General features: G+C 55.5%; 62 protein-coding genes, 2 tRNA genes and 3 pseudogenes (1 of these 67 cut by a window edge). 12 read left to right on the top strand and 55 right to left on the bottom strand.

All coding sequences use genetic code 11. The features are described from left to right. Nucleotides 1-191 precede the first annotated feature (191 nt). From cas4 to petA, 9 genes and pseudogenes are all read right to left on the bottom strand, one after another. Nucleotides 192-872: pseudogene (cas4, locus tag IV91_RS19070) on the bottom strand (CRISPR-associated protein Cas4). After that, a pseudogene (locus IV91_RS19660) lies at nucleotides 873-1132 on the bottom strand (type II toxin-antitoxin system HicA family toxin). Then, a complete protein-coding gene (locus IV91_RS0104705) occupies nucleotides 1129-1335 on the bottom strand; it encodes a hypothetical protein (RefSeq protein WP_031596430.1) in 207 nt (68 codons plus the stop codon). Before IV91_RS0104705 ends, IV91_RS19660 begins: the two are co-directional and overlap by 4 nt. Before the next feature lie 301 nt (nucleotides 1336-1636). Next, nucleotides 1637-1712, bottom strand: a tRNA-Thr gene (locus IV91_RS0104710). Nucleotides 1713-1733: 21 nt separating this feature from the next. Beyond that, entirely contained in the window at nucleotides 1734-2273 is a 540-nt protein-coding gene (locus IV91_RS16680; RefSeq protein ID WP_051862089.1) for a ClpXP protease specificity-enhancing factor, read from the bottom strand. Between the two features lie 4 nt (nucleotides 2274-2277). Continuing rightward, the gene (locus IV91_RS0104720; protein WP_031596434.1) at nucleotides 2278-2883 is read right to left on the bottom strand and encodes a glutathione S-transferase N-terminal domain-containing protein; all 606 of its coding nucleotides are present in this window, start codon (nucleotides 2881-2883) and stop codon (nucleotides 2278-2280) included. Nucleotides 2884-2915: 32 nt separating this feature from the next. Further along, nucleotides 2916-3650, bottom strand: coding sequence for a cytochrome c1 (locus IV91_RS0104725; RefSeq protein ID WP_082783077.1), 735 nt, complete (start codon nucleotides 3648-3650; stop codon nucleotides 2916-2918). After that, nucleotides 3647-4858: a cytochrome b gene (locus tag IV91_RS0104730; protein WP_031596438.1), complete on the bottom strand. Its 1212-nt coding sequence runs from the start codon at nucleotides 4856-4858 to the stop codon at nucleotides 3647-3649. The genes IV91_RS0104725 and IV91_RS0104730 overlap by 4 nt, the downstream gene beginning before the upstream one ends. Nucleotides 4859-4860: 2 nt before the next feature. Further along, nucleotides 4861-5463 carry a ubiquinol-cytochrome c reductase iron-sulfur subunit gene (gene petA, locus IV91_RS0104735; protein ID WP_031596440.1) on the bottom strand — a complete coding sequence of 201 codons (603 nt, stop codon included), beginning with the start codon at nucleotides 5461-5463 and terminating at the stop codon, nucleotides 4861-4863. 223 nt (nucleotides 5464-5686) lie between these two features. Here petA and IV91_RS0104740 point away from each other — a divergent pair, with 223 nt between their 5' ends. Further along, entirely contained in the window at nucleotides 5687-6877 is a 1191-nt protein-coding gene (locus IV91_RS0104740) for a Do family serine endopeptidase (protein WP_031596442.1), read from the top strand. 41 nt (nucleotides 6878-6918) lie between these two features. Here the strand turns inward: IV91_RS0104740 and tatC are convergent, their stop codons facing one another. From tatC to rph, 29 genes and pseudogenes are all read right to left on the bottom strand, one after another. Then, complete coding sequence (tatC, locus tag IV91_RS0104745) at nucleotides 6919-7686, bottom strand: twin-arginine translocase subunit TatC (RefSeq protein ID WP_035417168.1); 768 nt, start codon at nucleotides 7684-7686, stop codon at nucleotides 6919-6921. Next, the gene (gene tatB, locus IV91_RS16685) at nucleotides 7683-8249 is read right to left on the bottom strand and encodes a Sec-independent protein translocase protein TatB (RefSeq protein WP_051862090.1); all 567 of its coding nucleotides are present in this window, start codon (nucleotides 8247-8249) and stop codon (nucleotides 7683-7685) included. Before tatB ends, tatC begins: the two co-directional genes overlap by 4 nt. 12 nt (nucleotides 8250-8261) lie before the next feature. Continuing rightward, nucleotides 8262-8501, bottom strand: a complete 240-nt coding sequence (tatA, locus tag IV91_RS0104755) for a Sec-independent protein translocase subunit TatA (RefSeq protein WP_031596448.1) — start codon at nucleotides 8499-8501, stop codon at nucleotides 8262-8264. A gap of 31 nt (nucleotides 8502-8532) precedes the next feature. Beyond that, nucleotides 8533-8886 (bottom strand): histidine triad nucleotide-binding protein, encoded by a 354-nt coding sequence (locus IV91_RS0104760; RefSeq protein ID WP_031596450.1) that lies wholly within the window; start codon nucleotides 8884-8886, stop codon nucleotides 8533-8535. After that, nucleotides 8883-9239 carry a phosphoribosyl-ATP diphosphatase gene (locus IV91_RS0104765; protein WP_031596452.1) on the bottom strand — a complete coding sequence of 119 codons (357 nt, stop codon included), beginning with the start codon at nucleotides 9237-9239 and terminating at the stop codon, nucleotides 8883-8885. Before IV91_RS0104765 ends, IV91_RS0104760 begins: the two co-directional genes overlap by 4 nt. Further along, nucleotides 9229-9642 carry a phosphoribosyl-AMP cyclohydrolase gene (hisI, locus tag IV91_RS0104770; RefSeq protein WP_051862094.1) on the bottom strand — a complete coding sequence of 138 codons (414 nt, stop codon included), beginning with the start codon at nucleotides 9640-9642 and terminating at the stop codon, nucleotides 9229-9231. Before hisI ends, IV91_RS0104765 begins: the two co-directional genes overlap by 11 nt. Continuing rightward, nucleotides 9639-10403, bottom strand: a complete 765-nt coding sequence (gene hisF / locus IV91_RS0104775; protein WP_031596456.1) for an imidazole glycerol phosphate synthase subunit HisF — start codon at nucleotides 10401-10403, stop codon at nucleotides 9639-9641. The genes hisI and hisF overlap by 4 nt, the downstream gene beginning before the upstream one ends. Beyond that, nucleotides 10403-11149, bottom strand: a complete 747-nt coding sequence (hisA, locus tag IV91_RS0104780) for a 1-(5-phosphoribosyl)-5-[(5-phosphoribosylamino)methylideneamino]imidazole-4-carboxamide isomerase (RefSeq protein ID WP_031596458.1) — start codon at nucleotides 11147-11149, stop codon at nucleotides 10403-10405. Before hisA ends, hisF begins: the two co-directional genes overlap by 1 nt. 34 nt (nucleotides 11150-11183) lie before the next feature. Further along, entirely contained in the window at nucleotides 11184-11819 is a 636-nt protein-coding gene (gene hisH / locus IV91_RS0104785) for an imidazole glycerol phosphate synthase subunit HisH (protein ID WP_150112385.1), read from the bottom strand. Between the two features lie 14 nt (nucleotides 11820-11833). After that, nucleotides 11834-12421, bottom strand: coding sequence for an imidazoleglycerol-phosphate dehydratase HisB (hisB, locus tag IV91_RS0104790; protein WP_031596460.1), 588 nt, complete (start codon nucleotides 12419-12421; stop codon nucleotides 11834-11836). 14 nt (nucleotides 12422-12435) lie between these two features. Continuing rightward, nucleotides 12436-13512, bottom strand: coding sequence for a histidinol-phosphate transaminase (hisC, locus tag IV91_RS0104795; protein WP_031596462.1), 1077 nt, complete (start codon nucleotides 13510-13512; stop codon nucleotides 12436-12438). Nucleotides 13513-13514: 2 nt separating this feature from the next. After that, a complete protein-coding gene (gene hisD, locus IV91_RS0104800; protein ID WP_031596464.1) occupies nucleotides 13515-14819 on the bottom strand; it encodes a histidinol dehydrogenase in 1305 nt (434 codons plus the stop codon). Next, nucleotides 14816-15520 carry an ATP phosphoribosyltransferase gene (gene hisG, locus IV91_RS0104805; protein ID WP_200874328.1) on the bottom strand — a complete coding sequence of 235 codons (705 nt, stop codon included), beginning with the start codon at nucleotides 15518-15520 and terminating at the stop codon, nucleotides 14816-14818. The genes hisD and hisG overlap by 4 nt, the downstream gene beginning before the upstream one ends. Beyond that, nucleotides 15517-16782, bottom strand: a complete 1266-nt coding sequence (gene murA, locus IV91_RS0104810) for a UDP-N-acetylglucosamine 1-carboxyvinyltransferase (protein WP_031596466.1) — start codon at nucleotides 16780-16782, stop codon at nucleotides 15517-15519. Before murA ends, hisG begins: the two co-directional genes overlap by 4 nt. Before the next feature lie 11 nt (nucleotides 16783-16793). Further along, a complete protein-coding gene (locus tag IV91_RS0104815) occupies nucleotides 16794-17039 on the bottom strand; it encodes a BolA family protein (protein WP_035417178.1) in 246 nt (81 codons plus the stop codon). A gap of 32 nt (nucleotides 17040-17071) precedes the next feature. Beyond that, complete coding sequence (locus IV91_RS0104820) at nucleotides 17072-17830, bottom strand: ABC transporter permease (protein WP_031596470.1); 759 nt, start codon at nucleotides 17828-17830, stop codon at nucleotides 17072-17074. Nucleotides 17831-17894: 64 nt separating this feature from the next. Beyond that, a pseudogene (locus IV91_RS0104825) lies at nucleotides 17895-18557 on the bottom strand (ABC transporter ATP-binding protein); the annotation flags it as partial. 26 nt (nucleotides 18558-18583) lie between these two features. Then, entirely contained in the window at nucleotides 18584-18874 is a 291-nt protein-coding gene (locus IV91_RS0104830; RefSeq protein WP_031596473.1) for an STAS domain-containing protein, read from the bottom strand. Further along, on the bottom strand, nucleotides 18871-19506 hold the full coding sequence (locus IV91_RS0104835; RefSeq protein ID WP_031596475.1) for an MlaC/ttg2D family ABC transporter substrate-binding protein: 636 nt from the start codon (nucleotides 19504-19506) through the stop codon (nucleotides 18871-18873). The genes IV91_RS0104830 and IV91_RS0104835 overlap by 4 nt, the downstream gene beginning before the upstream one ends. Next, entirely contained in the window at nucleotides 19503-19997 is a 495-nt protein-coding gene (gene mlaD, locus IV91_RS0104840) for an outer membrane lipid asymmetry maintenance protein MlaD (protein ID WP_031596477.1), read from the bottom strand. The genes IV91_RS0104835 and mlaD overlap by 4 nt, the downstream gene beginning before the upstream one ends. Further along, on the bottom strand, nucleotides 19997-20794 hold the full coding sequence (mlaE, locus tag IV91_RS0104845; RefSeq protein WP_031596478.1) for a lipid asymmetry maintenance ABC transporter permease subunit MlaE: 798 nt from the start codon (nucleotides 20792-20794) through the stop codon (nucleotides 19997-19999). Before mlaE ends, mlaD begins: the two co-directional genes overlap by 1 nt. Then, a complete protein-coding gene (locus IV91_RS0104850; protein ID WP_031596479.1) occupies nucleotides 20791-21597 on the bottom strand; it encodes an ABC transporter ATP-binding protein in 807 nt (268 codons plus the stop codon). Before IV91_RS0104850 ends, mlaE begins: the two co-directional genes overlap by 4 nt. Nucleotides 21598-21718: 121 nt before the next feature. Further along, complete coding sequence (gene trmB / locus IV91_RS0104855) at nucleotides 21719-22357, bottom strand: tRNA (guanosine(46)-N7)-methyltransferase TrmB (RefSeq protein WP_233418392.1); 639 nt, start codon at nucleotides 22355-22357, stop codon at nucleotides 21719-21721. A 44-nt stretch (nucleotides 22358-22401) separates the two neighbouring features. Then, nucleotides 22402-23199, bottom strand: coding sequence for a thiazole synthase (locus IV91_RS0104860; RefSeq protein ID WP_031596483.1), 798 nt, complete (start codon nucleotides 23197-23199; stop codon nucleotides 22402-22404). 52 nt (nucleotides 23200-23251) lie between these two features. Then, nucleotides 23252-23455, bottom strand: coding sequence for a sulfur carrier protein ThiS (thiS, locus tag IV91_RS0104865; protein ID WP_031596485.1), 204 nt, complete (start codon nucleotides 23453-23455; stop codon nucleotides 23252-23254). A gap of 16 nt (nucleotides 23456-23471) precedes the next feature. Further along, nucleotides 23472-24017: a methylated-DNA--[protein]-cysteine S-methyltransferase gene (locus IV91_RS16690; protein ID WP_051862097.1), complete on the bottom strand. Its 546-nt coding sequence runs from the start codon at nucleotides 24015-24017 to the stop codon at nucleotides 23472-23474. Continuing rightward, a complete protein-coding gene (gene hemW / locus IV91_RS0104875; RefSeq protein ID WP_082783075.1) occupies nucleotides 24014-25249 on the bottom strand; it encodes a radical SAM family heme chaperone HemW in 1236 nt (411 codons plus the stop codon). Before hemW ends, IV91_RS16690 begins: the two co-directional genes overlap by 4 nt. Beyond that, nucleotides 25150-25743 carry an RdgB/HAM1 family non-canonical purine NTP pyrophosphatase gene (gene rdgB, locus IV91_RS0104880; RefSeq protein WP_031596489.1) on the bottom strand — a complete coding sequence of 198 codons (594 nt, stop codon included), beginning with the start codon at nucleotides 25741-25743 and terminating at the stop codon, nucleotides 25150-25152. Before rdgB ends, hemW begins: the two co-directional genes overlap by 100 nt. Further along, nucleotides 25740-26471, bottom strand: coding sequence for a ribonuclease PH (gene rph, locus IV91_RS0104885; protein WP_031596492.1), 732 nt, complete (start codon nucleotides 26469-26471; stop codon nucleotides 25740-25742). The genes rdgB and rph overlap by 4 nt, the downstream gene beginning before the upstream one ends. A gap of 141 nt (nucleotides 26472-26612) precedes the next feature. On the opposite strand from rph, the gene IV91_RS0104890 reads away from it, so the two are divergent. The 5 genes from IV91_RS0104890 to IV91_RS0104910 are packed head-to-tail and all read left to right on the top strand — an operon-like array spanning nucleotide 26613 to nucleotide 30854. Continuing rightward, a complete protein-coding gene (locus tag IV91_RS0104890; protein WP_031596494.1) occupies nucleotides 26613-27464 on the top strand; it encodes a YicC/YloC family endoribonuclease in 852 nt (283 codons plus the stop codon). Next, a complete protein-coding gene (gmk, locus tag IV91_RS0104895) occupies nucleotides 27464-28090 on the top strand; it encodes a guanylate kinase (protein WP_227509432.1) in 627 nt (208 codons plus the stop codon). Before IV91_RS0104890 ends, gmk begins: the two co-directional genes overlap by 1 nt. A 25-nt stretch (nucleotides 28091-28115) precedes the next feature. Next, nucleotides 28116-28316: a DNA-directed RNA polymerase subunit omega gene (gene rpoZ / locus IV91_RS0104900; RefSeq protein WP_031596498.1), complete on the top strand. Its 201-nt coding sequence runs from the start codon at nucleotides 28116-28118 to the stop codon at nucleotides 28314-28316. A gap of 10 nt (nucleotides 28317-28326) precedes the next feature. Beyond that, nucleotides 28327-30456 (top strand): RelA/SpoT family protein, encoded by a 2130-nt coding sequence (locus IV91_RS0104905; protein WP_031596499.1) that lies wholly within the window; start codon nucleotides 28327-28329, stop codon nucleotides 30454-30456. A gap of 17 nt (nucleotides 30457-30473) precedes the next feature. Next, complete coding sequence (locus tag IV91_RS0104910; RefSeq protein ID WP_031596500.1) at nucleotides 30474-30854, top strand: RidA family protein; 381 nt, start codon at nucleotides 30474-30476, stop codon at nucleotides 30852-30854. 1 nt (nucleotide 30855) lies between these two features. Here IV91_RS0104910 and IV91_RS0104915 read toward each other — a convergent pair. After that, nucleotides 30856-30929: transfer RNA gene (locus IV91_RS0104915), tRNA-Gly, on the bottom strand. Nucleotides 30930-30963: 34 nt separating this feature from the next. On the opposite strand from IV91_RS0104915, the gene mutY reads away from it, so the two are divergent. The 4 genes from mutY (at nucleotide 30964) to IV91_RS0104940 (ending at nucleotide 37388) form a co-directional block, all read left to right on the top strand. After that, nucleotides 30964-32007, top strand: a complete 1044-nt coding sequence (gene mutY / locus IV91_RS0104920; RefSeq protein ID WP_031596501.1) for an A/G-specific adenine glycosylase — start codon at nucleotides 30964-30966, stop codon at nucleotides 32005-32007. Nucleotides 32008-32261: 254 nt separating this feature from the next. Next, nucleotides 32262-33902, top strand: coding sequence for an NADH-quinone oxidoreductase subunit L (locus IV91_RS0104930; RefSeq protein WP_035417172.1), 1641 nt, complete (start codon nucleotides 32262-32264; stop codon nucleotides 33900-33902). Next, a complete protein-coding gene (locus tag IV91_RS0104935; RefSeq protein ID WP_082783074.1) occupies nucleotides 33899-36499 on the top strand; it encodes a YbcC family protein in 2601 nt (866 codons plus the stop codon). The genes IV91_RS0104930 and IV91_RS0104935 overlap by 4 nt, the downstream gene beginning before the upstream one ends. A 37-nt stretch (nucleotides 36500-36536) precedes the next feature. Then, nucleotides 36537-37388: a DUF6671 family protein gene (locus IV91_RS0104940; RefSeq protein ID WP_031596504.1), complete on the top strand. Its 852-nt coding sequence runs from the start codon at nucleotides 36537-36539 to the stop codon at nucleotides 37386-37388. Nucleotides 37389-37454: 66 nt separating this feature from the next. Here IV91_RS0104940 and IV91_RS0104945 read toward each other — a convergent pair whose 3' ends face one another. Continuing rightward, nucleotides 37455-38375, bottom strand: coding sequence for a LysR family transcriptional regulator (locus IV91_RS0104945; protein WP_031596505.1), 921 nt, complete (start codon nucleotides 38373-38375; stop codon nucleotides 37455-37457). Nucleotides 38376-38574: 199 nt separating this feature from the next. On the opposite strand from IV91_RS0104945, the gene IV91_RS0104950 reads away from it, so the two are divergent. Next, the gene (locus IV91_RS0104950; protein WP_031596506.1) at nucleotides 38575-39600 is read left to right on the top strand and encodes a hypothetical protein; all 1026 of its coding nucleotides are present in this window, start codon (nucleotides 38575-38577) and stop codon (nucleotides 39598-39600) included. A gap of 6 nt (nucleotides 39601-39606) precedes the next feature. On the opposite strand, the gene IV91_RS0104955 is transcribed toward IV91_RS0104950, so the two are convergent. From IV91_RS0104955 to IV91_RS0105025, 14 genes are all read right to left on the bottom strand, one after another. Beyond that, complete coding sequence (locus IV91_RS0104955; protein WP_051862102.1) at nucleotides 39607-40650, bottom strand: L-threonylcarbamoyladenylate synthase; 1044 nt, start codon at nucleotides 40648-40650, stop codon at nucleotides 39607-39609. Nucleotides 40651-40730: 80 nt separating this feature from the next. Then, nucleotides 40731-43061: a nitric oxide reductase activation protein NorD gene (locus IV91_RS0104965; protein ID WP_031596508.1), complete on the bottom strand. Its 2331-nt coding sequence runs from the start codon at nucleotides 43059-43061 to the stop codon at nucleotides 40731-40733. Between the two features lie 37 nt (nucleotides 43062-43098). Continuing rightward, nucleotides 43099-43902: a CbbQ/NirQ/NorQ/GpvN family protein gene (locus IV91_RS0104970; RefSeq protein WP_031596509.1), complete on the bottom strand. Its 804-nt coding sequence runs from the start codon at nucleotides 43900-43902 to the stop codon at nucleotides 43099-43101. 63 nt (nucleotides 43903-43965) lie between these two features. Continuing rightward, nucleotides 43966-44175 (bottom strand): hypothetical protein, encoded by a 210-nt coding sequence (locus IV91_RS0104975; RefSeq protein WP_031596510.1) that lies wholly within the window; start codon nucleotides 44173-44175, stop codon nucleotides 43966-43968. Nucleotides 44176-44219: 44 nt separating this feature from the next. Then, a complete protein-coding gene (locus IV91_RS0104980; RefSeq protein ID WP_031596511.1) occupies nucleotides 44220-44501 on the bottom strand; it encodes a hypothetical protein in 282 nt (93 codons plus the stop codon). 4 nt (nucleotides 44502-44505) lie between these two features. Then, nucleotides 44506-44940 carry a ferritin-like domain-containing protein gene (locus IV91_RS0104985; protein ID WP_031596512.1) on the bottom strand — a complete coding sequence of 145 codons (435 nt, stop codon included), beginning with the start codon at nucleotides 44938-44940 and terminating at the stop codon, nucleotides 44506-44508. 17 nt (nucleotides 44941-44957) lie between these two features. Continuing rightward, a complete protein-coding gene (locus IV91_RS0104990) occupies nucleotides 44958-45299 on the bottom strand; it encodes a BMC domain-containing protein (protein WP_031596514.1) in 342 nt (113 codons plus the stop codon). 42 nt (nucleotides 45300-45341) lie between these two features. After that, on the bottom strand, nucleotides 45342-45638 hold the full coding sequence (locus tag IV91_RS0104995; RefSeq protein WP_031596516.1) for a BMC domain-containing protein: 297 nt from the start codon (nucleotides 45636-45638) through the stop codon (nucleotides 45342-45344). Nucleotides 45639-45669: 31 nt separating this feature from the next. After that, nucleotides 45670-45936 carry a carboxysome peptide B gene (locus IV91_RS0105000; protein ID WP_031596518.1) on the bottom strand — a complete coding sequence of 89 codons (267 nt, stop codon included), beginning with the start codon at nucleotides 45934-45936 and terminating at the stop codon, nucleotides 45670-45672. Between the two features lies 1 nt (nucleotide 45937). Next, the gene (locus IV91_RS0105005) at nucleotides 45938-46186 is read right to left on the bottom strand and encodes a carboxysome peptide A (RefSeq protein WP_031596519.1); all 249 of its coding nucleotides are present in this window, start codon (nucleotides 46184-46186) and stop codon (nucleotides 45938-45940) included. A gap of 18 nt (nucleotides 46187-46204) precedes the next feature. After that, nucleotides 46205-47782, bottom strand: a complete 1578-nt coding sequence (locus tag IV91_RS0105010; protein ID WP_035417175.1) for a carboxysome shell carbonic anhydrase — start codon at nucleotides 47780-47782, stop codon at nucleotides 46205-46207. Between the two features lie 5 nt (nucleotides 47783-47787). After that, nucleotides 47788-49779 (bottom strand): CsoS2 family carboxysome shell protein, encoded by a 1992-nt coding sequence (locus IV91_RS0105015; protein ID WP_051862103.1) that lies wholly within the window; start codon nucleotides 49777-49779, stop codon nucleotides 47788-47790. A 63-nt stretch (nucleotides 49780-49842) separates the two neighbouring features. Then, nucleotides 49843-50175 (bottom strand): ribulose bisphosphate carboxylase small subunit, encoded by a 333-nt coding sequence (locus IV91_RS0105020; protein ID WP_031596524.1) that lies wholly within the window; start codon nucleotides 50173-50175, stop codon nucleotides 49843-49845. A 95-nt stretch (nucleotides 50176-50270) separates the two neighbouring features. Continuing rightward, on the bottom strand, nucleotides 50271-51692 hold the full coding sequence (locus IV91_RS0105025) for a form I ribulose bisphosphate carboxylase large subunit (RefSeq protein WP_031596525.1): 1422 nt from the start codon (nucleotides 51690-51692) through the stop codon (nucleotides 50271-50273). A gap of 286 nt (nucleotides 51693-51978) precedes the next feature. Here IV91_RS0105025 and IV91_RS16695 point away from each other — a divergent pair, with 286 nt between their 5' ends. Continuing rightward, nucleotides 51979-54738 (top strand): EAL domain-containing protein, encoded by a 2760-nt coding sequence (locus IV91_RS16695; protein ID WP_051862104.1) that lies wholly within the window; start codon nucleotides 51979-51981, stop codon nucleotides 54736-54738. On the opposite strand, the gene rapZ is transcribed toward IV91_RS16695, so the two are convergent. Next, nucleotides 54735-55564, bottom strand: the 3' portion of a protein-coding gene (gene rapZ, locus IV91_RS0105035) for an RNase adapter RapZ (RefSeq protein WP_051862107.1). The gene runs 79 nt beyond the window's last position; the window shows 830 of its 909 coding nt (coding positions 80-909); the start codon falls outside the window, past its right edge — the gene reads right to left on this strand; its stop codon occupies nucleotides 54735-54737. The two genes, IV91_RS16695 and rapZ, sit on opposite strands and share 4 nt — an antisense overlap.

Below are 55564 nucleotides of genomic sequence, written 5' to 3' on the forward strand. Positions count from 1 at the left end.
TCCCAGAATTTTGCCCGAATCGGGACCGGTCCAAATTCAAATCGACACCACCCATTATCGCTCGCAATCCCGCGTCAATCGTGGCTTGCAGCGTTTCGGGTCGTCAATTAACCGGACACTAGTGATATTTTATAGTGTAATCGTTCATGCAAAGCATTATATAGATGCTATTTGTATAATTCAAGCGAAATCTAAGTCAAAATCAAATTCCCGCTTTCCTCCCCATGGCTAAAGCGAGGGGATTCTCGCGGTGTGGGGTTGAATAAATCTTGTCTTTGTTGGTTCTGTTTGGCCTGTCCAGCCAGCGCTTCTGGCTGACAAATATCTTTCAACGAGCATTCGTTACAGCGTGCATCGTTCACCGGTGGTGGTAGTTTTCCTGAAGCCAGCATGGCGCGAATGGCGTCAGCAGTTTCTTCCACCAGTTGCCTGAGTTCCGGTGTAATGTTCACTTCTCGCCGCCTATGGCTGGTGGCATGAAAAATCGCGCCTTTTGGCACAGAATGATTCAATATTTCTTCCAGGCAAATCGCTTGCGCGGCGAGTTGGATATCGTCATGCAACTTTTATCGCTTGGCACCGTGTTTGAACTCAACGGGGTACACACTGCCATCCGGATGGAATTCAACCAGATCGGCCTTGCCATTCAGATTGAGCCGGTCGCACCATACAGGTAAAGCACGCTCCACTCGCACACCCGACTTGATTTCATACCCCGGCGTATCAACAAGATGATGCACAACCTGCCCACGCGCTGTGTGTATGTTATCCTCAAACACCTGCTCCAAATGAATCAACCCGCACTGGCGCGGACAATAAATCCAATGTTGCAGTGCAGAAAGCGCAACGATTTCATCTGATGGATTTGCCATTTAATCAAATAATTGCTGGATGAGTTCGTCGCGCGTGAGTCCATAATGCGCGCCCACACTGGCGAGAATAGCGGCGAGCGTACCCAGTCTTAACGGATCATGATTAGGGATTGTGATGTGATGCTCGCCACGGATCGTGCTTGTCAACGAATCGTGCTTGTCAGTCGCATGTGACTGCCTGTCTGGCGTGTGACACTGTATCCGTATCGTCCGAGACGTTTGACCAAATCCGCTCCGGAAAGATCGCGCGGCAATCTCATGCTGCCAATACTTCTTCACGGGTGATATGCAAGCGTATTAGGCTAGGCGACTGTCCATCGTCAAAATGACAATGCACTGCATCACGGACTTGGGCGTGCAGGCTATGCAGATCGTCCGCCTCGGTCACAATATCCACGCCAACAGCACGCGCGACATAGCCGCCTTCCAGCGCTTCTTCGACAATGAAATGAATTTCACTCATGAATACAGCCCTCCAATAACAAAGATAATCGTTGGAATAGGCTGGCGTTATTGCCATTCCAGTCCGGTAGACCGGCGTGGTGGCCTGCAATGAGATAGACCAGCAAACCGGCCCGCACCCTCTGGCGAGCATAAAACGCGGATTTGTACGCCAATAAAGTTTGATTATCAAATTGCCGGATACCCGCCTGTGGTCATTCGAGTCAATCGCGTGGTATTTCACCTTCTTTTTCTGAGTACCCCACCAATGCCCTGCAAATAAAAACAGCCTGGAGTTTTTATCTCCAAGCCGTTATTTTCACTGGTGCCGGCACTAGGAATCGAACCCAGGACCTTCTGATTACAAATCAACTGCTCTACCAACTGAGCTATGCCGGCACGGCGATGGCGAACATTATCTCATTTAACCAGCGTAAGTGTGGGTTTTTTTGTTGACGAAGTTTCTTTTTTCGATTCAATTGCAGAAACCGATCCCTCTCCGGTAGTTTTCTTGGCTTCCCGGATAGAGGAGGAATCCTGTAAGGGATTTTCTTCTGTCTCTTCAGAGGACAGACGGGAAATCGCCAAACTCAAGGCAGGCCCCTCGGTAACCGAAGAAACGGTGGAAGATGCTTCATCCCATTCATGCTCATCCGGGGGAAAAGCCATACCTTCCCCTGTCTCCCGTGAAAAAAGTCCCAACACGGCCTTCCAGGGTACCCACACTTGCTCCGACTTTCCGTTGAAACGGGCATTGAACTCGATGCCTCCATTGTTCATGGAAAGTTGGCGCGTAGCGGAGTTGCTGATATTGAGAATGATCTGACCTTCCTTGACGAAAGCCAGGGGAACCCGTGCTCCTGTCCCCTCCACCAGAACATGCAGCAGGGGAGTCATGGTATTGTCCTCGCACCACTCCCAAAGTGCACGGGCCAGATAGGGTTTGGTTGAACGGGACACGATCTTACTTCCGCATGGCCTTTTCAGCCGGCGTCATGGAATCGATGAAAGCAGGGCGGGAAAAAATCCGCTCAGCATACTTGAGAAGGGGAGCCGCTTGCTTGGGCAACTGAATCTGATAGTGATCCAGACGCCACAAAAGGGGCGCAATGGCCACATCCAGCATAGTGAAATCTTCACCCAGCATAAACTTCTGCTTAACGAAGATAGGCACGATTTGCGCCAGATTATCGCGCAGGGCTGCCCGGGCTTTATCTGCCAGACCTTTGGCCGCAGCCCCGGATTCCAGGGTGACGACATGGCTGAACAGTTCCACTTCAAAGCGATGAAGAAACAGTCGTGCCCGGGACCGCATGACGGGTTCCGGGGGCATCAACTGCGGATGGGGAAAACGCTCATCGATATACTCATTGATAATGTTTGATTCGTGCAACGTGAGATCGCGCTCCACCAATACAGGCAATCGGTTATAGGGATTCATCACCGCAATCTCTTCCGGCAGATTGAATACGTCCACATCCACGATCTGAAAATCCATACCTTTCTCATACAGCACGATACGACTGCGTTGGCTGAAGGGACAGGTGGTCCCAGAATATAGGGTCATCATAGGATATGTCTCAACTTGGGCAATCTCCCATTCTAATGGATATCTTTCCAGAATTCTCGTTTTAAGGCACGCGCAACCAAAAATAGTATCAGCAGAAACCCCATGACCCACAATCCCAGATGAAGACGGGCTGAACGGGTTGGTTCTGACATGAATACCAGAAAATTGACCAGATCCCCCGCAAACTGATCGTACTCCTGGGGACTCAGACTGCCTTTTTGAATCAGTACCAGCGTGTCTTTCCCTCCCTGCTTCTGAAGCGCCTGCTGCCCCTGCAGTGCCCACAGGACATGGGGCATGGCTACATTGGGAAAGACACGATTGTTCCAACCGCTGGGGCGCTGGTCATCGCGATAAAAAGAACGCAAATAGGTATAAATCCAATCTGCCCCATGCACCCGTGCTTCCACGGTCAGATCGGGGGGCGGAACCCCAAACCAGTTTTGGGCATCCTTGGCTTTGAGTACCACGGTCATGTAGTCCGCCACCTTGGCATCGGTCAGAATCAGGTTCTGTTTGACCTGTTTTTCTGACAACCCCAACTGTTCGAGCAAGTCGAAACGGGCCAGATGGGCACTGTGGCAGTTCATGCAGTAATTCATGAAATGCTGGGCGCCACGCTGCAATGAAGGCAGATTGGAACTATCCACTGGAGCCTTGTCCAGTTTCATTTCCTCATCGGCCTGCACACTGGCGCAGGACAGGCCCAGAAACAGGATCAAAAACCCTTGAATCAAGGCGTGATTCCATGCTTTGAAATAGTTCATGAGGTCACCCGTTCAGGCACTGGTTTGGTTTTGTCGAGCCGGGAATAAATGGGCATCAGCAGAAAGAAACCAAAATAAATCCCGGCACAGACACGGGCAATGGGGTTCACGTACCAGATCGTGGGTTCCTGAGTCCCCAGATAGCCTAAAACGAGAAAGGACAGTACAAAGGCAGTCAATGCCGACTTATACAAGGTTCCCCGGTAGCGCACCGATTTCACCACCCCACGATCCAGCCAGGGAAGCAGGAAAAAAATGAGGACAGCCAAGCCCATGGCCGCAATCCCCAACTGTTTCTGGGGAATGGCTCGTAAAATTGCGTAGAACGGGGTGAAATACCAAAGCGGAGCAATATGGGGAGGCGTCTTGAGAGGGTCGGCGGGGATGAAGTTGTTTTCCTCCAGAAAATAGCCGCCCATTTCCGGCAAAAAGAAAATGATGCCGAAATAAGCGATGAAGTATCCCGAAACCCCTACGATGTCCTTGACCGTGTAGTAGGGATGGAAAGGAATGCCATCCAGAGGAATATGGCTCACGGGGTCCTTGTGATCCTTGATTTCAATGCCATCAGGGTTGTTGGATCCCACCTGATGCAGCGCAACGATGTGCAGAAAAACCAGAACCAGCAGTACCAGTGGCAGGGCGATGACGTGAAAAGCAAAAAATCGGTTCAAGGTGGCATCCGAAATCACATAGTCGCCCCGAATCCACAAGGCTACTTCCGGACTGATGGCATCCACCAGGGAAACGATCACCTGAGCCCCCCAGTAGGACATCTGTCCCCAGGGCAGAAGATAGCCAAAAAAGGCTTCTCCCATCAGACACAGATAAATTGCCATCCCGATGATCCAGAGAAGTTCCCGCGGCTTACGGTAAGAGCCATAGAGAATTCCGCGCATCATGTGCAGGTAGACCACCACAAAAAACATGGAGGCCCCGGTGGAATGCATGTAACGGATCAGCCACCCAAAGTTCACGTCACGCATGATGTATTCCACCGAGGCGAAGGCGAAGCGCGCGTCCGGCTTGTAATTCATGGTCAGAAAAATGCCGGTAACGATCTGCATGACCAGCACGAGAAGGGCCAGGGAACCGAAGTAGTACCAGAAATTAAAGTTCTTCGGGGCGTAGTATTCTGCCAGATGTTCTCGCCAGACTTTTGTCAGAGGAAAACGTTCATCTATCCAGCCCATCACTTGGGAAACCATGATCAACCTCCCTTCTTGTTGGCACCGATCAGGAGACGTTGGTCGTCAAGATAGGTATAAGGCGGGATGCGCATATTGAGCGGTGCTGGCATGTTTTTAAAAACACGCGCCGATAGATCATATTTGGAGCCATGACAGGGGCAGAGAAACCCTCCCGGCCAATCAGATCCCATTCCTCCTTCATTGCCCGCTTTCAGTTTTTCCGTGGGAGAACACCCCAGATGGGTACAAATTCCCACCACCACCAGCATATTGTCATGCCCCGGCATGGCCCGAGCCACATTTTTGCACGGCTCCGGCTGCTCGGACTTGTCGGAGTTCGGGTCACTCAACAAATGCGCATTTTTTTCCAATTGCGCCATCATGGCAGGCGTCCGGTTGATAATCCAGACCGGTTGACCGCGCCACTCCTGAGTCACCATCATACCCGGTTCCACCTTGGAGATATCTGCTTCCACCGGGGCCCCTGCTGCTTTGGCCCGCGCACTGGGAAGCATGCTCAGAACGAAGGGGGTCGCAAGAGCCCCTACGCCCACCCCACCAATGGCTGAAGTTACCCCGATCAGAAGACGCCGACGCCCCCGATCTGCCTGAATTTTGTCCATGTCATTCACCTTCTTTTCAGCTATAGTTCGTATGGTTCGACAGGATCTGCACACACCACCGCTCGCCTGTCATTCTATCAAATTGAGGCGCCTAACTCCTGGTTTCCCATGATCTTGACAACTCGCCCACAGACATCTATAACAATATATTTATTAAGGGATTTTTATTTTCCCGATCCAGCGAAAAATAATATCCTGTCACAACTTGCCGAATATTGATCCAATGAAAAAACTTTGGTTACTTTTTACCCAGGCCGTCACCCTTTGTGCAGGGGGGCTTTTTGCCTTGAGTTTTTTTCGTCATATCTCTCCGGATGAACTCCCCCCTCCCTGGCCAACTGCTGCGCGCCCATTCAGTTCTGCATCCTCCTCCAGTGCCCCCGTGGGGACCCCCGCAGGAGAACCGCTGGGGTCTTACCGCGATGCTGCCCACCGCGCCATGCCCACCGTCGTCAACATATTTACACGCAAAACCCCGCCGCACCGCGCCGATCTCCCTCCCGGCGATCCCCGTCAATTTTTTGGTGATAACGACCCCCAGGATAATTCCGCAGCCCAAATGAGCCTAGGTTCGGGAGTCATTGTACGCCCCAATGGTTACATTCTAACGAATGACCATGTCATCGACGGTGCCCAGGAAATTCAAGTCGCCCTGTCTGACGGGCGTACCATCAAAGCCACTGTAACAGGCACGGATCCGGAAACCGATCTGGCTGTACTCAAGGTCGATCTTGATCATCTTCCGGCCATCAGTTTTGGATCCTCAGACCAGGTGCAAGTAGGGGATGTGGTCCTGGCCATCGGAAATCCCTTTGGCGTGGGTGAAACCGTTACCTCTGGCATCGTCAGCGCTTTGGGGCGTAGCCGTCTGGGGATCAATACATTCGAAAATTTTATCCAGACCGATGCGGCCATCAATCCCGGCAACTCGGGGGGTGCCCTGGTGGACAGTACGGGCAATCTGGTGGGAATCAACAGTGCCATTTATTCCAAGTCGGGAGGTTCACAGGGCATCGGATTCAGCATTCCCGTCAGCCTCGCTCATCAGGTCATGGAGGAAATCATCCGGAATGGTGGCGTAACCCGCGGTTGGATTGGGGTGGAAGTCCAGGACGTCACCCCGGAACTGGCAACCTCCTTTCAGTTGGAGAATGCCAGCGGAGCACTGATTTCAGCGCTCCTGAGGGGAGGACCGGCGCAGCAGGCAGGCGTTCATGCAGGAGACATTCTGGTGGGCGTCGAAGGCCATCCGATAGGGGATTCTCGTGACATGCTCAATCAAGTGGCGGCACTCAAACCCGGGCAGACCGCTCAACTCGAAGTTATTCGAAATCACCAGTCGCTCAAGTTTTCCGTTCATATTGGACGGCGGCCCAAGGGAACCATCCGAAATCTTGACGAACCCGGACAGTAAACCGGAAAGCGCCGGTTGATCTTTGTCCGCGTCGAACTTCTTCAGGATTCCGGGTTCGGCAATTTCAACGGTTCGGCTTCCTCCTCCTTGGGGGCAACCCGACTGGCCACCAGGATCCCCAATTCATACAGCAACCAAAGAGGAATGGCCAGCAAGGTTTGTGAGACTGCGTCGGGAGGGGTGAAGATGGCGCCCACCACAAAAGCAGATACCACCACATAGCGTCGGGCGGCACGCAGTTGCGGTACATTCAGGATCCCCAGTTTGACCAGGAGAACCACCGCCACAGGAGTTTCAAAAGCCAAACCAAAGGCCAGGAACATACTGATGACAAAACTCAGATACTTGTCGATATCCGTCATCATTTCCACTCCTTGGGGTGCCGTATTGGCAAAGAAACCAAAAGCGAAAGGAAAAACCGCAAAATAGGCAAAAGCCATTCCGACATAAAACAGCAGCGTACTGGAAATGATCAGGGGCAAGGCCATGCGTTTTTCATGGTCATAGAGCCCCGGCGCTACAAAGCCCCAGATTTGTGCCAGCACGTAGGGGAGAGCAAGCAGAAAAGCCACCAACCCGGCCACTTTCATGGGAACGAAAAAGGGCGTGGTGACTTCCGTGGCAATCATATGCCCGCCGATGGGCATTTTACTCAACAGGGGATAAGCCAGCCAGGTATACAGTTTGTTAGCAAAGGGCAAAAGGGCCACAAACACCACAAATACAGCCGCCACGGCCCGAATCACGCGGGTACGCAATTCGATGAGATGAACGATAAATTCCTGAATGGTCGTGGATTCTTCGTTCACGATTCCCCCAAGCCCGGTTCTGAAGTGCTGTACATAGGCTGTGGCTCACGGGACAAACTGCGTAACGGCGCGGAACGCCGAACCCCGAAGGGATCACCGCCAAAGAGGGTTTGACCGACCTTCAGAGACTCTTCGACCCCTTGTACCAAGGGGGCATCCCCGTTCATGGCAGAAGACTCCACGTTCCCTGCATCGGCATCGCCGAGCACCGGGTTGGATGGGACAGGATCGACAAGGGTAGAGACCGGGGATACTTCACGCGGGTTGGTCACGGTTTGTACTTCCATGACCGGCTGGTTCAAAACCTGATCCACCGCACTGGTGGAAGCCGCAATTTGGCGCGCCGCTTCGGCACGGGCCTCGGCAATCTTCTTGTCCAGGTCTTTCAATTCAGCCTGCTGCAATTCCCGGTCGATTTCCGCCTTGACCGACTGGGTATAACGCCGAAAACGGCCAAACAGGACACCAGCCCCGCGCGCCACCTTCGGCATACGCTCCGGACCAATGGCGATCAGAGCCACCAGCCCCACCAAGCCAATTTCACTGAAACTAAAGTCCAGCATCGAATACCGTCCTCAGGACGGGGTCTTGTCCTGAGTAGACGCTTCCTTGACAGGAGAAGTGATGGTCTTCTCATCCAGACCACGTTTTTCTTCGGAATTCTCGGCAGTTGCGGTACCGGTCATGCCCTCCTTGAACCCCTTCACTGCTCCACCCAGATCTGCGCCAATATTGCGCAACTTTTTGGTTCCGAATATCAGCACCACGATCAACAATAACAGCAATAAATGCTGGATACTGAATAGATCACCCATGTTTCCTTTCTCCTCTGTGCCTACGCACCCTTTATTTATCTCCACTGCGGGGCAGTGGAGAGGATTTAATGCCGCCCATGATGTGAATGTGCAGGTGGTAGATCTCCTGCCCCCCTCCGGGACCGGTGTTGATCACGATACGGAAACCATCCTTCAGTCCCTGTTCCTGCGCCAGGCGCGGTGCCAGTCCCAACATTTTGCCCAACAATCCTTCATCCTGGGCCGTACATTCAATCAGAGAATCGCGATGTGCCTTTGGAATGATCATGAAATGCACCGGCGCTGCCGGGTGAATGTCATGGAAGGCCAGAATTTCCTCGTCTTCATAGACCTTGCGGCCAGGTAATTCGCCCCGTACGATCCGACAAAACAAACACTCGCTCATGATCCCGCTCCCTGAGGGGGTTGCGCGTCCTGACGCGCAGCCTTTTCGATATGTCCCGACACGCCTTCGCGCCGTGTCAACTCGTTCAATACTTCCTGGGCACTGCCTCCCTGGTCCACCAATAGCACGAGGGAATGAAACCACAGGTCTGCAATTTCGCGCACCAAGGCGGGATGATCACGATCCTTGGCCGCCAGAATGGTTTCCACTGCTTCCTCACCCACTTTGCGCGCCATGACATCCACCCCTCGGGCATACAAACTGGCCACATAGGATGAGTCTGGTGCAGCACCCTTACGCGCTTCCAGAGTCTGGCTCAGACGAGACAAAATTTCCACTTTTTCAGACACCATAGATTTCTCGCGGATCTTTCAACACCGGATTCGATTCGTGCCATTGATCTCCTTCCAGTATCCGGAAAAAGCAGTGGGCACGCCCCGTGTGACACGCAATCCCTCCCACCTGCTCCACCGTCAGAAGCAGGACATCTCCATCACAATCCAGTTGAATCTTTTTCACCTTCTGCACATGCCCCGACTCCTCGCCCTTATGCCACAGGCGTTGACGCGAACGGGACCAGTATACAACTTCGCCTCGACGCACCGTCTGCTGCAAGGATTCGCGATTCATCCAGGCCATCATCAATACCGTGCCCGTGCCCTCTTCCTGAGCAATGGCCGGCACCAGTCCCTCAGCGTCCCAGTGTAGCGCATCCAGCCAGGAAACGTCAGGCTGTGTTGGAGATACAGGGATCATAAACGGACCTCGATACCCTGACTGGCCATGGCTTCCTTGGCCTGCCGAATCGTGTATTCCCCATAGTGAAATATGCTGGCAGCCAAAACCGCATCGGCCAACCCCACACGCACCCCATCACAAAGATGTTGCAAGTTGCCTACCCCTCCACTGGCAATGATGGGCACGCCCACAGCCTCCGCCACGGTACGGGTCAGTTCCAGATCAAACCCTTCCCGGGTACCATCCCGATCCATACTGGTCAACAGGATTTCCCCCGCGCCCCGGCGTACCACCTCTTGCGCCCAGAGCACGGCATCCCATGCAGTGGGACGACGCCCTCCATGGGTGAATACCCCCCATCCCGATGCAGTGGCGGCACGCTTGGCGTCGATGGCTACCACGATGCACTGGGCCCCAAAAAAGTCAGAGGCCTCGGACACCAGATCCGGCCGCTGCAATGCTGCAGAATTGATGCTGACCTTATCCGCCCCGGCATTGAGCAACCGGCGTATATCCTTGACTTCCCGTACTCCCCCCCCCACGGTCAGGGGAATAAACACCTGAGCCGACACTTCCTCGATGATGGGCAGAATCAAATCCCTTTCTTCCGCGCTGGCGGCAATATCGAGAAATGTCACCTCATCTGCCCCCTGTTCATCATAACGCCGGGCAATCTCCACAGGATCGCCGGCATCCCGCAGGGCAACGAAATTCACTCCCTTGACCACCCGTCCGCCCTTGACATCCAGGCAGGGAATGATGCGTCGCGCCAGACCCATTATTGCCCAGCCGGCCAGGCGTTTGCCACGGCCACCGCCGCCGCAAAGTCGAGCGTACCCTCATAAATCGCGCGCCCCGTGATCACTCCGCTGATGCCTTCTTCCTGCACCTGACAAAGCGCTCGAATGTCGTCCAAACCATGCAATCCACCACTGGCGATCACCGGAACATGCAATGCCCGAGCCAGTTCCACGGTTGCCGCCACATTCACCCCGGTCATCATGCCATCCCGACCGATGTCGGTATAGATGATTCCCTCCACCCCGTAGTCCTGGAAACGACGGGCCAGATCCAGGACCTCGTGGCCGGTCAGTTTGGACCAACCTTCCACCGCCACCTTGCCGTCCCTGGCATCGAGCCCCACCAGAATTTGGCCAGGGAAGGCATCACAGGCCTCGTGCAGAAACCCTGGATTCTTCACCGCCGCCGTACCAATGATGACCGCATCGATGCCATCATCCAGATATCGCTCGATCACTTCGAGAGAACGAATCCCACCGCCCAGTTGAATCGGGATTTCCCCGCCCACCGCTGCCACAATCTCCTTGAGCGCCTGTTCATTAACAGGCTTTCCCGCAAACGCCCCATTCAAGTCCACCAGATGAAGGCGCTGGGCGCCCAGCGACAGCCAATGACGCGCCATTTGGGCCGGTTCTTCGGAAAATACAGTCGCCTCTTCCATCAGCCCTTGGCGCAAACGCACACAGCGGCCATCCTTGAGGTCGATGGCAGGAATTACAATCATGGTCGTACCTTTTTCATGAACGTTGGGTAAAAAATCAGGGGGTCCAGTGAATAAAATTGGACAACAGGGTCAGCCCGGCAGCAGCACTTTTTTCAGGGTGAAACTGTACGGCACAAAGGTTGTCCCGGATCACTGCACTGGTAAAAGGAAAACCATACGTCGTGGTGGCCGCACACTCTGCCTCATCGAATTCCTGCACGTAGTAACTATGGACGAAATAGAAACGGGAATCCGGGGCCAATCCACGCCAAAGAGGATGTTCCCGGGTTGCATGTACCTCGTTCCAGCCCATGTGAGGAACCTTGAGACGCTCTCCCTGGGGGCCAAACCGATCCTCGGGAAAACGGCGCACCTTGCCTGCCAACAGCCCCAATCCTGCCACATCACCTTCCTCGGAATGGTCGAACAACACCTGCAACCCAAGGCAAATTCCCAGAAAGGGGCGAATCTGCATCAATTCCCGCACTACCTCCAGAAGATGACGCTCGCGCAAACGTCTCATGCAATCGGGCAATGCCCCCTGCCCCGGAAAAACAACGCGATGGGCCGCGCGCAACCGTTCGGGGCAGTCGGTGACTTCAACCTCGACTTCGGGGGCTACCCGGTTCAGCGCACGGGCCACCGAACGCAGGTTACCCATTCCATAGTCCACCACTGCAATGCGCATCACATTCCGATCCTGTATCAGAGAGAGCCTTTGGTGGAGGGGACTTGGGAAGCACTGCGCGGATCCAGAGTCACCGCCATACGCAAAGCACGCCCCAACGCCTTGAAAACAGTTTCAGCCTGGTGATGCGCATTACGCCCTTTCAGGTTATCCACATGCAAAGTCACTTGGGCATGATTGACAAACCCCTGAAGAAACTCCTGAATCAGGTCCACGTCAAAATCTCCGATGCGGGCACGGGTATAATTCACTTCATACTCCAGCCCAGGACGACCGGACAGATCCACTACCACCCGAGAAAGCGCCTCGTCTAAGGGAATCAGGGCATGACCGTAACGCATCAGACCCTTTTTATCCCCCAGCGCCTGAGCAAATGTCTGGCCCAGCGTAATACCCACATCCTCTATCGTGTGGTGGGCGTCGATATGAAGATCTCCCTGGCACGCCACTTCCAGATCCATCAAACCATGACGGGCCACCTGATCGAGCATGTGATCAAAGAAGGGAACACCGGTGGACAGACGGGAAACGCCTGTCCCATCCAGATCGAGGGAAACCGTCACGGTGGTTTCCAGGGTAGTGCGGGTCAATCGCGCACAGCGCATGTTCTTGTCCGTATTCATTGAATGTCCAACACCCGGCTCAACGCGTCGAGAAAAGCCAGGTTTTCATCGGGAGTTCCCACAGTAACGCGCAGACAATCGTGTAACAGCGGATGTGCCTGACTGAGGTTTTTGATCAATATACCATGATGCCGAAGTCCGTCAAATACTTGCCCGGCTCGGGGTACGCGGAACAGCAGAAAATTTGCGGCGCTGGGAAAAACCGTGACCGGAGCCAACGCTTTCAAGGACGCAGCCAGCAGCATGCGTTCCTGCACAATGGCCTCCACCTGCGTCTGCAGTTCGGCCCGATGTTCCAGCATCACAACCGCCGCCGCTTGATCCAACACGGAGATGTTGTAGGGAAGACGCACTTTGTCAATTTCCGCCAGTATTTCGACGGGTCCGCATAACCAGCCCAAACGCACCCCCGCTAACCCCAGTTTGGATAAAGTACGCATCAAGAGCAGATTGGGATAATGCCCCAACCGATCCTTGAAGGAATAAGTGGTGAAGGGGTAATAGGCTTCATCCACCACCACCAACCCGGGACTGGCCTGGATGACCGCTTCCACCGTTTGAGCATCAAAGCAGTTGCCGGTGGGATTATTGGGATAGGCCAGAAAAGTGAGCGCAGGACGATGACGGGCAATGGCTTCCAGCAAAGCCGGGCCATTCAAGGAAAAGTCCGGATTGAGTGGAACTCCCACAAAGGTCACCTGAGCCAACTGGGCAATCAAGCGAAACATGACGAAGGAAGGTTCTACGCCCAGAATCACTGCACCTGGCTTTGCCACCGCCAAGGCCAGCATCTGGATCAATTCGTCCGAACCGTTGCCCAGCACCATGGCTGGCGTATCGTTCAAGCCCATCAAAGCACCCAGTTGGTGTTTGAGTTGGGAGGCAGAGGGCGAAGGATACCGGTTCAAAGCCAGTTCCCCCAGAGTCGAAGACAGTCGAGCCCGCAACGCAGTGGAGAGCGCGTAGGGATTCTCCATGGCATCCAGTTTTATCATTCTCTCTGCGGAAGGGACTGGGTAAGCATTCAACGCGCGGATATCTTCCCGAACCACGGTACGAACCAGGTCTTCCACGGCTAGACCTCATTCCGAAAACGACAGGCCGCAGAACGTGCATGGGCATGCAATCCTTCCTGCAAGGCCAGTACCTCGGCAATCTCACCCAGGTGACGCGCACCTTCCCGCGAGACCTTCAACACGCTGGATCGCTTCTGGAAATCGTAGACGCCCAGAGGAGAGGCAAACCGTGCCGTGCGCCCGGTGGGCAACACATGATTGGGCCCTGCACAATAATCTCCCAGAGATTCGGAACTGTATCGCCCCGCAAAAATTGCGCCAGCATGGCGTAACAAAGGCAAACAGTCCTCGGGTTGGGCCACGGACAATTCCAGGTGTTCCGGTGCGATGCGGTTGGACAAGTGACAGGCTTCCGCCAAATCACGGACCCGGATCAGTGCCCCCCGATCCGCCAGGGATTTTTCGATCACGGCTTGGCGCGGCAAGGTCGGCAGGAGCGCTACAATGGCCTGTTCCACCTGCTCCAGATAGTTTGGATCCGGACACAGCAATAACGCCTGGGCCAGTTCGTCATGTTCCGCTTGGGAGAACAGATCCATGGCTACCCAGCGAGGATCCGTGGAACCGTCCGCAATAATGAGGATTTCCGAGGGGCCTGCCACCATGTCGATTCCCACCACACCAAAAACCTGGCGTTTGGCGGCAGCCACATAGGCATTGCCAGGGCCGACGATCTTGTCCACTGCAGGTATCGTGGCCGTCCCGTAGGCCAGGGCCGCAATGGCCTGAGCCCCGCCCACAGTAAAGACACGCCGTACACCGGACAAGGCCGCCGCCGCCAGCACCAGTTCATTGCGCACGCCCTCCGGGGTGGGCACCACCATGAGGATATCCTGGACTCCGGCCACGGCGGCAGGAATGGCATTCATCAGGACGGAAGAAGGATAGACCGCTTTACCGCCGGGCACATAAAGCCCCACACGATCGAGGGGAGTGACACGCTGTCCCAGTTCGGTTCCATCCGCTTCCCGTACGCTCCAGGACTCCATGCGCTGATGCTCATGAAATGCGCGAATCCGTTCTGCTGCCTTTTCCAGCGCTCGCCGCTGCGACTGTGGCAACTCCTCCAATGCGCGCGTCAGGACATCTCCAGGCAATTCCAGCAACTCGGCTTGCGCCACGACCAGGCGATCAAAACGTTGGGTGTACTCAAGCAAGGCTTCATCCCCGCGCTTTCTGACGTCCTGAAGAATGGAACGCACCACCGTCTCGACCTGCTCATCCAGAGCACTGTCAAAGGACGTCAGACGGACCAGTTCCGCATCAAATCCCACCGTTGTAGAATCCAGTCGTCGCATTTTCATGGGACCTCTTCTCCAAAAGTTTCCTTCACACCCTGGGCAATGGCTTCTACCACCGGAGCCAGACGCTCCCGGTACAACTTCCAGGCCGCACCATTCACCACCAACCGGGAACTGATCTCCGCAATATTCTCCACGGCCTCCAGGGCATTGGCGCGCAAGGTATTGCCACTGCTCACCAGATCGACGATGGCATCGGCTAAACCCGTGAGTGGGGCCAGTTCCATGGAACCATACAACTTGATCAAATCCACATGGACGCCCTTGGCGGCAAAATGTTCACGGGCCAATTTGGCATATTTGGTTGCTACACGCAGGCGCGCACCCCGTCCTATGGCACCCTCATAGTCAAATCCCTGAGACACAGCCACCATCAGACGACACCGGGCAATACGCAGATCCACCGGTTGATACAGTCCTTCACCGCCCTGTTCGAGCAGAACATCAAGCCCAGCCACCCCCAGGTCAGCGGCCCCCCGCTGGACGTATGTAGGCACATCCGAGGCCCGCACGATGACCAGACGCACATCAGGTCGACTGGTGGGCAGGATGAGTTGGCGTGAACTGTCGGGGTCCACCAGCGGGACAATGCCAGCGCGCGCCAACAAAGGCAAGGTTTCGCCGAAAATCCGCCCCTTTGAAAGGGCCAGAGTGATCCCCGTAAAGGGCGTCGTACTGGATTGATTCATGGTTTCACCGCTCATTCAATCGTGCCACTGCGTTCTCTGCGGACCTCTGCCCCCAACGCACGCAACTTTTGTTCCAGGGTTTCGTACCCCCGATCCAGATGGTAGATCCGATCCACCACGGTTTCTCCCTGCGCAATCAATCCTGCAATCACCAGACTGGCAGAAGCGCGCAGGTCTGTGGCCATGACTGTTGCCCCCTCCAGTTGAGACACCCCCCGAATGATGGCAGCATTGCCTTCCACCTCGATGTTGGCCCCCAATCGGCGTAACTCCTGAACATGCATGAAACGGTTTTCGAAAATGGTTTCGGTGATCACGGTCGTACCTTGCGCCACCGCATTCATGGCCATGAACTGGGCCTGCATGTCTGTAGGAAAGGCAGGGTAGGGCGCCGTACGCAAACTGACCCCGTGATTCGGACCTGCCATGGTCAAATGAATCGTCTCTTCAGTACAACGAATGCGGGCATTGGCTTCCCGCAACTTGTCCAGCACCGCATCCAGTGTCCCGGGGCGTACCCCACGCAATAGAACGTCCCCACCGGTGGCGGCGGCGGCCACCAGAAAAGTGCCGGTTTCAATGCGATCCGGCATGACCGGGTGGGTGGTTCCCTGAAGGTGTTCCACCCCTTCGATGGTAATGACGTCCGTACCGTGTCCTTTAATCTTGGCCCCCATGGCAATCAGGCACTGGGCCAGATCCACCACTTCCGGTTCACGTGCGGCGTTTTCCAGAACCGTCGTCCCTGCCGCCAGAGTCGCTGCCATCATCAGATTTTCGGTACCCGTCACCGTCACCGTATCCATGAATATCCGGGCACCCTGCAAGCGGGTTGCCGATCCCACGATGTACCCATGTTCCACCGACAGATGGGCACCCATAGCCTGCAATCCTTTCAGGTGCAAGTCCACAGGGCGTTCGCCGATGGCACACCCTCCCGGCAAGGAGACACGGGCATGTCCAAATCGGGCCAGCAGAGGTCCCAACACCAGAATGGAGGCACGCATGGTCTTGACCAAGTCGTAGGAAGCCAGGGGTTCCAAGGCAGTCGATGCACTCAGAACCACTTCGCCGTGCTCACCCTCGACCTCCACCCCCATGCCTCTGAGTAAACGCAGCAACGTGCCCACATCGCGCAAGGCAGGAACCCGAGTCACCCGAAGCGGTTGAGCGGTCAACAGAGCAGCGCAGAGAATGGGTAAAGCCGCATTCTTTGCGCCGGAAATCTCAACGGTACCCGTGAGCGGTTGGCCCCCGGCAATGATCAGTCTATCCACGATGTACCTGTCTAGCGAACTTCCACTTCCGCCCATTGGGCAGGGGTCAGGGTGCGCATGGAGAGGGCGTGGATCTCCTCGCGCATGCGGTCTCCCAAAGCTCGATACACCAGTTGATGCTGAGCCACACGACTTTTACCTTCAAAAAGGGCGCTGACGATGATGGCCTCGAAATGTTGACCATCACCACTGACGTCCACATACTGACAGACCAGTCCACTTTCAATGTATTGCTTGATATCCTGGGGAAGTACCATGATCATTTCATCCTCTCGACACATTCGGGGGTTCAGGGGCGTACCCGCCAACCACTGCGCAATAAAGCCAAAGTCACCCATGATAAAGCCAAACAGGTACTTCCGACAATGAGCAGGGATTCCCAGGGTGAAACGTCACTCGCTCCGATGAAGCCATAGCGAAACCCATCGATAGCGTAAAAAAATGGATTGAAGCGTGAAATGAAGTGCCAGAGAGGGGGCAGGGAATGGAGCGAATAAAAGGCGCCGGACAGGAACGTCAAGGGTAAAATGAGAAAATTCTGCCAGGCCGCCATCTGGTCAAACTTTTCTGCCCAGACGCCAGCCAATACTCCCAATGCCCCGGACAAGCCCGTGGCCAGAAGACAAAACACCAGAATCCAGAGCAGTGAATGGATCTGGAGCGGAAAGAAAAAACCTGCCGTCATCAGCACCACCGACCCCACCAACAGCCCACGCAACATGGCGGCCAGTACATAAGCCAAAAAAAACTCCATTTCCGACAGGGGAGCCAGCAGCACGAAAACCAGATTTCCGGTTATCTTGGATTGCACCAAACTGGAGGAACTGTTGGCGAAGGCGTTCTGAAGCATGGCCATCATGACCAACCCAGGTACCAGAAATTCGGCATAACCCACCCCTGGGTACACGCTGATGCGCTGACCCAGGACTTGCGCAAAAACAACCAGATAGAGCAAGGTGGAGACCAGGGGCGCAAGCAAGGTCTGAAAAGATACTTTCCAGAAACGCAGCACCTCCTTGCCAAATAACGTCGCGAATCCCACCCCCATCCTAAGCCTCCACGTCTCGAATCAATCCCATGAAAGCCTCTTCCAGCGTGGCTGCCTGCTGTCCCTGCAACAAATCACTGATGCGTTCGCAGGCCACCAATTTCCCCTTGTGCAATACGGCCACACGCTGACACAGGGCTTCTGCCTCCTCCAGATAATGGGTGGTCAGGAGGATGGTATGGCCTGCGCCATTGAGTTTCTGAACAAATTTCCAAAGGGTCTGGCGCAGTTCCACATCCACGCCGGCTGTGGGTTCATCCAGCACAATGACCGGCGGACGATGGACCAGTGCCTGGCCAATCAATACGCGTCGTTTCATCCCCCCCGACAGCGCACGCATGTTGACCTCAGCCTTATCGGTCAGATGCAGGTTCTCAAGGATTTCGTCGATCCAGTCGTCATTGTGGCGCAAACCAAAATAACCGGACTGGATACGCAGGGTTTCACGAACGCTGAAAAAAGGATCGAATACCAATTCCTGGGGAACCACCCCCAGAGCACGCCGAGCCGCTCGATAATCCTGCGTCACCTCGTGCCCCATGACTTTCAACGTTCCCGAATCAGCACGAGCCAGCCCGGCCAGTACGCTGATCAGTGTGGTTTTTCCCGCCCCGTTGGGTCCCAGCAACGCGAAGAACTCTCCCTGTTCGATGGTCAGGTCCACCCCTTGCAAGGCCTGTAGCGCCCCGTAGGATTTCCGCACCGCGCGTATTTCCACCGCGGGCAATGATTGCTCCAGAGAAGACATCGGTTTCAGACCTCGACGATGCCTTCCAGCAAGGGAGAAAGACCATAAAGCGAGATTAGAACGTGCAGATTGTCAGGAATTTTTACGAAAACCAGTTTTTTCTTTCCCCGCGCCGCTTCCCGTAACCAATGCAGAAGCAAGGCTACCGCCGCCGAATCCAGAGTCGTCGTACGAGAAAAGTCGATGGTCACCTCCGGTCCCAGAGAGGAAAAAGAGGTGGAGTTCACCAAATCGGGTACCGTATCCATGACCACAGGGCCTTCCAGAAAAAGATGGTTGCCTTCAAGCTGGATCATTTTTTTCCGGCGGTCTTGCTTTCCGCCTTCCGACTCTTGTCCGCCATGGCCTGGATCAATCCATCGATCCCATGATTGCGCACGATATCAGAAAATTCGTTGCGGTAATTGGTCACCAAACTCACCCCATCCACCTGAATATCGAACACTTTCCAGTCCTCTCCCAACTTTTCCATGCGATAGTCGAACGGAATGGATGGACCGTCAGAAGGGATCAGGACAGAGTGTACCGTGGCTTCATTTCCACCATCATACAAATCCGAACCCTTGACCTTCAATTCCTGATTCTTGTATTGAGACAGTGAAGTGGCATAGGTCCGTACCAGCAGGTCACGGAACCCTTCGGTCAACTTTTGCTGCTGCTCAGGGCTGGCCTGACGCCAGTTTTTGCCCATGGCCAAACGTGTCATGCGCGTAAAATCAAAGTGCGGAAGAACTTTGTCCTGAATCAGGGCATAGGCTCTGGCGCGATCTCCGTTCTGAATGGCCTTGTCCTTTTTCAAGGTTGCCACCACCTCATCTGCGGTGTTGGAAATCACGGATTCAGGGGTGATGGCTGCCCACACCGCCAGATTCCACCCCACCAAGGTCACTGCCACTCCGACCCTTTGCCACACTGTCCATCGCTTCATGGTGCCCCCTTATCGGTTGAAGTCTTGTCGGCCCCACCGTCCTGAGCCTTATTGAAAAGAAACTGGCCAATCAGACGCTCGAGTACCATGGCCCCCTGCGTCAACTTGATCTCATCACCATTCTTCAGCATCTTGTCATCCCCACCGGCATCCAGTCCCACATACTGCTCGCCCAGAATCCCCGAAGTCAGAACCGAAGCAGAACTGTCCACCGGGAAGTGATACTGGGAGTCGAGAGCCATCTGCACCTCGGCATTGTAATGGAGCGTATCAAAACGCACCGAATGAACCCGCCCCACCAGAACCCCGGCACTGCGCACGGGGGCACGTTCCTTGAGTTGCCCGATATTATCGAAGTGGGCCACCACCTCATAAGTGCCTCCCGACCCATCCAGGCTCAAGTTCCCTACCTTGAAAGCCAACATCAGAAAAGCCACAAAACCCAACAGTACAAAAAACCCTACCCAAAGATTCAAGGTTGCTCGGTTCATCAATTCCACCCCTTCATCATAAATGCAGTCAACAACAAATCGAGGGCCAGGATGGCCAGGGAAGAACTCACCACCGTACGGGTCGTGGCGCCGGAAACCCCTTCCGCCGTAGGCGGTGCTTCGTACCCCTCGAAAGTGGCAATGGCTGCAACCGCCACACCAAAGACCAGACTTTTGATCATGCCATTGAGAATGTCATGGCGAAAATCCACGGCGGCCTGCATCTGCGACCAGAATGCTCCGCTGTCCACCTTCAACATGATCACCGTCACGAGAAATCCGCCCATGATCCCCAGGGCGGTAAACAGAGCAGCGAGCAAGGGCAAAGAAATCACTCCCCCCCAGAAACGGGGAGCCACGACCCGCGCCAACGGATTCACCGCCATCATTTCCATGGCCGATAACTGTTCCGTGGCCTTCATCAAGCCGATTTCCGCCGTGATGGCCGAACCCGCACGACTGGCAAAAAGCAGGGCCGAGACCACCGGACCCAACTCGCGCATCAGGGAAAGTGCCACCAGTACCCCGACGCTTTCCGAGGAGCCATAACTTTGCAAAGTCTCGAAGCCCTGCAAACCCAAGACCATCCCCACAAACAGACCGGACACCAGAATGATGATGAGAGACTGCACCCCGGCAAAATAGATTTCCCGAATGACCAGACTAAAACGTCGAAAACTGGTGCCTGAATGGCGCAAGATCTGCCCCAAAAACAGAACCACCGCACCGATTCTCTCGACGATGCGCAAGGTGGTATCGCCCACGTTGCGCAGGCCTTGTCCCCATGCGCCTCTCATGCCTGCCCTCGCTCATCGCCAAAATCCATTTTCAGGGTTGGCCCAGGATAGTGGAAGGGCAGGGGACCATCGGCCTCTCCCCAGACGAACTGGTGCACAAAGGGCAGAGCAGAGGCGTGAATTTCTTCAGGTGTTCCCTGAGCCACGATCACACCGTCCGAAACAAAATAAATGTAGTCCACGATCTTCATCGACTCCTGTACATCGTGTGTCACCAAAACGGAGGTTGCCCCCAGCGCATCGTTCAACTGGCGGATCAGGCGACCGATCGCGCCCATGGAAATGGGATCAAGCCCCGTAAAGGGTTCATCGTACAGAATCAACGCCGGGTCCAGTGCCGTGGCCCGAGCCATGGCCACGCGTCGTGCCATGCCCCCGGACAGTTCGGCAGGCATCAGGGACTGCACCCCACGCAACCCCACCGCATTGAGTTTCATCAGGGTCAGGTCACGAATCATGGATTCTGGCAAGCGGGTATGTTCGCGCATTTGAAAAGCCACATTGTCGAATACCGATAAATCCGTGAAAAGTGCGCCAAACTGGAACAGCATGCCCACCTGACGACGCATGGCGTAGAGTTGCGCTTCATTCATATGGTTCAATTCCTGACCCGCCACACGCACCGATCCCTGGCGTGCCAATAACTGCCCGCCCATCAGGCGCAAAAGGGTGGTCTTGCCACAGCCACTCAACCCCATGATGGCCACCAGACTGCCCTTGGGCACCGTCAAATGGATTCCCTTGAGCACCAGTTGGTCGCCATAGCCAAAATTCAGATCACGGATTTCCACCTGGTGGATCATATTCAGTCACTGCGGAGAAAAACAAGAAGGGCATACGGATAGTCTTCCCATGTTACCCCAGAACCGGACACGCTCACAAATCCCAAGGATTGCGCAGACTTCTTCGACCCTGCGCCCCTGATCACTTCCGGCGCCAAAATAACAGATCCCATACGCCATGCCCGAGGCGAACACCACGACTTTCAAAGCGGGTCAGGGGGCGCCAATCCGGACGCTCAATAAAATCCGCCCCCGTGTTTTCCAGTTGGGATTCGGCACGTAATACGACACGCATCTGCTCGGCATAATCCTGCCAATCCGTGGCCAGATGCAAATAGCCGCCGCCCTTCAGACGCTCGCTCAGGAGTTCCACGAAGGGCGGTTGAATCAAGCGACGTTTGTGGTGGCGAGATTTTGGCCAGGGATCCGGAAAAAAAATATGAATGCCCTCCAAAATGGCCTGGGGAAGCATGTGGCGTACCACTTCCACGGCATCATGGCGCATTACCCGGACATTGTTGACATTATTTTCGGCCAGTTTCTTGAGCAGAGCCCCCACGCCAGGGCCATGGACGTCGATGGCCAGAAAATTCCACTCCGGGCGCTGCAAGGCCATGGCCAAGGTCCCTTCGCCCATACCAAAACCAATTTCGAGCCCAAGCGGCGCAGTGCGCCCAAAAAGCGTCTGCAAGCGTTCGGGCGTAAGCAGATCCTGAGGCGAGTAATCCACCCCCCAGCGCGCCCACCCTTCTTCCAGGGCCCTTTGCTGAGCCGGAGACATGCGACCCTGGCGAAGAACGAAACTGCGGATCGGCGGATGGTCAGTCACTGAATCAGACCACTCAAAGGAGAACTGGCGCTGGCCCGATAAGGTTTTTTGGGCATTCGTCCCGCCCGCCAGGACAGCCGTCCGGCCTCCACAGCCAAGGCCATGGCCTTGGCCATCTGCACGGGATGGCGGGCCTGCGCAATGGCCGTATTCATCAAAACCCCGGCACAACCCAGTTCCATGGCAATGGCAGCATCGGAGGCCGTGCCCACCCCTGCATCCACGATCACCGGGATCTGGGCTCGCTCCAGAATGATACCCAGATTCCAGGGATTGAGAATCCCCATCCCGGATCCAATCAGGGATGCCAGAGGCATGATGGCGACACAACCGAGGTCTTCCAGACGTCGGGCCAGAATGGGGTCATCGCTACAGTAGACCATGACCTCAAACCCTTCCCGAATCAAAATTTCCGCAGCCTCAAGGGTTTCCACCATATTCGGAAAAAGTGTATCGGCATCCCCCAAAACTTCCAACTTGACCAGTGCATGCCCATCCAGTAATTCACGGGCCAGACGCAGGGTACGCACCGCTTCCTCGGCTGTATAGCAACCTGCCGTATTGGGGAGCAGAGTGTAACGGTCAGGCGAAATCACGTCCAGCAAATTGGGTTCGCCCGGGTTTTGCCCAATATTGGTGCGCCGGATCGCCACCGTGACAATTTCAGCACCGCTGGCTTCCACGGCTTCCCGGGTCTGGTTCAGATCGGCATATTTGCCGGTGCCCACCAGTAAACGAGAACGAACGGTACGTCCAGCCAGGATAAAGGGATCAGGAGAAACGGGAAAGGTCATGAGTGGTCCTGCAGTGAGTATCAATAGATAAGAATGGTCCGGGAACGGGGGTTCAACCCCCGCCCACCGCCACCACGATCTCGAGCCGATCGCCCTCGGCCAACGCCCTCGAATCATAGTGGCTGCGCGGCACAATGTCTCCGTTGCATTCGATGGCCACCCGACGTCCGGTCATACCCCGTTCGTCCAGAACCTGACGCACGGTCGGTACCGTAGCAAAAATCTGCGGTGAACCATTGATGAAAAGAGTGATCATGCTGGAAACGAACAGACTATAAAAAGGGAATTCTACCATGGGCACTTATCTGGCCAGAAGTCCCGGGAATCATCCCTTCCCGAAAAAGCAAAACTTCTTTCACATCAAGCCCCAAACCAAAACCTCCCCAGCGCCCTCCGCTCGCCACCACGCGGTGACAGGGAATCAGAAAAGGCAGCGGGTTAGCGCCACAGGCAGAACCCACGGCACGCACCGCCCGAGGCCGTCCGATCAGCGCTGCAATATCCCCATAGGTACGCCACTGTCCTACCGGAATGGTACACAGGGCATCCCACACGGCCCGCTGAAATCCTGTACCTGACAGGTGCAAAGGAATGGGTTGGCGTACCACAGTAGGGCATTCCACTGCCGCAAGCAGCGCTTCTTCCCAAACCTCCTGCACTTGAAGATCAACCTTCCCACCCAGAGCCGAAAAACGCGTCGCCGCCTGGCGATATCCTGCCTCAGGAGTTCCCGTCAAAGTCAGCCAGCGTACCCCGTCAATATCAAATACCCAAGAAAGACACCCCAAGGAACAAGACGTCTGCTGAAGTCTGTTCATGGCAAAAATCGTTGCAATAAATCATTAAGAAAGCGCTGACCACGAAAGGTCGGACACAATCGGTGGGGGTTGGCTTCCAACCAGCCTTCCTCCTCCAATTGACTCAAAAGAGGTTGAAGTCCCTGCAAAGATAACCCGGTATGACGTTCGTACATCTCTCGGGGAACACCTTTGGACAAGCGCAGGGCATTCATCATGAATTCAAAAGGCAGATCCTGTGCGGCCACGTTCAAAGATTCCTCGATCGGTACCCCACGTTCCACGGCACGCATGTAGGCCTCGGGCTGACGAGCGCGACGTTGTCGCTCGATGCCCCAGGGGCCGCTCAACTTGCCGTGAGCCCCGGCACCCAGACCCAAATAGTCACCAAAGCACCAATAATTGAGATTATGCCGACATTGATCCCCCCCGCGAGCCCAGGCAGAGGTTTCATAGGCCTCGTACCCCGCAGCAAGCAAAGCCCCATGGGCGGCCTGTTCCCCCTGATCCAGGGTATCGGCATCCGGCAAAGGCGGAGGGTGATGGTAGAACGGGGTATGAGGTTCCAGGGTCAATTGATAGCAGGACAAGTGCGAAGGCGCATACTGAAGCGCTTGGGCCACGTCTGCGCAAACCCCTTCAATGGTTTGCTCGGGCAACCCCACCATCAGATCCAGATTGAACCGCTCGAAATGAGTGGCAGCCGCTTCGGCTGCCCGATGCGCCTCCGATGACCCGTGTATGCGCCCCAACAACTTCAACTGGTCATCCGAAAAACTTTGAATCCCCACGGACAGGCGATTGATGCCTACGGCGCGAAAGGCACGAAATCGTTCAGCATCCACCGTACCGGGATTGGCCTCCAGGGTGATTTCAGCTCCTGCCGCCAGCGGCACCAAGGCCCTGATCTCCTCGAGCAGACGTCCCACTCCTTCCGGCGACAAGACACTGGGCGTTCCTCCCCCAAAAAACACCGTTTCCACAGTGCGTCCCCAAATACGCGGTAACTGCATCTCCAGATCCTGACGCAAAGCCGTCAAGTAACGTTCTTCGGGCAACCGGGTTGGCATAACATGGGAATTGAAATCGCAGTAGGGACATTTGCGAACACACCACGGCACATGCAGATACAACGACAGGGGAGGCGTCAGTCTCATGCCTGCAGAAAGGGCAACAGTGATTGCCAGGCGCGGGCACGGTGACTTTGGGCATTCTTTTCGGCCAGCGTCATTTGAGCCGCGGTTTTCCCGCATTCGGGAACCCAGAACAGGGAGTCATAGCCAAATCCGCCCGCACCCCGAGGCGCGTCCAGAATCTCGCCAAACCAGCGTCCTTCGGCGATGCAAGGCGTTGGATCAGCCCCATGCATCACCCAGACCAGAACACAATAATAAAAGGCACGACGTTCGGTACTCCCGGAAAGAGCACGCAGAAGCGCTTGGTTGTTATCCTGATCCTGTCGTTGAGGACCAGCATAATGGGCCGAATCCACTCCCGGTGCACCCTGTAGCGAAGGCACACAGAGTCCCGAGTCATCCGCCAAGGCCGGGCGCCCACTCCGTTGGGCCACATGCCGCGCCTTGACCAGAGCATTTTCCACGAAAGTCCGATGAGGTTCGTCAGACCCCTCGATCCCCAGATCATTCTGGGCGATTACCTTCCAACCCAAGGGTGAAAGAAGCGCATCAAATTCACGGATCTTGCCCGGATTGGAGGATGCCAGAACGACCTCACGCCCCTCTGTCATCCTGCGACCAAACCAGTTTCCAGGGCCTGCATCTGCAACCCGATCAACTCCCGACATCCCTTGGATGCCAGGTCCAGCAACGCATCCACCTCGTTTCGCCGGAAAGGGACGCCCTCAGCGGTACCCTGTAATTCCACGAAATATCCATCGGCAGTCATCACCACGTTCATGTCCGTATCACAGGTGCTGTCTTCCTCGTAGTCAAGATCCAGAACAGGGACACCTTGCCAGATTCCCACCGAGACTGCCGCCACGGGTTGAAGGATGGGCGACTGATCCAGTATCCCCCTCTCCAGCAACTTGCTCACTGCGTCCTCGAGGGCGATGTAGGCCCCGGTAATGCTAGCCGTACGGGTACCTCCATCGGCCTGAAGGACATCGCAGTCCACATGCAGCGTTCGCTCACCGAGCACTTCCATATCCACCACGGCACGCAGGCAGCGCCCGATCAAACGTTGAATTTCCTGAGAACGCCCGGAGGGCTTGCCCAGGGTAACTTCACGCCGGGAGCGGGTGTGGGTGGCACCGGGCAACATGCCATACTCCGCTGTCACCCAACCTTTGCCCTGTCCTTTGAGAAAGGAGGGAACTCCTTCCGCCACGCTCACCGTGCACACCACACGGGTATCTCCGAAGGCCACCAAAACCGAGCCTTCTGCATGTTTGGTGAATCCGCGCAAGAACTCGACAGAACGCAACTGATCGGTTCGACGTTGGCTGGGGCGCATAGAGGGTTCTCTTCTCACGATAAAGTCATTGGACCCCGATTCTAGGGGGCTACAGCACAGGATGCAACTAGAGTATGATAGCCCGCAGTCATCGAATCGTTCCGTTTTGAAGGATACGCCCCCTTGAATACCTTGTACAGCATGACTGGTTTTGCCTCCGGCTCTCAGGAGACCCCCGATGGGACCCTGCTGATGGAACTGCGCAGCGTCAATCATCGCTACCTTGAATTGCAGTTTCGCCTGCCCGATGTCCTGCGTCCCTGTGAACCGCGCCTGCGCGAACTTCTATCCCAGTCCCTGAAACGGGGCAAAGTGGACTGTCGTCTCGAATGGCTACCCCATCCCTCAAAGAGTGAGTCCCTCTCCCCGGACACCCACACCCTGGAACAGTTGCGTGTGGCTGCCGCCCTCATCCGGAAAGATTTTCCCGATGCCCGTCCCCTGTCTGTGGCGGATATCCTGAATTGGCCCGGGGTCCTGCCCCATTCTCTGGAGCGCGCGCCTGCAGATGAATGGGTGGAATCCCTGACCCGCACCACACTTCATTCCTTGAGTGCCACCCGTAGCCGGGAAGGACAAAAATTGGGCAAATTCCTGCTGGACCATGCCCAGGCCATGAGCGCACGAATCCAACCCCTCAGGGAACGAATGCCCGCACTGGTCTGCGCCTACCAGGAAAAACTGACCCAGCGCCTGCGCGAATCACTGGCGAGCGTCGATGAAGACCGCCTGCTGCAGGAGGTTGCCCAATGGTCGGCAAAAATTGACATCGCCGAGGAACTTTCCCGTCTCGACATGCACCTCGAGGAGGTGATCCGAGTCGTCCAGGCCGGTGGGCAAAGCGGTAAACGCCTCGATTTCCTGATGCAGGAATTGCATCGTGAAGCCAATACTCTGGGTTCCAAGGCCCTTCACTCGGAATTGTCCCTTGTCTCCCTTGATCTCAAACTGCATATCGAGCAAATGCGCGAACAAGTACAGAACCTGGAATAATGATGTCCGATACCGATCCCTCACTGCCCGGTCAGTTATTCATTGTCACTGCCCCCTCAGGTGCAGGTAAGTCCAGTCTCATCGCTGCGCTTCTGAAACAGGACCCCCGGGTCCGCCTGTCCGTTTCTCATACGACCCGTGCACCGCGTCTGGGTGAAGTCGAAGGGCAGGACTATCATTTTGTCAGCCCTGCGGCCTTTTTGGCCTTACGCACAGAAAATCAGTTTCTGGAATGGGCAGAAGTCTATGGAAATTTTTACGGGACCACTCGTCAGTCTCTTGAAGATTTGCAGAACCAGGGTTTTGACGTCATTCTGGAAATCGACTGGCAAGGTGCCCGCCAGGTCCGTCAACTCTACCCGGAGTCTTTGGGGGTTTTTATCCTCCCTCCCTCCCTCGAAACGTTGCGCAACCGACTGCAGGGACGGGGCAAGGATGATCCTGCGACCATAGAAATGCGCCTGTCCCTGGCGCAGGATGACCTGAGCCACGAGAATGAGTTTGAATATGCTATCATCAATGCTGATTTTGATGAGGCCCTCAGGGATCTGGCGGCCATCCTGCGCGCTGCACGGTGTCGGCGCGCCTGTCAGTATCCCCGTTATGCCTCACTTTTAACGCGTTAGATTTCTCTCTCCTGGAACCCTGACCATGGCACGCATCACGCTGGACGATTCTCTGCATTCCAATCAAAACCGTTTCGAGTTGACCCTGGCGGTCACTCAACGCGCCCGTCAAATTGCTTCTGGCTCCCCACCCCGGGTTGATCCGCAACGCAACAAACCCATTGTCATTGCGCTGCGCGAACTCGCTGCAGGCAAAACCGGGCCAGAAGTCATCGACAAAGTCTGATCCGACTCTGGTGAGCGAGCCCACCCCCTCCGAGATTCTGACTTCCGAACCTCTGCTTCGGGTGGCCACCACCTATCTGCGCCCGTCGGATCTCGAACTGCTGGAGCAGGCGTTCCACTTGGCAGCCTGCGCCCATAAGGGGCAGTTCCGAAAAAGTGGTGAACCGTACCTCATCCACCCTCTCTCCGTTGCCGTCATTCTGGCGGAATGGCATCTCGACCCTCAAGCCTTATGCGCCGCCTTGCTCCACGATACGGTCGAGGATACGGGCACGACCGCCCAGGAGATCATGGAACAGTTTGGCCATTCGGTGAGCGAACTGGTAGAGGGAGTCAGCAAGCTCGATCGTCTGGAATTCCAGACAGAGCAGCAGGCCCAAGCCGAAAATTTTCGCAAGATGCTGTTGGCGATGGCCCGGGATGTGCGCGTCATTCTCATTAAACTGGCAGACCGGCTGCACAACATGCGCACCTTGGGGGCCATGAAGTCTGATAAACAACGGCGCATTGCACGGGAAACCCTCGACATTTATGGCCCCATTGCCAACCGTCTGGGACTGCACAAACTGTACCAGGAACTGGAAGACCTGGGCTTTCGTTACCTTTACCCCAATCGCTATACTGTATTGAGTAAAGCGCTCAAAGCGGCACGGGGCAACCGGCGCGAGGTGGTAGGCAAGATTCTGACTGCGTTGGAACAACGCCTTGCCTCCTTCGGTCTGGACGTGTCTATCAAGGGACGGGAAAAACATCTGTCCAGCATCTATCAGAAAATGCAGGAAAAGTCCCTGTCCTTTTCGCAAGTACAGGACATCTATGGTTTTCGAGTCATCGTACCGGATCTGTCCAGTTGCTACCTTGCCTTGGGCGCATTGCATACGCTTTACAAGCCAATTCCCGGAAAATTCAAGGATTACATCGCCATTCCGAAATCCAATGGCTATCAATCCCTGCACACCACTCTGTTCGGTCCTTTTGGTACCCCCGTGGAAATCCAGATCCGCACCCGGGACATGCACAAGATTGCCGAATCCGGTGTGGCATCCCACTGGCTCTACAAGTCCTCCAACACCCCCTTGAGCGATGTCCAGAAAAAAACCCATCAATGGCTCCAGTCATTGCTCGAATATCAATCGGAAAGTGGTGATGCAGCAGAGTTTCTGGAACATATTAAAGTCGATTTGTTTCCCGATGCCGTTTATGTCTTCACCCCCAAGGGAACCATCAAATCCCTGATACGGGGGGCAACGGCCGTGGACTTTGCCTACGACGTTCACACGGATATCGGTCATCACTGCGTGGCTGCCAAGATCAACGATCAATTGGCCCCCCTCCGTACCATCCTGAACAATGGAGATCGGGTGGAAATCATTACAGAAGCCGAGGCCACCCCCAACCCCGCCTGGCTCAATTATGTGGTCACTGCCAAGGCCCGTGCCAAAATCCGTCATTATCTGCGTACCCTGCGCCACGAAGAGGCTGAAGTTCTGGGAGAACGCCTGCTTCATCAAGCCCTGCGCGCCCTCAATGCAGACCCGGGTACCCTCACGACGGATCAATGGGAACAACTTCTGAAAGGAGACCGTTGCAAGACTCGGGAAGAAGTGTTGGCCGAGATTGGCTTGGGAAAACGTCTGAATATCGTGGTGGCCAGATCTTTTCTGCCCAAAAATGGGGATACTTTCCCTACGCCCGAAATGCGCACTTCCATCACCATTCGCGGGAGTGAGGGCATGGCCGTGCAATTTGCTCCCTGTTGTCGTCCCATTCCGGGAGATCCGATTATCGGACTGATCAAAAAAGGTCAGGGATTACTGATTCACACCCAGGATTGCCAAAATATCCGTCAATCTCGCACCGACCCGGATAAATGGGTGGATGTGGCCTGGGAAAACAATAGCGGTCAACTGTTCGAAGTGGCGATCAAGGTACTGGTACTCAACCGTCGTGGCGTTCTGGCCACGGTTGCTTCGGCCATTGCCGAGGCACACTCGAATATCGACAGCGTCACCATTGCCAAGGCCGATGGTACCTATAGTGAGATCAATTTTACGGTTCAAGTGCAGGATCGTGCACATTTGGCCATTTTGATGCAGAATTTGCGGGAAAATCCCGATGTCGTCCGTCTCACCCGCGTATAAAATCCCCCTGGAGCCCCATGTCTAAAACCATTTTATCTACTTCCTCCGCTCCCGCCGCCATCGGTACCTATTCCCAAGCTGTTCAGGTGGGTTCCACCGTCTATCTGTCGGGTCAAATCGGGCTCGACCCCACCACCATGATCCTGGAAGAAGGCATCGATGCCCAAATAGAACGGGTTCTGACCAACCTGCAGGCAGTCACCCAGGCCGCAGGGGGAAGTTTGAACAACCTGGTTCGAGTCACGGTATACCTCACGGATCTGGCGAATTTTTCCAAAGTCAACGAGGCCATGGCCCGGCACTTGAGCAGCCCTTATCCCGCCCGTGCCGCCGTGGGCGTGGCCTCGCTCCCTCGTGGGGCTTTGGTGGAAATGGACGGAATCATGGTCTTGGCATGACTGGAGCGGGTGAAGGGAATCGAACCCTCGTCTTAAGCATGGGAAGCTTCTGCTCTGCCATTGAGCTACACCCGCACCGAACTTGAACCCGGATTCTAACCGATTTACCATGAATTGTCCCGCGCCCCCCTCGACTTTCTTCGCGCAAATGCTGGTGGCCTGGCAACATCAACACGGTCGCCACGACTTGCCCTGGCAAGGCACCCAGGAACCTTACCGGATCTGGGTCTCGGAAATCATGTTGCAACAGACCCAAGTCGGCACGGTCATTCCCTTCTACCAGCGCTTCATGACCGCTTTTCCCGATGTGGTGGATTTAGCCCGAGCCGACCTGGAAACCGTGTTGGGCCACTGGGCCGGACTGGGATACTATGCCCGTGGCCGTCATCTCCACCGTGCGGCTCAGGAAATCGTTCAACAGGGATTTTTTCCTCGATCCCCCGAAGAACTACAAAAACTTCCCGGCATTGGGCGTTCCACTGCTGCCGCCATTGCCGTATTTGCCTTTGGACGACGCGCAGCCATTCTGGATGGGAACGTCAAACGTGTTCTGGGACGTTTCTTTGCATTGGACAACCCGGGAGACGCCGAGTTATGGGCGCTGGCCGAATCTCAACTGCCAGATCGGCATTTGGAAGCCTATACTCAGGGTTTGATGGATTTGGGAAGCCTGCTCTGCACGCGCGCACGCCCCCAATGTACGACTTGTCCTCTTCAGCCCCAATGCCAGGCATACCTGCGCGGAGAAACCCTGCGTTATCCCACCCCACGCCGAAAAGCCGTCCGTTCCCAACGTCATCATCGTCTCTTGTTGCTTTGCACGCCAGAGAGACAATGGCTGATGGAAAAACGCCCCGCTCCGGGCGTATGGGGAGGATTATGGAGTTTCCCCATGGAAATCATGGACTCACAGCCTGCCGGTCACTCCCTGACTCTCGATCTCGCTCCCTATCCGGAGCTTGAACCCCCTCCCTTCATTCACCGTCTCACCCATATTAACTGGCACCTGACCCCCCGTGCGTTCAAGGTCAGGGACACTGTCCCTCCCTCTTCACCCTCCCCATGGCATTGGGGATCTCTTTCGGAACTGATGACCTATCCTCTCCCTGCACCGATTCGCCAACTTCTACATGGCTTGACGCGAAAGTTGTGATGCCCGGTTGGCACCAACCGCAACTCCTCGATTTTACCAGTTCCCTATATTCGCAGACTTTTTCGGCAGCCTGCTAAAGATCCAAATTTGGAACAGGATCACTTTACGTTAAATTATTATAAATGATAATAATTAACACATTTAACTTTTGTTAATTGAATTGTTTCGCCATAATGAAATTCAGACATCGCTCCCTGTGCGCGTCGACGAACCCCCTTAAGAGGATCTCAACCATGTTATATACGGAGATTGTCATGCTATCAAATCTGAATTTCATTATCCTTGCACTCATCTCTGCGGTACCGTTGCTACTTTGGGTAATGGGCATGTTCGGGAGCATTCTGTCTGGCGAACATGCCCAGCGTATGGCACGTCTAAGCAACGGCGCCGCTGGGTTGTCCTTCATCTGCGCGGCCCTTGCCGCACTACTGTATGCGGCCGACGGGAACTCACTGACGGTGACCCCGTTCTCCTTTGCATTGCCCGGAAACATGGGGGCATTAGCCCTGAGCATCTATATCAATGCAGTCACGGTGTTAATGCTCTCTCTGGTTTCTTTCGTCGGATTCGTGGTCTCCCGCTACGCGCGCAACTATCTCCAAGGAGAAAAAAATCAGGGGCGATTTTATACCTGGCTGAATCTCACGCTCGCCTCCATCCTGACATTGATCATTTCCGGCAACATGCTGATGTTCGTCTTGGTATGGATGACCACCAGCCTTTGTTTGCATCACCTCCTGATGTTCTATCCGGAGCGAACGGGCGCCGTACTCGCAGCGCGTAAAAAAATCATTGCCAGCCGGGTTGGCGAGGTTGGCCTGCTGATCGCCGTATTGCTCATCGGCTCCACCCTGCACACCATGGAGTTTGAGACGGTTTTTCATACCATGGCAACAATGACCGGTCCGTTGCCAGCCGCACTCCAATGGGCTAGCGGGCTCATTGTACTGGCCGCAGCCCTGAAATCGGCTCAATTTCCTCTGCAAGGCTGGTTGATCCAGGTAATGGAAGCCCCTACCCCTGTGTCGGCCCTGTTGCATGCGGGCATTGTCAATGGAGGAGCTTTTCTGATTATTCGCATGAGCCCGCTCATGTCCCAGTCCGTCAACGCCTCTAACGCCCTGGCCATCATCGGCCTCATTACGATCGCTACTGCCGGGTTGATCATGCTGACCCAAACCAGTATCAAGGTATTCCTGGCCTGGACGACCACTGCCCAGATGGGTTTCATGTTGCTGGAATGCGGTCTTGGGTTGTATAGCCTGGCGATGCTGCACCTGGTGACGCATTCCTTATATAAGGCGCATGCCTTTTTATCCTCGGGCAGCGGCGTGGATATCTTCCGCGCACCAGCCGTGCGCTCCGCCCAGTCCACACCAACTTTCTGGCAGTGGCTCGTCGTGCTCGCCTTCGCGAGTCTCATGACAATCGGTGTCGGTGCTGCCTTTGGAGTGGCGCTGGAGAGTCAGCCCGCTCTCTATGCATTGGGCACAATCGTCACTGTGGCCATGACTCAACTATTGCTCCAGTCTTTCAAGGCGGGGATGGGGGCTGCGTTCACCCTACGTACGGCCGGTCTCAGCGCTTTGGTCTGTACCGCTTATTTCAGCCTGCATGCCGCATTTCATTTCATGCTGGAAACAAGCCTCCCGGCCATACGAATGGTCACCAGTCCCTCTCAATTCGCCCTCGTCGGACTGGTGATGCTGACATTTTTTTCCATCCTCCTGATTCAGCAGAACTTGCCCAACTTGGCGAAATACCCGATGGCACGCAGGGCCTACGTGCATCTCTATAACGGATTGTATGTCGATATTCCGTTCTCGCGGCTGTTGCAACGATTTTGGCCGATACAAACCGTTCCCTATGCGCAACCGAAAGGAGTCCAATCATGAACCGCACGACAAGCATTCCTTTGCACTCAACTGTCAGAACCATGGACTTCAATGCTGACGATACCGATGCAATCAGCAGGATCCGTGTTGTTTATAACTCCGCTTCGCTTAAAGCCGTGGTGGAATCGGCATGCCAGCGGATCGTGCCGCTCTGGCCACTTAACGCCTTCGTGGCGGTCAGCCCCTATTTTGGCCTGCGTCATCAGGATTTCGAGCAGGCCGGCGAAACCCTCGCCAGAGCGGCAGGTTCCCCTCTGGTCATGCCTCGGCGTTACTATCAGGAGCAAATCTCCACAGGTCGCATTGCTCGCGTCGACCTGGAACAGTCACTCCGGGAACATGACCTCGCGCTCAGCACCGCCACATTTGAAAAGGCCATCGCCAGCGATACCTCTCCCACCATAGGCCAAATTGCACTGGTTTCAAATGTCCTTGAAGACCTGGACGGTACTCCATGGACCGGGTTTGTCATAGAACGAATCAGCCAGTTTTCTGCCGCTTATTTCGATCAAGGCCAGGCCATCTGGCCGATGCCCTGGCGGAAAGAGTCTCTCTACGAGGCATGGCGCCATTTTGCAGAAATTGATCTGGCCCCCGGTATGATGGGCTTGCGGGAGATCAGGAGCGCAATCGCAGCACTGCCTGATCTGCCTATGGACACGATTGCTCTGGCTCTACAGAGACTCAGCATCCCAACGGACAGGACGGATGATTTTCTTCATGCCACCTTACTGAATATCGGCGGTTGGGCAGCATGGACACGTTACCTCCGCTGGGAACAGGAATTAGTGGGAGGACAGGAGGACTCCATCGTCGATCTGCTGGCCATCCGGCTTGCCTGGGAACTGATTCTGTTCAATACGCGGCAGACTCCAAAACTGGAGGATGCCTGGCGGCATGCGGTGCAAACCATGGGGCAAGCCCCTGCACGCAGCACGCAAGCTCATATGCAAATGGACTTTGTGCTGCAAACGGCTTTTGAACTGGGTTACCAGAAAAAAATCATTGCGGAACTTGCCAACCCTGCCCGGCAAGCAATAACGAAGCCTGACCCTGTCCGTCCCGCCGTGCAGGCCGCATTCTGCATTGATGTGCGATCGGAAGTGTTTCGCAGGGCTTTGGAAACCGTTGCCCCCACTGTGCAAACCGTGGGCTTTGCCGGATTTTTTGGCGCTTTCATGGAATATGTACCTTTAGGGGCATCTGATGCGCGGATGCACATGCCTGTGCTACTGACGCCCGGCTACCGGGTCCACGAGCATATTCACGGGGCCAGCGACCAGGAAGTGGGAAAAGCCATCAACCGCCGCCATCAGCGTCTGCACAGCGCCAATACCTGGAAAGCTTTCAAGAGTTCACCCTCTTCCTGTTTTTCGTTTGTAGAATCGGCGGGCCTGCTTTATGGCCCGAAACTGCTAGGCGACAGTTTCGGGTGGAGCCGTACCGTGCCCCATCCAGAGACCAAAGGAATCGCCTCCGAGTTACGCAACCGTCTCGCTCCAACATTGGAGGCAGTCTCTCATGGGCATGAAATAACCCAAACCCGACAGAAATCAACCCAGAACCCGACAGTGGGTATCCCCATGGAAAATCGCGGCGCCTCGGCAGAAATGATTTTAAAGGCCATGTCGATGACCAGCAATTTCGCACGCTTGATTTTGCTGGTTGGGCACGGAAGCAGCACAGTCAACAATCCTCATGCCACAGGACTTGATTGCGGGGCTTGTGCAGGCCAGACCGGTGAAGTCAGCGCCCGGGTCATCGCTGCATTGCTGAATGATCCAAAAGTGCGCAAAGAACTTGCACAGAAGGGCATTTCCATACCGTCGGATACCCGGTTTGTACCTGCGTTGCATGACACGACCCTTGACAAGATCACCTTGTTCGACATCGAAGGGCTGGAATCGACTCACGCACCCGATCTGAAACAACTGAGCAAGTGGCTCGCTCAAGCCGGACAACTGGCACGCATGGAACGGTCCCATTTGCTTGGCATCTCGAATCCGTCTCCAGAGATCGTCGACTCGCTGATCCATGAACGCAGCCGGGACTGGTCGCAAGTTTTTCCGGAATGGGGTCTTGCCGGCAATGCCGCGTTCATTGCTGCACCCCGTTCCAGAACCACAGGCATTGATCTTTCCGGAAGGGCATTTTTGCATGACTACGAGTGGCGCAAGGATGAAGGCTTCGGTGTTCTGGAACTCATCATGACCGCACCGATGGTGGTCGCCAACTGGATCAACATGCAGTATTACGGATCCGTCGTTGACAACCAAAGATTCGGCAGCGGCAATAAAGTGCTGCACAACATCGTGGGCGGAGCCATCGGCGTATTCGAAGGCAATGGGGGTGACTTGCGTGTCGGCCTTCCGCTGCAGTCGCTCCATGATGGCAAGCGGTGGGTGCATGAACCCTTGCGATTGAACGTATTTCTCGAAGCGCCGAAAGCAGAGATCGATCGAATCATTGCCAAACATGAGCTCGTGCGCGAACTCGTCGAGAATCGATGGCTGTTCCTTTTTCAAATCGACGACGAACACGGAGGCATCTACCAGCGCAATACGGACGGGCAATGGCAACGAATGACGCCCAATTGAAACCAGAGCCGCACTCACCGTGCAGGATGGGAAAGTCATGAGTTCAGGAAAATCCGTCTACAACGGCTCAACTGCGGCCCTGCTCACCCAGCATGGCAAGGAACGGGTGATCGCGCCGGTGCTGGATATTGCCCTGGCTTGTCGGGTCGAGCGGGTAAGCGGCTTCGATACTGATACCCTGGGCACCTTCACCCGCGAGATTCCACGTCCAGGTACTCAACTGGAAGCGGCGCGCAAGAAGGCGCGCATTGGCATGGAACTGTCCGGCCTTCCGCTGGGACTGGCGAGCGAGGGAAGTTTCGGGCCTGATCCCTTCACCGGGATGTTCTCCTGGAACATGGAGATGATCGTCTGGATCGATGATACGCTGGGCATCGAGGTGGTCGGTGTAGCCTCGGGACCAGCCAGTTTCTCTCATCGGCTCACCGCAAAATGGGAGGATGCCGAGGAATTCGCACGCCAAGCCGGATTCCCCGAGCACCCTCTGGTGGTGCGCCCGCAAGGCGAAGAGGACCCGCGTATTCGCAAGGGAATTTCTGCTTGGGCGGAACTTGAGGCCGTCTTTCCTTGGGCGCTCGCAGAATCGACCAACGGGCAGGTATTCATCGAAACCGATGTGCGCGCCGATGCCAATCCCGCGCGCATGGAGAAGATCGGCCAAGCCGCCCGAGACCTCACACGCAAACTTTGCACACTCTGTCCCATCTGCAACGCCCCCGGCTTTCAACTGGCCGAGCACATCCCTGGCCTGCCCTGTGAGTATTGCGGCACCCCAACCCAAGAAGCCCGAGCCGACATCCACCGTTGCGTCAGGTGCCACCACCAAGTGACGGCAGAGCGCCCGGAGAAAGTGGCGCAGGCGGGCCGCTGCGACTTCTGCAACCCGTGAAATTTATAAAGATAACGCAACGCTCACCCGAACATCGGCTGCCGCTTCTTGCACCCGGCGGGACTGCTATGGCATGTGGAGCCTGTCGAGCCGGTGCGCAGCAGCAAACAAGTATTCCATGAATGTCTTGGTGGTCAGGGTAAGTTGCTTTCCCGCAGGATAAACCGCGTACCATTTTCGTTCCAGAGGAAAGCCGCACACGTCGAGCACCGCCAGATCCCCGCTGGCGAGTTCCGCGCTTATCGTGCTGGCGGATAGCACAGCCATGCCCAAACCACTGGCCACTACTTGCTTGATGGCCTCGTTACTACCAAACTCCATGCGCGCCTTGAGAGCGATACCATGCCGCTCGAAAAACTCCTCGGTGGCTAGGCGTGTTCCCGAACCCGGCTCGCGCAGGATGAATGGAACGTCCCTCAGGCTTGATGGAGCGATCTTCTCTTCCGGTACCAGAGGATGGTCAGCCCGGACCACTATCACCAGAGGATTGTCAGCAAAAGGTTCTGCGGCGACGTTCATGTGGGCTGGCGGCTGTCCCAGGATGTAGAGATCGTCCTGGTTGCGCGCGAGCCGTTCCAGCAAGACCTCCCGGTTACCGACGAATAGAGCAGCATCGATACCAGGATGCTTTGCGCAGAAGTCCCCCAATAGGCGGGGAATGAAGTATTTGGCAGTAGCGAGGGTGGCGAGTTTCAGACTACCCTTCTCTATTCCCTGGATCGCGGCCAGTTCCTGAGCGACACGCTCCAGTCGGTCGAACATATCTTGACAGGCCACTGTCAGTACAGTTCCTGCCTGGGTAAGATAAATCTTCTTGCCGATCTGATCGAAAAGGGGCTGACCAACAGCCTCGGCGAGTTGCCTGACCTGAATGGACAGGGCTGGCGGCGTCAGGTGAAGTTCCTCGGCAGCGCGGGCAAAACTCATGTGCCGGGCCACGGCATAGAAGATCTTGAACTGGTGCAAGGTAGCATGACGGATAGGCATGATTTATATTAAACCAAAGTAAAACACAATTGTAAACATAATTAACTTTTACTAAATCATTAAATTGTGCATAATTTTCACAGTTGCCCAGCATTTCACAAGATTTATCAAAAGTTACCTCACCTCTATTGGTATTGGCACTTGACCAGAATACTCTGCGGCACTCGTTTCTTCAATCAACAACCTGGAGGATGCTCCTATGAACCAACCCAAGGAATCTTTATATAAAAGCATCGTTCAGCAGCGTGAAATGCTCACAGAATTACTGTACGAACCATTGCACCAATTGGCGGAAGCATGTAGCCAAGTCTGGAGTGATCGCGCGAAGATGGAGACCGTATTGAGCGATGCGTTTTCCTCTGTGCCTTTCTGCAAATTCCTGTATGTGCTTGATACGAACGCGGTGCAGATCACTTCCAACATAAGCAGCGATGGGTTGGTGGTGGAACATTTCGGACGGGATCGGTCAGACCGGCCCTACATGAGAGAAGCGCTGCTTGCCACAGGGTTTTTTGATAAAAACCGTGAACAGCATTACCAACAGTGGCCTTACCTGCGTGAAGGAGTTCAGGCCACCGATTTCCTGTTGTGCGAAGCCTATATCAGCCTGCGGGCGCTACGACCTTCGTTGACTGCCATTCAATTTGTGCGCAATGCCAATGGAATTGTGCTCGGTTTTATAGGTGCCGATTTTGCCTTGCGTGATTTGCCGCAGACGCACCAACTCTATGAAGAACCCCGTCACTGGCGCCAGTTCGTTGGCGACCCCTCAATTCTCGTTACGGTGTCTAACCAGACTCGTTCGAAAAGTGTGATGGACAGGCATCTGGATACGGTCCTCAGCGTGGTGGAAGAGTTGATCCTCGACCACGGCGTATATCATGTGATTCTACATTTCTCCAGCAGTCAGGCCATTGTCTGGGTGATGGATGATCCCTATCGTTATCGTGTGTTGCCCATGGATATGCTGGCTGATCCGGACAGTTGCATGGCGTATCCCAAGCGGCCGTACCCCACCGATGCGCTGGTGCCTGCCCAGCAGATCCGTGCCGTGCTGGATAACCTGAGGGCACTGCGGTTCATGAATGAAATGTTATACCTGCGCTCCGGTACACTCAACATTTTCAACGGCATAGTGGGCTTGACGTTCTCCTGCGAAGGGTCACATTACATTCCATATGATGAATTTCTCAAAATGGATCATGGGTTCTGGGTAAGCGGTTGACTATGTTCAATTAACCGAATGGTCACCCACTTCCCCAAACGGCGCCGAAATGCCACGACTTGACCTTGGGGAAGAAATAGGATGCGCCGAAGCAGCGCGCTCCAGCCGGTCGCGCACCGCCTGCCAGTCCGCCCCGATGGGTGGTGCCTCGATCAGAATGTAGTCGAAACATTGAACATCCAGGGCACGCAGCCGCGCGTACAGTTCGCGTGCCCATCCCGCCGGGTAGTCCGGCATGCCCTTCCAGAGACAGGCATCGGGCAAAAGGAGAGCAATCCTGGACAAAACCGCAACGCGCTGCCCTTGCCCGAGGTGCCACCGCACTTCGGCTTTCAGATATGCGGGCGGAATCAGGCAGACGGGGGTTTTCGGGGCGTAATGAGAGCGCAGCATGCCCGGCACCCGCGGCGCTTCGTTTCCCGGTTGGGCGATTGGTTGCTTGAGGACGGCTTCGATCTCGGCAAGAGTGATCGCGCCAGGACGCAGCAGCCGAGGCTGATGCCCGCTCAAATCGAGGATGGTGGACTCGATGCCTACGTGGCAGGGTCCACCGTCCAGGATCAAGTCCATGGCATCCCCAAGTTCTTCTCGAACGTGCGCTGCGGTAGTGGGGCTCACCCGGCCAAAGCGGTTGGCTGAAGGAGCAGCAATTCCACCGCCAAAGACCTTGAGCAGCGCCAGGGCGAGTGGATGATCGGGAACACGCAGTCCCACTGTGTCTTGGCCGCCGGTGACGATATCGGGTACACAACTGGCGCGACGCAGGATCAGTGTGAGCGGCCCCGGCCAGTAGCGCCGTGCGAGGTGCCAAGCCATGGTTGGGATTTCCCTGGCCCAGTGAAGGATCTGGTCGGGGGTCGCGATGTGAACGATCAACGGATGGTCGGCTGGTCTGCCCTTTACCGCGAAGATGCGGGCTACGGCTGCAGGATTTTCAGCGTCCGCCCCGAGGCCGTAAACGGTCTCGGTGGGAAAGGCTACGAGCCCGCCTCCACGCAAAACCTCCGCAGCCCCCTGCACATTGGAGAACATTTTTCCGGTCGAAAGCATGGATCAAGCACCACCCAACCACTTCATCCAGTGCAACGAGTGCGCCACCACCAGTCTGTTGGAACTGTCCAGCCTGTTCTTCATCGCGTGAGACCCATGTACAAGAGCGGCAACTTTTCGGGCAGCCTTTGCACGTGGTCCACCACCATGTAGTTCTTCGCACCGAAAATGCGCGACACATACTGGTCGGCTCTGGGATCGAGACTCAGGCAGTAGGTGGTGATGCCAGATCGAGTCAACTCTTCCACCGCTTTCTTGGCATCGAAGCGCAGGTATTGCGGATCGCGCATGTCATTGTCAGCAGGTTCGCCATCGGTAACCACCAGCAGCAACTTCCTGCTGCTGGGTCGGCGCTTTAAAATCGAACCGGCATGGCGCATCGCCGCGCCCATGCGCGTGGATAGTTGGCCGCGCATGCCCGCCAGACGGGACTTAGCCAAGTCGTTGTAGGGCATGTCAAAATCCTTGAAGCGATAATACTCCACGTCGTGCCGGCCATTGGAATCGAAACCGTGGATGGCGAAGGGGTCGCCAATTTTGTCTAGGGCATTGGCCAGCAGCACCGTGGCTTCGCGCGCCAACTGCAGAACCGTGTTGTTCGAACCCAGCACGAGATCGTTGGTGGATTCGGACAGGTCGATCAACAACAGCACTGAAAGATCGCGCACCTTGCGCACGTTACGCATCATGACGCGCGGGTCGGGCTGCTCTCCCATGCGCATTTCGATCATGGCGCGCACCGCAGCATTCAAGTCGATCTCATCTCCGTCCTCCTGCTTGCGCAGGCGTTGAACACCCTGCGGTTGCATGGCTTCGATCAGATACTTGAGCCTGCCGATGATGGATTTATACTTGACCACAATGTCGTCAATGACCTCCACTTCGCCGAGTATTGGGCGCTTTTCCAACACTGTGCACCAATCCGGACGCTCCAGTTGCATCTGGTAGTCCCACTCTGCATAGTGGTAAGGCTGGGGAGGGGGTTCCTTACCTTCCAACTCGTTGTAACTCTTGCCAAGATCTTCATAGGGGAAAAGTTCGCTGGATAATACCCAGATTTCCTGCGCATCGTCACCTGCGTTCTCGACCTCGACCTCATTGGCGAACTCCATGAGGCTGACATGCTTGCGCACCTGCTTTTCCTGCCACGGGGCCACCTGTGCAAACTCCGATACCTCGTCGAAATCCCACAGATAGCGATTGTCGTCGCGATAGGGCGCGCTCAGCATATTGGTATGCACGAAGGGTAACCGCATCTGCACCAGGTCGTGGGCAAGCGTCACGCCTATGTCCCACGCGAGATGATTGCTCGCAAGTTGGTTCAGTTGCTCGGCAAATAGCATTCTCACCTTGGCAATCAACGGATCTGGGTCTGCGTAGCCTGGGTCCAGCAACGCGCGTGCGATGCGGTTGAGATAATCACCGATGCTCGCGTTCTGGTGGGGCGTGGCGTGGTGAAGTTTTTGCCACAAAGGTGCAAGGCCGGGGAAACTATTGATCGCCAGTTGCTCCACGCGCGCGTCTTCAATGGTGCCGATAACCGTCATTTGCAAAGGCGTGAGTGCTTCGGCGGAAAGAGGTTCTTTGGTATACATCTGATGTGCGGCGGCATGGGCGCAGGCTGCCCGATAAAGTTCCACACCATCGATCTTGCCTGAAGGAAGGTCAAGGTCATCATAGGCGTCGGGCAAGTGGATGATGTAGCCCTCAATATAGGGCCGGTAGCCTTCGCGCTGCTCGAAGTCGCCGCTGGTTGGGCGCATGAAGAAATCCCGTCCCCACAAGGCGCGCAGGTACATACCGATGCGCCGTTGCACGTCGATGAACAAGGTGCCCCTGCGTTCCTTTTGCAGCACGCCTAGGGATTCCGGGCTCTCCAAACCGAAGTATCTGATCTGGGCATTGAAATCGGTTTTGTGCGCCTGGGCGCCCCAGAGCGCCCAACGGCGCAAACCACCGAGAGTCAGTTGCCCAAGCAGGGTGCCTAGGTGATCCAGCATCGGACGGACGCCGCGCGGTGCCTGGGCGAGCAGGGTATCAATCAGGTGCAGGTAGCCCCGGAATAGTTCCGGGTCGCCCAACCGGGAAGCGGCGATTGGGCTGGAGGAAAAAACCAGAGAGATCACGGTGGCACTGGTCTTGGAATACATTTTGATAGCGGCTGCGAGTAAATCACTCACCGCGTCCTCGCCCAGTTCGCGCGTTACCGCTGGCGCGCTCTGGATAAAGGACAACACCAGATCGGTGCCACGGCCCAACGATTTCAGACCGGTTGCGCCGTGCAGATAAGCTTCCAGACCTCGCGGACTGAACACCCTAGCCGCTTCTCCCCAGGATGCACGCAATACTTCGCTGGCATGCTCGCCGAGTTCGTCCAATATATCCTGATATTTTTCGAGTTCTATGGCCATCTTGCTGCTCCGGTAAATTCCGTTGTATGGCTAGTGTCTAGAAGAAAGTCGTCACTGCCGCGTCAAGCGCATCGCGCATGTCGGGGTCGTCGGTAATCGGACGAACCAATGCGACGCGGCAGGCGTTCTGGGGATCGACCCCCTTGGCGATCAGGCTGCCTGCATACACCAGCATCCGGGTCGATATCCCTTCGTCCAGGCCGTGACCCTTGAGATTTCTGGCGCGCTCGGCAATGGATACCAACTTGTCGGAAACTTCTCTGGGTACCCCCGTCTCGTGCGAGACGATCTCCATCTCGACCGCGTGCTCGGGATAATTGAAGTCGAGCGCACCGAAGCGCTGCTTAGTGGACTGCTTCAGGTCTTTCATCAGGCTCTGATAGCCCGGATTATAGGAAATCACCAACTGGAAATCGGGATGAGCATGAATGAGCTCTCCCTTCTTCTCCAAAGGCAATACCCTCCTGTTGTCCGTCAGGGGATGAATCACCACTGTAGTGTCCTGTCTGGCCTCTACGACTTCATCCAGATAGCAGATTGCCCCGTATCGAGCCGCGATTGCCAACGGCCCGTCCTGCCAGCGGGTTCCGCTCACATCCAGCAAAAAGCGCCCGACAAGGTCTGAAGCAGTCATGTCCTCGTTGCAGGCTACGGTGATCAGTGGCTTTCCCAACTTCCATGCCATGTATTCGACGAAACGGGTCTTGCCGCATCCTGTCGGACCTTTCAGCATCATCGGCATGCGCACGCCATAGGCAGCTTCGTACAGATCAACTTCGTCGGCAACGGTATGGTAATAGGGCTTTTGTTCTACACGGTACTGGTCGATCACGCCATTCATGGTGGCTCCTTATTAGTCGGTAACTGACGACAGGCGAGGTAAATCAGAATTACGAAATATCTCTCAGTCTGGCCAGACCCGATTCGGATGCAATACACTCGACTCGCCGGCCTTGGCGGATACAGGCTTGACTGCGACACGCGCCGACTTCATTTTGGCGACCGGTATGACCGGAACGCTTGCCGGATCCATGTCTGGCTGCTCCCCGTTTTGCTGAACCTTGATCTGGCGTACGCCTTGTGCAAGTCTTGATCCCATTTTCTTCACAGACATAAGACCTCCTCAATGATCGCTTCGATATCCGCCACGCCAACCTGCTAGACCTTGCCCGATGCGACCGCCAGCGTCTCCATCTCGCTGGTGAAAGCGGATACTCGCCTGTCCAGCGTGGCCAGACCCTCTGCATCAATGCTGACGACGACGTAAGTTTTGCCGAAGCTCAAATTCGGATAGTAGTCCTCGCGCCTGGACAATTTTGCCAGTTGATCCAGAAAGCGCCTTGTCTCGACGTAGTTGCCAAAATCAAAGCGCTGGTTCAATACCGGTTTGTACGCTACTGGCGTGGCGATATCCGTGTCTTCTTCCCTAGCTTGCGTCATGATCTCACTCTCCTTTTAACTCAGACAATTGCTGATCCAATTCCTTGAGATGTCCCAACTCATCTTCCATCAAGGCACGCATCAGCGCTTGCGTTTCCCCATCCTGGCGCCTGGCGCAATAGAACGCTGCTTCTTCATAAAGCCGGATCGCTTCGATCTCAAGCCCGCGATCGATTTGAAGCATTTCCGCCAGCGTTCTACCTGGGCGAATGGGTGGCAATTGGGTCGCATTACAAGGAATACCCAAGATCAACATACGTTCCATCAAGCGCTCGGCGTGCACCAGTTCCTCGTTCACATCCCGGCGAAATTGCGCACTCTGTGCAGATAAACCCCACAGGCCGGTCAACTTGGCCTGCATCAGATATTGCTGCACAGCCGCCAGTTCGTGGCTGAGCGCACGTGACAAATAGCCACTCAAACGCGGGTCTGTATACATGCTCACGCCTTTTCCACTTAAGCGATAGCCTGACTGAGATCCCCGTCACGTCCACCCAGGCCCGTATCCGGGCTCGTTGGCAGAATGTTTTCCACCTCGTTATGCACGCGCGCAATGATATGTGCCGCGACCAGCCCATCTCCCACCCGTTCGCACGCATCTGCACCGGCGCGCACTGCCGCGTTTACCGCACCGGTTTCGCCACGCACCAGCACGGTGACATAACCGCCACCGACGAACTGACGTCCCACTAGGCGCACTTCCGCCGCCTTGGTCATCGCATCCGCCGCTTCAATCGCCGGCACTAGGCCGCGCGTTTCGATCATGCCCAATGCAATACCGCTCACTATGTTTGCCATGATATATTCCCTTTTTTCGTCAAGTTGTTAAGACAAAACTCTTCATGCTTCAGGCTGATTCGGCAGAATGTTTTCCACCTCGTTATGCACGCGCGCAATGATGTGTGCCGCGACCAGCCCATCTCCCACCCGTTCGCACGCATCTGCACCGGCGCGCACTGCCGCGTTCACCGCACCGGTTTCGCCACGCACCAGTACGGTGACATAACCGCCACCGACAAACTGACGTCCCACCAAGCGCACTTCCGCCGCCTTGGTCATTGCATCCGCCGCTTCAATCGCTGGCACCAGGCCCCGTGTTTCGATCATGCCCAATGCAATACCGCTTACGTTTGCCATTTTCAGTACTCCTTTTGCGTTAAAAAAATGTTTACTTACCGGTTTGGCCAGTGCCGGGGTCCCAACCATCGATAATGCCGCCGATGGTCAAATCGGTAAGAATCTTGTAATCGCCCGTGGCGTAACGCGCCGCTGAACCACTCACGGTAATCACCCATTTGCCCGGTGGTACGCCCACCGGGTCGGCCGCCACATTGAGCCGACCTTTGGCATCGCGTAGCACCCTGAGCGAAATACTGTATAAGCCAGGAATGCGACGTGTGGAAACCAAGTCGGAAATTACTTCCATAACTTCCATTTCAATCTTCCGCCCAATGGTCGATGATGCCGACGATGGTAAGGTCGCTGGGAAAATCCTTGCTCCCCGCAGCTTCACGTGCGGCGGAAGAACCCACGCAAATCACCCAGTCTCCGGGGATGCAACCCACTGCGTCCACTGCTATGCTGCGTGACCCGCCTTTTTCTTTCACCACCAGCAGCGGGCGATGCCCCATCTCCTTGATCCGGTTAGTCGAAACCAGAGTCTTTTCCACCTGACAAATTTTCATTATGTTCTCCGCAAAACCTTAAGCGCCGTTCGCTTCTATCGACTCGATCGGGCTGCCGGGCCGTTTGTCCTGTACCGTCATGCCGCATACCAGCAGGCCTTGCCTGGCCAATTCGCCGTAGCGCAATTCGAGCGCCGCTTGGACCCGCTGGCACCGCTCTACCGTGCGCTCGCGGCAACCCGGCACGCGACTGTCGTAGCGAAAGTGAATCGCCAGCGGGATCGGCAAGCCATGATTGACGTTGAGCTTCTTGAAAATATTGATCCCCACATCCATATCGGGCGCGCCTTCTTCCACGGTGTGCAAATGGGCGAAGTAAGCCAAGTTGCGCAACTGAAATTCTTCAAAGCCGTCACCCACGCTGATAAAGCGCTCGTTATGTCCGATATCCGGGTAACGTCCGCCCCAGTTGCCGCATACATACTCGATCTGCGACAAGTTATTGATCAACAGTGTCGCAATCAAGCGCCGCATGCCTTCATGCGGCTCGCCGTTACCGCGACCCCAGCCACCACCTTGGGCGCTGGCCGCCTGAATCGCCTGATAGACCTTGAGCCGGGCAGTATTCCCGTCGTCATTGACGGTCTGTTCATACAGTGCAAGATTATCCACCGCGCGATACAAACTCATTTCTCCATCTGCATCAGGCACATGCACTTTGATCGCATCAGTGGCGGTATCCACACCGATCAGCAAGGTATCCACCGAAGCACCACAGCAAAAACTGTTCTCGATCGCTTGGCGGAACTCGCGCAACCGCTCCAGTCCTTTCTCCGCTGCCCGAACCTCATTGCTGCCGTGGGCAGCACAGCCTTCGTGTGCAGGATCGGAACTGCTGGTGTGGTACACCACCATTTTCAGGTAACGCGTCCCTGCATCGGGAGTCACCGGGCGACCCTCGCGAAAACGCATCAACTCGGTTTCTATCCAGCGTTTCACATTGGCTTCCACGTCGAACATCGCCCCGGCATAGGACTTGCTGCTGCGCACTGCTCCAGTGGGCAAGCGCAGGATGTAGCGCACCAAGCCCTTCAAACGCCCGTCCGAGCAAGGCGAGATATCCACCGCGTGGTAGCCGCAATCCAACATGAATGACACCGCTTCATCTACGTCCACCGCCTCCGGCGGATTGCTCGTGCGGGCCTGCTCAGCCAGCAAGCGCAATGTGCGCATCACAGTTTCGCCATATAAGGCGCTCATATCCAGACCGGTTACCCACGCATCCGCAAGGATGCGCGACGGCAAGTCAAAGCCAAGTTCCTGGTTCGCGATGGCTTGCGCCTGCGCAACAAACTCCGCTGCATGCTGCAAACCGGCAATGCGCTTCAAGACCGGGATAATATTGGCAAAGCGCTCCTTGATGGTTTTCTCATACGCCAGTAAGCGCCGATTCTCCATTTGGTTCGTCAACGGGTGGCTGCACAAACGTCCGCCCTGCATAGCACACCCCGGATTGGACTCCAGTGCCAAGGAAGCCGCAAGCGTCTCCGGCTGCCGCCCCTGGAGAGCGCCGTTAGGCGTCCCCAACCCGTAGGGCGGGCGGCTTGCTGCAAACTGCGGGCTGGTATGACGCCCAGGGCGGTTGCGAGTATTCATTTGGGTTAGCCTCGGGCGCCGCCAGAATAGGTGATGGTGGACCCGGTAGCGGCGTTACCGCTACTGCCGGTAACTTTGCTGGGCGGCACTTGCAAATGCTCGCGATCCTTTATCGCAGGAACTTGCATCGCCATGCTGCGCTGATTGCCGCGCAGGGTTGGGTTGCGTCGCGTGGCAGAGGTCCCTTCGGTGCCAGTAATACTTTCATTACGCCGCCAACCTGCGCCAGTGATGGCGAAGCCTCCTTCGCGCCCATCTCCAGTGAGGCGGCTGCGCTGAGCTTCAGGCACCTGTGGTTGCTCCATCGCAATCAGTGCAACGCCGTATGCATCATCCCGATAGCGAAACTCTGGTGTGCCAGAAACCAGTCCGGCGGCCAAATTCACTGGCCCGGTGATACGGCCTTGTGCGCCGGAGATGTTGCCGGTAATGCGACTCAGCCTGCTGTCCTGAGCTTTGCGTGCCGGGGTGACGATGCTGAAACTGCTTTGCTCCGTAACCGCCTGCGGCGCGGACTCTGCCTCATACGAAACATTTGCAGGTCCAAACGTTAGCGGATGCGGGTTGCTATTGATACCTCGCTGCGACACTCGCTGATATGGGCCGGAATAAGGCGTGCCGCTCAAAACCTGACTTTCTCCACGTTCCGCGCCTGTCATCCTGCCTCCCGATTCTACGAGTGTTCCGCTCAGCGCTATGCCCGCCCGGGCGCCGCGGCTTGCCATCAGAGCGCGCGATGCGGCTTGGCGATCCGCGTCGCAAAACGCCGTATACTGATCCGGGCCCATGTATTCGGTACCTGAAATCGGCTGACAACCACCATATTCATCGCCAGTAACTTTTGGGTTGTGTTCCATCATTGTTCCGGAAATCGGCTGGTCGCGTACCGTGCTCATCACACTCACCTTGTGCGGCACGCCGCTGCCTTGACACATGCTGACAGACAGATCCTGAGCATACTGACTGCCGGTGAGTTTGCTGTTGCAGGCACCGGATTCGTCTCCCGTCACCTTTACGCTACGCCCGACTTCGGTTCCGCTCACGTTCAAACCTGCCCTGGTAATGGCTACCCCCACTTTGGCTGGCGCACTTACCGGCTTGGAGGCACAGAAAGATTCGAATTGCTCCGCGCCCAGATATTCGGTACCGGTCACTGCCTTGCAGGCACCATGTTCATCTCCGGTTACCCTAGCACTGCGACCAAGTTCCACACCGCTCACACGCTGATTCCGGCTGGTGTTGCTGACGCTGACCTTGGCAGGTGGGGCTGGTGGAACGGATGCACATAACTTTCCATACTGTTCGGCACCAATGTATTCGGTACCGGTAATCCCTCGGCAACTGCCCGATTCAACCCCGGTCACCTTGCTGCTACGCTCGACCTGGGTGCCGGTGACCAAGTTGCCGCTCAAGGTGGTGCCGATCTCGACCTTGACCGGAACCGCGGGAGAACGCACTCTTCCGGAAGGACGACACGCCGGATCATTGCCTCGACCGTTAACACACATTTCCTCACGGCGCGCCCGTGCAGCGGCACGCCCACTCAATCCAACAGCCCCCACAGTCTTGTTGCTGCTCACATGACGTGTCGCGGCAGCATTCATTCCCGCAGATTTCATAGCCGCCTTCCCTTGGCTGGAGAGTGCTCGCCGCCGCTCCTGGCACAATTGACGCACTCTGGAAGAAGTCAGTCCCAAGGTGGTTGGGGGCTCTGCTTCTACCAGGGCACAAACTGTGTCCAGCGTTTTCTGCTCGACGGCATGCATACAACCGCAGTCACTTGAGGCATGGCTATCGTCCTTCAATGGCTCTGATTGAGGCGCAGCCGATTCCACGCTTTGCACGCGTACCGGCGCGATGGTAGGCACTGCCTTGCGTACCTGCCCCAAACTTGCCTTGCCGCTCTGCGACATCGCCTGACGACGAGCACGCGAGAGCATGCGTCCACTCGCGCCGTTGGGCGCAAAACCCTTATTTTCAGCCTTGGAATCGCTCATGCTTTTATCCTTCCAGTTTCAATAGGCCCTTGGGGGGCCTGTGCCGGATCGCCCAACCCCCGATTACCGTCCGCGGAACACCACGAAGGAACTGCCCTGGCTCTGCGAGTAGTTGTCATATCCAATCAGACGCACGTGGTGGTTGGGGTGAGCGCGATGGCAAGCCTCCAATTCGGAGATGATGGTATCCACCGATTGCTCCCCGAACATGGGCAGTTTCCACATGTACCAGTAGTAGTTGAATGCGCGCGTCGGTTCCACGTGCTCAATGCCAGGGTTCCAGCCCTGACTCACGATGTAGGCAATCTGACGGCGCATTTTTTCCGGCGACATCGCCGGCAAATACGAGAAAGTTTCGTACTTGGGGGTTGAGTTGTAATCTTGAATGTCAGCCATTTTCTTTTCTTTCCTTTCCTTTAACGCTTGGCGGGCCGTCCGGCCACGCGCTGCGAGAGTTTTCGGTTATGCTCCAAGGAGTTCCGACCCCAAGGTTAACGATTCACCACGTCCAGTTTGTCCACGGTGTCGAATTCGAACTTGATCTCTTTCCAGGTTTCCATGGCGATCTTGAGTTCCGGGCTGTCCTTGGCGGCGTTGGTGAGAATTTCCTTGCCTTCACGCTCCAATTCTCGCCCTTCGTTACGCGCCTCGACACACGCTTCCAGCGCAACGCGGTTGGCAGCAGCACCGGCGGCATTGCCCCACGGATGGCCCAGGGTACCGCCGCCAAACTGCAACACTGAGTCGTCGCCAAAGATGTTGACCAGCGCGGGCATATGCCAGACGTGAATGCCGCCGGATGCGACGGGGAATACACCCGGCATGGAGCCCCAATCCTGGTCGAACATGATGCCGCGCGAGCGGTCTTCGGGAATGTAGGATTCTCGCATCAAGTCCACCCAGCCCAAGGTTGCACCGCGGTCGCCTTCCAACTTGCCTACCACGGTGCCGGAGTGCAGATGGTCGCCGCCGGACAGGCGCAGCGCCTTGGTCAGCACGCGAAAATGGATACCGTGGTGCGGATTGCGGTCGAGCACAGCGTGCATGGCGCGGTGAATGTGCAGCAGCATGCCGTTCTTGCGGCACCAGCGCGCCAGACCAGTATTGGCGGTAAAGCCGCCGGTCAGAAAGTCATGCATGATAATAGGTGAGCCAATCTCCTTGGCAAACTCGGCACGTTCATACATTTCCTCGGGAGACGGGGCAGTCACGTTCAGGTAGTGGCCCTTGCGTTCGCCGGTTTCAGCCTGGGCATTTTCGATGGCATCCTGAACAAACAGGAAGCGGTCGCGCCAACGCATGAAGGGCTGAGAATTGACGTTCTCATCATCTTTGGTAAAGTCCAGGCCGCCACGCAGGCATTCGTACACGGCGCGACCATAGTTTTTGGCCGACAGACCCAATTTGGGCTTGATGGTGCAGCCCAGTAACGGGCGGCCGTACTTGTTCATTTTGTCGCGCTCGACCTGAATACCATGGGGCGGCCCATTACAGGTTTTGACATAAGCGAGAGGGAAGCGCACATCTTCCAGGCGCAGAGCGCGAATAGCCTTGAAGCCGAATACGTTACCGACCAGGGAGGTGAACACGTTCACCACAGAACCTTCTTCGAACAGATCGATGGGGTAGGCCACGAAGGCATAGAAACTGGTATCGTCGCCGGGTACATCCTCGATGCGGTAGGCACGCCCCTTGTAATAGTCCATGTCCGTCAGCAAATCGGTCCACACCGTGGTCCAGGTACCGGTGGAGGATTCGGCTGCAACGGCTGCCGCGGCTTCCTCGCGATCCACGCCAGGTTGCGGGGTAATCTTGAAACAGGCCAGAATGTCCGAGTCTAGCGGCACATATTCCGGCGCCCAATAGGTCTGCCGATATTCTTTTACACCGGCCTCATATTTTTTAACGGCCATACTTGCTCTCCTCGTAGGATAGTTGACAAACGCGATTGGAACCGTTACACATGAGTTCCGCTGGTTGAGTTGTATTGTGGAAGATTTGATAAATTAATTAAAGTTAATTATATTTACTATTATCTTTTACATTAATTTAATATTTAATAGGGAAGAAAACGTTTTTTGGCGAACGCCGTCCTGACCTGTTGAAAGTCATTTGGAACTTTACCGAACCTTGGCAACGCTGTTCACAATAGAAACAGAGTGTGTAGAATAATCCCATGAGATCCTTCCTCCAAACCCCATGAAAGAAGCCATCCAGCGCGCACGGGACGTTCGCATCATGGTTGGCTTGATCCTTACCGCCTGGATTCTGTCCTTCATGATGCTGATCAATTGGATGAATGAGAGTCGGTCACAGAATCAGGAAGAAATCAAAACCCGCGTCTCCCGTCTACTTGCCCTCGAAGAACTCACAGAGGAAGGTCAGGTCAGTTTTCAACGTGAAATCCACGAGTGGAAAAATATTCTTCTGCGTCAATATGACCCAACCTTGCGCCAGAAATGTTTGACGGACTTTACCCAGGCCCAGCAAACCACGCAAGAATTGCTGGATGCCGCCCAGATCCTGGCACAGGAAGAACAGATACCCGAAGTTGCCGAATTTTTGCAAATTTCCATTTCTCACCGTGCCCTTTACCTCTCCTACCGGACCGCCCTGTCCCATCTCAACGCCCATGATCCCCTTTCTTTTCGCTCGGTGGATAAACAGGTGCGCGGCCTGGATCGCCCCTTGGCAAACTCCCTACAGAAGTTGGCGGGACAAATTTCGGAATATGCCAGTCACCAGGTGGATGAACTGGATCGCTCGGGAAATGGCGAAAATCATTGGTGGCATATCTGGGGAAAGTATTTTGTCAGTCTCGAACTCCTGATCATCCTGGCCTTCATGCGTCTCATCCAGTTGGCACAAAGCACCGAACTCAAGGGACGACGAGCCGCTGTCATCGTGGATTCCATCGATGATGCCATCATCGTGACCGACTCCGAATGCCGTATCCGTTTTGTCAACCGTGCGGCAGAAGTGCTACTGGAATGCTCCCAGGAAAAACTCAAGAAGATTTCTTTTCAGAAACAGGTCCAAATGACCGACGAACACCTCGCGCCTGTACCTGATTTGCTGCTCCAAGTCATTCAGAATCGTCAGCGCGCCTCATCCGGTGCAGTACATCTGTTGCATACCCCTGCGGGAGCAATCATTCCGGTGGAGAGCCGGGCAGCGCCCATCCTCACGGAAAACAACCAGTTGGACGGGGTCGTCACCCTCCTTCACGACATGACGATGCACCAGAAACTGACGCGACAAATCCAGACCCAATCTTTTCGTTTTCAATTGGTCTTTGAACAAACCGGCATCGGAATTGCCTTCTGTGAACCCCACAGTACCAAGATCCTCGAAGCCAATCAGCGCATGGCTCACATTCTGGGGGCCCAGACCCCCGAACTCATCCTCGGGCGACGCTTCACCGAATTCTATGCTGACGTACTCCATGCCAATACTCCCAGTGGCCACAATGCCATTTTGAAGGGGTTGGAGCACATGATTCTGGAAGCTCGGGGATCCGATGTTCAGTTGCGGGATCTTACCGGCCAACAACTGCGTTGGTACCACCAAACGGTGGCTTTTCTGCATGATTCTGAACATCATGTTCCCAGTCAGTTGGTTTTCGTATTCTGGGATATCGACGATCGCGTCCAACTTCAAACCCGTCTGGAGATTCAGGGCTCCCGCGATCAACTTACCGGTCTGGGCAATCGTTTCCTGTTTCAGTGCGCGATTGAAAACGCCCTGACCCGGAGGATGCCGTCGGGACAGATAAATTCATTTTGTATCCTGCTGATCGATCTGGATAATTTTAAAGCCATCAATGATGTACGGGGTCACTCCGTTGGGGACAGTCTGCTCAAGGAAGTGGCCCTGCGTCTGACTCAAACGGTCAGGGACTATGATACGGTGGCCCGGCTGGGCGGAGATGAATTTGTGATTCTTCTGCACCATAGTCAGGAAAATTCGGCCACTGCGGTAGCAGACAAGATTTGCCATGCCATTGCCCAGGAATTCCTGCTGGAGGGGCTTCGTCTCCATACCTCTTGCAGTATCGGCATCAGCACTTTTCCTGACCATGGCCTGGAATATGATGTACTGCTACGCCGTGCGGACATGGCCATGTATCAGGCCAAATCTCTGGGGAAAAACCATTTTTCCCTGTTTTCTGATGCATTGGAACGGGAAGGCATGGAATACTGGCAGTTGGAAACGGAGTTGCGCGAGGCCTTGGAACGCAAGGAATTCGAATTATACTTCCAGCCAAAAATAAATCTCGCAACCGGCGCCGTCTGTGGTGCTGAAGCGCTGATCCGATGGAATCACCCGGTCCGCGGGCTCTTGACCCCCGATATGTTCATCACCTACGCCGAACGCTCCGATCTCATCATCGGGATCGGGAACTGGGTCATTCATGAGGTCTGCCGACTTCTCCACCAATGGGATCTCATGGGTGTCCCGCCGATGGAAATCAGTTTCAATGCTTCCCCTCGTCAATTGCTGGAGTCCGACTCATTGATCGCTCAGATCGAAGAAAGTTTGGCCAGTTTCTCCATCCTCCCCCAACGACTGACCATGGAAATCACGGAAACCGCACTGATGCAGGAAAAGACCTGGAAAACCGCCCATGAAGTCGTCAAATGCGGCATATCGATTTCTCTGGACGATTTTGGCACAGGATACTCGAGTTTGTCTCTTCTCCAGAAATTGCCTTTTTCCTCATTGAAAATCGATCGCTCCTTTGTTCGGGATTTTATTGACAATCTCACGGATGGAACCCTGGTTCGTGCCATTATCGGTCTGACTCGAGATCTGGGTATGGAAGTGGTTGCAGAGGGCGTCGAAACCCAAATTCAGGCCACCACCCTGGCCCGGTATGGTTGCCAGATTGGCCAAGGGTACTTCTTCTCTCGCCCCATTCAGACAACCCAGTTTTTGGAATATCTAAAAACCGCTTAGAGTGGATTGCTTACCGCCTTTCGCTTGTCCCCTCCCTCCCGATCCAGTTCCCGGTGAATGACCCGGGTACACTGATACTGAGAGAAATAGCGGGTCAACTTCTCGGCAAAATAGACCGAGCGGTGCTGTCCTCCCGTACACCCCAGGGAAACCGTCAGGGCCGCGCGATTGTCTTTGATGAAATCAGGCATCCAGGAAGTCACGAAAGTTTGTAAATCCGTAAACATGCGTTGCGCAATGGGCAGATTTTCAAGGAACTTGATCACCGCAGGATCCTGTCCCGTCAATGGACGGAGGTGGGGATCATAAAACGGATTGGGAATACAACGCAGATCAAAAACGAAATCAGCATCGAGCGGAATGCCGAACTTGAACCCGAAGGACTGAAAAAAAAGGGTGAGACGGGCTGGGTCCAGATCAACGAAATCACGCACCCAGGCCCGCAGGGTATTGGGTGTGATATGCGTCGTATCGAAACGACGAGCCAGATCCGCCACCCCCGACAGCAGGTTCCGTTCAAGGGCAATGCATTCTGCAAGGGAATGCTGATGGAGGGCCAGGGGATGGGGACGACGGGTTTCCGAAAAACGTCGGATCAGGTCCTGGTCGCTGGCCTCCAGATAGAGCAACCGAACATCCAACCCATTGTCACGCAAGGTGTGAAGCGCCTCAGGCAGGTTATTCAGGGCATTCCCACCACGCACGTCGAGGGTCAGGGCAATCTGACGCTCTCCCCGCGCCACCAGTTCCTGTAATACGAAAACCAGAAAGGAGAGAGGGAAATTATCCATAGCAAAGTAACCAGCGTCTTCCAAAGCACGCAGAG

The sequence above is a fragment of the Ferrovum myxofaciens genome (genome assembly GCF_000735045.1).
GTDB lineage: Bacteria > Pseudomonadota > Gammaproteobacteria > Burkholderiales > Ferrovaceae > Ferrovum > Ferrovum myxofaciens.

Excerpts from the sequence above, each read along its gene's own strand:
- IV91_RS0104985 (WP_031596512.1), bottom strand. The coding sequence starts at position 44,940 with ATGTATACAGACCCGCGTTTGAGTGGCTATTTGTCACGTGCGCTCAGC.
- IV91_RS0104945 (WP_031596505.1), bottom strand. The coding sequence starts at position 38,375 with ATGCCTATCCGTCATGCTACCTTGCACCAGTTCAAGATCTTCTATGCC.
- IV91_RS16690 (WP_051862097.1), bottom strand. The coding sequence starts at position 24,017 with ATGAACAGACTTCAGCAGACGTCTTGTTCCTTGGGGTGTCTTTCTTGG.
- IV91_RS0104760 (WP_031596450.1), bottom strand. The coding sequence starts at position 8,886 with ATGAGCGAGTGTTTGTTTTGTCGGATCGTACGGGGCGAATTACCTGGC.
- IV91_RS16695 (WP_051862104.1), top strand. The coding sequence starts at position 51,979 with ATGAAAGAAGCCATCCAGCGCGCACGGGACGTTCGCATCATGGTTGGC.
- hisB (WP_031596460.1), bottom strand. The coding sequence starts at position 12,421 with ATGCGCTGTGCGCGATTGACCCGCACTACCCTGGAAACCACCGTGACG.
- IV91_RS0104830 (WP_031596473.1), bottom strand. The coding sequence starts at position 18,874 with ATGATCCAGCTTGAAGGCAACCATCTTTTTCTGGAAGGCCCTGTGGTC.
- hemW (WP_082783075.1), bottom strand. The coding sequence starts at position 25,249 with ATGCGGGAAAACCGCGGCTCAAATGACGCTGGCCGAAAAGAATGCCCA.
- tatB (WP_051862090.1), bottom strand. The coding sequence starts at position 8,249 with ATGCTGGACTTTAGTTTCAGTGAAATTGGCTTGGTGGGGCTGGTGGCT.
- IV91_RS0104850 (WP_031596479.1), bottom strand. The coding sequence starts at position 21,597 with ATGATCCACCAGGTGGAAATCCGTGATCTGAATTTTGGCTATGGCGAC.
- IV91_RS0105010 (WP_035417175.1), bottom strand. The coding sequence starts at position 47,782 with ATGAATACTCGCAACCGCCCTGGGCGTCATACCAGCCCGCAGTTTGCA.
- IV91_RS0104730 (WP_031596438.1), bottom strand. The coding sequence starts at position 4,858 with ATGGTTTCCCAAGTGATGGGCTGGATAGATGAACGTTTTCCTCTGACA.
- IV91_RS0105015 (WP_051862103.1), bottom strand. The coding sequence starts at position 49,779 with ATGAGCGATTCCAAGGCTGAAAATAAGGGTTTTGCGCCCAACGGCGCG.
- hisI (WP_051862094.1), bottom strand. The coding sequence starts at position 9,642 with ATGATCCCTGTATCTCCAACACAGCCTGACGTTTCCTGGCTGGATGCG.
- IV91_RS0104975 (WP_031596510.1), bottom strand. The coding sequence starts at position 44,175 with ATGTCTGTGAAGAAAATGGGATCAAGACTTGCACAAGGCGTACGCCAG.
- petA (WP_031596440.1), bottom strand. The coding sequence starts at position 5,463 with ATGGACAAAATTCAGGCAGATCGGGGGCGTCGGCGTCTTCTGATCGGG.
- IV91_RS0105020 (WP_031596524.1), bottom strand. The coding sequence starts at position 50,175 with ATGGCTGACATTCAAGATTACAACTCAACCCCCAAGTACGAAACTTTC.
- hisF (WP_031596456.1), bottom strand. The coding sequence starts at position 10,403 with ATGGGTCTGGCGCGACGCATCATTCCCTGCCTGGATGTCAAGGGCGGA.
- IV91_RS0105005 (WP_031596519.1), bottom strand. The coding sequence starts at position 46,186 with ATGAAAATTTGTCAGGTGGAAAAGACTCTGGTTTCGACTAACCGGATC.
- rdgB (WP_031596489.1), bottom strand. The coding sequence starts at position 25,743 with ATGACAGAGGGGCGTGAGGTCGTTCTGGCATCCTCCAATCCGGGCAAG.
- IV91_RS0104815 (WP_035417178.1), bottom strand. The coding sequence starts at position 17,039 with ATGGTACTTCCCCAGGATATCAAGCAATACATTGAAAGTGGACTGGTC.
- IV91_RS0104950 (WP_031596506.1), top strand. The coding sequence starts at position 38,575 with ATGAACCAACCCAAGGAATCTTTATATAAAAGCATCGTTCAGCAGCGT.
- hisG (WP_200874328.1), bottom strand. The coding sequence starts at position 15,520 with ATGAGCGGTGAAACCATGAATCAATCCAGTACGACGCCCTTTACGGGG.
- IV91_RS0104935 (WP_082783074.1), top strand. The coding sequence starts at position 33,899 with ATGAACCGCACGACAAGCATTCCTTTGCACTCAACTGTCAGAACCATG.
- mutY (WP_031596501.1), top strand. The coding sequence starts at position 30,964 with ATGAATTGTCCCGCGCCCCCCTCGACTTTCTTCGCGCAAATGCTGGTG.
- IV91_RS0104835 (WP_031596475.1), bottom strand. The coding sequence starts at position 19,506 with ATGAAGCGATGGACAGTGTGGCAAAGGGTCGGAGTGGCAGTGACCTTG.
- hisD (WP_031596464.1), bottom strand. The coding sequence starts at position 14,819 with ATGAAAATGCGACGACTGGATTCTACAACGGTGGGATTTGATGCGGAA.
- IV91_RS0104720 (WP_031596434.1), bottom strand. The coding sequence starts at position 2,883 with ATGATGACCCTATATTCTGGGACCACCTGTCCCTTCAGCCAACGCAGT.
- thiS (WP_031596485.1), bottom strand. The coding sequence starts at position 23,455 with ATGATCACTCTTTTCATCAATGGTTCACCGCAGATTTTTGCTACGGTA.
- IV91_RS0104725 (WP_082783077.1), bottom strand. The coding sequence starts at position 3,650 with ATGAACTATTTCAAAGCATGGAATCACGCCTTGATTCAAGGGTTTTTG.
- IV91_RS0104930 (WP_035417172.1), top strand. The coding sequence starts at position 32,262 with ATGCTATCAAATCTGAATTTCATTATCCTTGCACTCATCTCTGCGGTA.
- IV91_RS0104980 (WP_031596511.1), bottom strand. The coding sequence starts at position 44,501 with ATGACGCAAGCTAGGGAAGAAGACACGGATATCGCCACGCCAGTAGCG.
- IV91_RS0104955 (WP_051862102.1), bottom strand. The coding sequence starts at position 40,650 with ATGCTTTCGACCGGAAAAATGTTCTCCAATGTGCAGGGGGCTGCGGAG.
- IV91_RS0104705 (WP_031596430.1), bottom strand. The coding sequence starts at position 1,335 with ATGAGTGAAATTCATTTCATTGTCGAAGAAGCGCTGGAAGGCGGCTAT.
- gmk (WP_227509432.1), top strand. The coding sequence starts at position 27,464 with ATGATGTCCGATACCGATCCCTCACTGCCCGGTCAGTTATTCATTGTC.
- IV91_RS0105025 (WP_031596525.1), bottom strand. The coding sequence starts at position 51,692 with ATGGCCGTTAAAAAATATGAGGCCGGTGTAAAAGAATATCGGCAGACC.
- IV91_RS0104965 (WP_031596508.1), bottom strand. The coding sequence starts at position 43,061 with ATGGCCATAGAACTCGAAAAATATCAGGATATATTGGACGAACTCGGC.
- rph (WP_031596492.1), bottom strand. The coding sequence starts at position 26,471 with ATGCGCCCCAGCCAACGTCGAACCGATCAGTTGCGTTCTGTCGAGTTC.
- rpoZ (WP_031596498.1), top strand. The coding sequence starts at position 28,116 with ATGGCACGCATCACGCTGGACGATTCTCTGCATTCCAATCAAAACCGT.
- IV91_RS0104995 (WP_031596516.1), bottom strand. The coding sequence starts at position 45,638 with ATGGCAAACGTAAGCGGTATTGCATTGGGCATGATCGAAACACGGGGC.
- IV91_RS0104765 (WP_031596452.1), bottom strand. The coding sequence starts at position 9,239 with ATGGTGTCTGAAAAAGTGGAAATTTTGTCTCGTCTGAGCCAGACTCTG.
- mlaE (WP_031596478.1), bottom strand. The coding sequence starts at position 20,794 with ATGAGAGGCGCATGGGGACAAGGCCTGCGCAACGTGGGCGATACCACC.
- IV91_RS0104970 (WP_031596509.1), bottom strand. The coding sequence starts at position 43,902 with ATGAATGGCGTGATCGACCAGTACCGTGTAGAACAAAAGCCCTATTAC.
- IV91_RS0104940 (WP_031596504.1), top strand. The coding sequence starts at position 36,537 with ATGAGTTCAGGAAAATCCGTCTACAACGGCTCAACTGCGGCCCTGCTC.
- hisA (WP_031596458.1), bottom strand. The coding sequence starts at position 11,149 with ATGATTGTAATTCCTGCCATCGACCTCAAGGATGGCCGCTGTGTGCGT.
- IV91_RS0104820 (WP_031596470.1), bottom strand. The coding sequence starts at position 17,830 with ATGGGGGTGGGATTCGCGACGTTATTTGGCAAGGAGGTGCTGCGTTTC.
- IV91_RS0104890 (WP_031596494.1), top strand. The coding sequence starts at position 26,613 with ATGACTGGTTTTGCCTCCGGCTCTCAGGAGACCCCCGATGGGACCCTG.
- IV91_RS0104860 (WP_031596483.1), bottom strand. The coding sequence starts at position 23,199 with ATGACCTTTCCCGTTTCTCCTGATCCCTTTATCCTGGCTGGACGTACC.
- IV91_RS0104740 (WP_031596442.1), top strand. The coding sequence starts at position 5,687 with ATGAAAAAACTTTGGTTACTTTTTACCCAGGCCGTCACCCTTTGTGCA.
- IV91_RS0105000 (WP_031596518.1), bottom strand. The coding sequence starts at position 45,936 with ATGGAAGTTATGGAAGTAATTTCCGACTTGGTTTCCACACGTCGCATT.
- tatA (WP_031596448.1), bottom strand. The coding sequence starts at position 8,501 with ATGGGTGATCTATTCAGTATCCAGCATTTATTGCTGTTATTGTTGATC.
- IV91_RS0104910 (WP_031596500.1), top strand. The coding sequence starts at position 30,474 with ATGTCTAAAACCATTTTATCTACTTCCTCCGCTCCCGCCGCCATCGGT.
- mlaD (WP_031596477.1), bottom strand. The coding sequence starts at position 19,997 with ATGAACCGAGCAACCTTGAATCTTTGGGTAGGGTTTTTTGTACTGTTG.
- IV91_RS0104990 (WP_031596514.1), bottom strand. The coding sequence starts at position 45,299 with ATGGCAAACATAGTGAGCGGTATTGCATTGGGCATGATCGAAACGCGC.
- trmB (WP_233418392.1), bottom strand. The coding sequence starts at position 22,357 with ATGTCTCCGGCTCAGCAAAGGGCCCTGGAAGAAGGGTGGGCGCGCTGG.